The sequence below is a fragment of the Rhabdobacter roseus genome, assembly GCF_014202275.1.
In the GTDB taxonomy this organism is placed as follows: Bacteria; Bacteroidota; Bacteroidia; order Cytophagales; family Spirosomataceae; genus Rhabdobacter; species Rhabdobacter roseus.
Genome location: NZ_JACHGF010000002.1, coordinates 517709 through 575379 on the forward strand (window position 1 = coordinate 517709; position 57671 = coordinate 575379).

47 protein-coding genes and 2 tRNA genes (2 of these 49 running past the window's edge) are annotated in these 57671 nt (G+C 52.8%); 29 read left to right on the top strand and 20 right to left on the bottom strand.

The features are described 5' to 3' along the window. On the top strand, window positions 1–1592 hold the 3' portion of the coding sequence (locus HNQ92_RS07195; RefSeq protein WP_184172647.1) for an alpha-amylase family protein. Its footprint begins 154 nt before the window's first position; 1592 of the gene's 1746 nt are visible here — the last part of the coding sequence; its start codon lies off the left edge, out of view; its stop codon occupies window positions 1590–1592. A gap of 106 nt (window positions 1593–1698) precedes the next feature. On the opposite strand, the gene HNQ92_RS07200 is transcribed toward HNQ92_RS07195, so the two are convergent. Further along, on the bottom strand, window positions 1699–2253 hold the full coding sequence (locus HNQ92_RS07200) for a hypothetical protein (RefSeq protein WP_184172649.1): 555 nt from the start codon (window positions 2251–2253) through the stop codon (window positions 1699–1701). Between the two features lie 630 nt (window positions 2254–2883). On the opposite strand from HNQ92_RS07200, the gene HNQ92_RS07205 reads away from it, so the two are divergent. Beyond that, window positions 2884–5112: a bifunctional alpha,alpha-trehalose-phosphate synthase (UDP-forming)/trehalose-phosphatase gene (locus tag HNQ92_RS07205; protein ID WP_184172651.1), complete on the top strand. Its 2229-nt coding sequence runs from the start codon at window positions 2884–2886 to the stop codon at window positions 5110–5112. 42 nt (window positions 5113–5154) lie between these two features. Then, window positions 5155–5943, top strand: a complete 789-nt coding sequence (locus HNQ92_RS07210; RefSeq protein ID WP_184172653.1) for an N-acetylmuramoyl-L-alanine amidase-like domain-containing protein — start codon at window positions 5155–5157, stop codon at window positions 5941–5943. Between the two features lie 791 nt (window positions 5944–6734). On the opposite strand, the gene HNQ92_RS07215 is transcribed toward HNQ92_RS07210, so the two are convergent. Beyond that, window positions 6735–7292, bottom strand: coding sequence for a DinB family protein (locus HNQ92_RS07215; protein WP_184172656.1), 558 nt, complete (start codon window positions 7290–7292; stop codon window positions 6735–6737). Window positions 7293–7569: 277 nt separating this feature from the next. On the opposite strand from HNQ92_RS07215, the gene HNQ92_RS07220 reads away from it, so the two are divergent. Continuing rightward, a complete protein-coding gene (locus HNQ92_RS07220) occupies window positions 7570–8181 on the top strand; it encodes a DUF6580 family putative transport protein (RefSeq protein WP_246439775.1) in 612 nt (203 codons plus the stop codon). A 68-nt stretch (window positions 8182–8249) separates the two neighbouring features. On the opposite strand, the gene HNQ92_RS07225 is transcribed toward HNQ92_RS07220, so the two are convergent. Both HNQ92_RS07225 and HNQ92_RS07230 read right to left on the bottom strand, forming a co-directional pair. Further along, on the bottom strand, window positions 8250–8597 hold the full coding sequence (locus HNQ92_RS07225) for a hypothetical protein (RefSeq protein ID WP_221307400.1): 348 nt from the start codon (window positions 8595–8597) through the stop codon (window positions 8250–8252). Between the two features lie 128 nt (window positions 8598–8725). Continuing rightward, window positions 8726–9628, bottom strand: coding sequence for a histone deacetylase family protein (locus HNQ92_RS07230; RefSeq protein ID WP_184172660.1), 903 nt, complete (start codon window positions 9626–9628; stop codon window positions 8726–8728). 95 nt (window positions 9629–9723) lie between these two features. Here HNQ92_RS07230 and HNQ92_RS07235 point away from each other — a divergent pair, with 95 nt between their 5' ends. The 4 genes from HNQ92_RS07235 to HNQ92_RS07250 are packed head-to-tail and all read left to right on the top strand — an operon-like array spanning window position 9724 to window position 14025. After that, window positions 9724–10485 (top strand): SDR family oxidoreductase, encoded by a 762-nt coding sequence (locus HNQ92_RS07235; protein ID WP_184172661.1) that lies wholly within the window; start codon window positions 9724–9726, stop codon window positions 10483–10485. Between the two features lie 39 nt (window positions 10486–10524). Further along, window positions 10525–11157 (top strand): DUF4136 domain-containing protein, encoded by a 633-nt coding sequence (locus HNQ92_RS07240; RefSeq protein ID WP_246439779.1) that lies wholly within the window; start codon window positions 10525–10527, stop codon window positions 11155–11157. A 26-nt stretch (window positions 11158–11183) separates the two neighbouring features. Continuing rightward, window positions 11184–11840 carry a hypothetical protein gene (locus HNQ92_RS07245; protein ID WP_184172663.1) on the top strand — a complete coding sequence of 219 codons (657 nt, stop codon included), beginning with the start codon at window positions 11184–11186 and terminating at the stop codon, window positions 11838–11840. Between the two features lie 34 nt (window positions 11841–11874). Continuing rightward, window positions 11875–14025: a hypothetical protein gene (locus tag HNQ92_RS07250; protein ID WP_246439781.1), complete on the top strand. Its 2151-nt coding sequence runs from the start codon at window positions 11875–11877 to the stop codon at window positions 14023–14025. A gap of 83 nt (window positions 14026–14108) precedes the next feature. Here the strand turns inward: HNQ92_RS07250 and HNQ92_RS07255 are convergent, their stop codons facing one another. The 5 genes from HNQ92_RS07255 to HNQ92_RS07275 form a co-directional block, all read right to left on the bottom strand. Beyond that, the gene (locus tag HNQ92_RS07255; RefSeq protein ID WP_184172667.1) at window positions 14109–14354 is read right to left on the bottom strand and encodes a hypothetical protein; all 246 of its coding nucleotides are present in this window, start codon (window positions 14352–14354) and stop codon (window positions 14109–14111) included. A 297-nt stretch (window positions 14355–14651) separates the two neighbouring features. Next, complete coding sequence (locus HNQ92_RS07260) at window positions 14652–14939, bottom strand: hypothetical protein (protein WP_184172669.1); 288 nt, start codon at window positions 14937–14939, stop codon at window positions 14652–14654. 520 nt (window positions 14940–15459) lie between these two features. After that, window positions 15460–16818, bottom strand: coding sequence for a Gfo/Idh/MocA family oxidoreductase (locus HNQ92_RS07265; protein ID WP_184172671.1), 1359 nt, complete (start codon window positions 16816–16818; stop codon window positions 15460–15462). Window positions 16819–17676: 858 nt separating this feature from the next. Continuing rightward, complete coding sequence (locus HNQ92_RS07270; protein WP_184172673.1) at window positions 17677–17841, bottom strand: lmo0937 family membrane protein; 165 nt, start codon at window positions 17839–17841, stop codon at window positions 17677–17679. A gap of 874 nt (window positions 17842–18715) precedes the next feature. After that, window positions 18716–18787: transfer RNA gene (locus tag HNQ92_RS07275), tRNA-Glu, on the bottom strand. A 265-nt stretch (window positions 18788–19052) separates the two neighbouring features. Here HNQ92_RS07275 and HNQ92_RS07280 point away from each other — a divergent pair. Then, window positions 19053–21551, top strand: a complete 2499-nt coding sequence (locus HNQ92_RS07280; protein ID WP_184172675.1) for a M14 family zinc carboxypeptidase — start codon at window positions 19053–19055, stop codon at window positions 21549–21551. Window positions 21552–21660: 109 nt separating this feature from the next. Here the strand turns inward: HNQ92_RS07280 and dapA are convergent, their stop codons facing one another. Both dapA and ligA read right to left on the bottom strand, forming a co-directional pair. Further along, the gene (dapA, locus tag HNQ92_RS07285) at window positions 21661–22554 is read right to left on the bottom strand and encodes a 4-hydroxy-tetrahydrodipicolinate synthase (RefSeq protein WP_184172676.1); all 894 of its coding nucleotides are present in this window, start codon (window positions 22552–22554) and stop codon (window positions 21661–21663) included. Between the two features lie 74 nt (window positions 22555–22628). Further along, the gene (gene ligA / locus HNQ92_RS07290) at window positions 22629–24719 is read right to left on the bottom strand and encodes an NAD-dependent DNA ligase LigA (protein WP_184172677.1); all 2091 of its coding nucleotides are present in this window, start codon (window positions 24717–24719) and stop codon (window positions 22629–22631) included. Window positions 24720–24850: 131 nt separating this feature from the next. Between ligA and rpe the strand changes: the two genes are divergently transcribed. The 13 genes from rpe to HNQ92_RS07355 all read left to right on the top strand — a co-directional run bounded on the left by rpe (window position 24851) and on the right by HNQ92_RS07355 (window position 43570). Beyond that, a complete protein-coding gene (gene rpe, locus HNQ92_RS07295; RefSeq protein WP_184172678.1) occupies window positions 24851–25504 on the top strand; it encodes a ribulose-phosphate 3-epimerase in 654 nt (217 codons plus the stop codon). 71 nt (window positions 25505–25575) lie between these two features. Next, the gene (locus HNQ92_RS07300; protein ID WP_184172679.1) at window positions 25576–26913 is read left to right on the top strand and encodes an apiosidase-like domain-containing protein; all 1338 of its coding nucleotides are present in this window, start codon (window positions 25576–25578) and stop codon (window positions 26911–26913) included. Window positions 26914–27014: 101 nt separating this feature from the next. Further along, on the top strand, window positions 27015–29060 hold the full coding sequence (locus HNQ92_RS07305; RefSeq protein ID WP_184172680.1) for an OmpA family protein: 2046 nt from the start codon (window positions 27015–27017) through the stop codon (window positions 29058–29060). Between the two features lie 62 nt (window positions 29061–29122). Further along, on the top strand, window positions 29123–30886 hold the full coding sequence (locus HNQ92_RS07310) for a glycosyltransferase family 39 protein (protein WP_184172681.1): 1764 nt from the start codon (window positions 29123–29125) through the stop codon (window positions 30884–30886). Window positions 30887–31073: 187 nt separating this feature from the next. Further along, on the top strand, window positions 31074–31910 hold the full coding sequence (locus HNQ92_RS07315; RefSeq protein ID WP_184172682.1) for a transketolase: 837 nt from the start codon (window positions 31074–31076) through the stop codon (window positions 31908–31910). Beyond that, the gene (locus HNQ92_RS07320) at window positions 31903–33897 is read left to right on the top strand and encodes an NAD-dependent epimerase/dehydratase family protein (protein WP_184172684.1); all 1995 of its coding nucleotides are present in this window, start codon (window positions 31903–31905) and stop codon (window positions 33895–33897) included. The genes HNQ92_RS07315 and HNQ92_RS07320 overlap by 8 nt, the downstream gene beginning before the upstream one ends. Continuing rightward, window positions 33894–34814, top strand: coding sequence for a transketolase family protein (locus HNQ92_RS07325; RefSeq protein WP_184172686.1), 921 nt, complete (start codon window positions 33894–33896; stop codon window positions 34812–34814). The genes HNQ92_RS07320 and HNQ92_RS07325 overlap by 4 nt, the downstream gene beginning before the upstream one ends. After that, complete coding sequence (locus tag HNQ92_RS07330; RefSeq protein WP_184172688.1) at window positions 34811–36505, top strand: hypothetical protein; 1695 nt, start codon at window positions 34811–34813, stop codon at window positions 36503–36505. The genes HNQ92_RS07325 and HNQ92_RS07330 overlap by 4 nt, the downstream gene beginning before the upstream one ends. Before the next feature lie 7 nt (window positions 36506–36512). Continuing rightward, a complete protein-coding gene (locus HNQ92_RS07335) occupies window positions 36513–37619 on the top strand; it encodes an acyltransferase family protein (RefSeq protein WP_184172690.1) in 1107 nt (368 codons plus the stop codon). A 75-nt stretch (window positions 37620–37694) separates the two neighbouring features. Beyond that, window positions 37695–38444, top strand: coding sequence for a glycosyltransferase family 2 protein (locus HNQ92_RS07340; RefSeq protein WP_184172692.1), 750 nt, complete (start codon window positions 37695–37697; stop codon window positions 38442–38444). A gap of 5 nt (window positions 38445–38449) precedes the next feature. After that, on the top strand, window positions 38450–41134 hold the full coding sequence (locus HNQ92_RS07345) for a hypothetical protein (RefSeq protein ID WP_184172693.1): 2685 nt from the start codon (window positions 38450–38452) through the stop codon (window positions 41132–41134). Window positions 41135–41140: 6 nt separating this feature from the next. Then, window positions 41141–42163 (top strand): alginate O-acetyltransferase AlgX-related protein, encoded by a 1023-nt coding sequence (locus HNQ92_RS07350; RefSeq protein WP_184172695.1) that lies wholly within the window; start codon window positions 41141–41143, stop codon window positions 42161–42163. Between the two features lie 174 nt (window positions 42164–42337). Continuing rightward, entirely contained in the window at window positions 42338–43570 is a 1233-nt protein-coding gene (locus HNQ92_RS07355) for a DUF4344 domain-containing metallopeptidase (RefSeq protein ID WP_184172697.1), read from the top strand. Between the two features lie 67 nt (window positions 43571–43637). On the opposite strand, the gene HNQ92_RS07360 is transcribed toward HNQ92_RS07355, so the two are convergent. The 3 genes from HNQ92_RS07360 to HNQ92_RS07370 all read right to left on the bottom strand — a co-directional run bounded on the left by HNQ92_RS07360 (window position 43638) and on the right by HNQ92_RS07370 (window position 45588). Beyond that, window positions 43638–43712: transfer RNA gene (locus tag HNQ92_RS07360), tRNA-Val, on the bottom strand. Window positions 43713–43731: 19 nt separating this feature from the next. Then, window positions 43732–45045 carry an MFS transporter gene (locus HNQ92_RS07365; protein WP_184172700.1) on the bottom strand — a complete coding sequence of 438 codons (1314 nt, stop codon included), beginning with the start codon at window positions 45043–45045 and terminating at the stop codon, window positions 43732–43734. Between the two features lie 87 nt (window positions 45046–45132). Further along, window positions 45133–45588 carry a hypothetical protein gene (locus HNQ92_RS07370; RefSeq protein ID WP_184172702.1) on the bottom strand — a complete coding sequence of 152 codons (456 nt, stop codon included), beginning with the start codon at window positions 45586–45588 and terminating at the stop codon, window positions 45133–45135. 108 nt (window positions 45589–45696) lie between these two features. Between HNQ92_RS07370 and HNQ92_RS07375 the strand changes: the two genes are divergently transcribed. From HNQ92_RS07375 to HNQ92_RS07390, 4 genes are all read left to right on the top strand, one after another. After that, entirely contained in the window at window positions 45697–47328 is a 1632-nt protein-coding gene (locus tag HNQ92_RS07375; protein WP_184172703.1) for a T9SS type A sorting domain-containing protein, read from the top strand. 29 nt (window positions 47329–47357) lie between these two features. Continuing rightward, window positions 47358–49367 carry a thioredoxin domain-containing protein gene (locus HNQ92_RS07380; protein ID WP_184172705.1) on the top strand — a complete coding sequence of 670 codons (2010 nt, stop codon included), beginning with the start codon at window positions 47358–47360 and terminating at the stop codon, window positions 49365–49367. Window positions 49368–49395: 28 nt separating this feature from the next. Beyond that, a complete protein-coding gene (locus HNQ92_RS07385) occupies window positions 49396–49626 on the top strand; it encodes a DUF4926 domain-containing protein (protein WP_184172707.1) in 231 nt (76 codons plus the stop codon). A gap of 313 nt (window positions 49627–49939) precedes the next feature. Continuing rightward, the gene (locus HNQ92_RS07390; RefSeq protein ID WP_184172709.1) at window positions 49940–51658 is read left to right on the top strand and encodes a serine hydrolase; all 1719 of its coding nucleotides are present in this window, start codon (window positions 49940–49942) and stop codon (window positions 51656–51658) included. 63 nt (window positions 51659–51721) lie between these two features. Here the strand turns inward: HNQ92_RS07390 and HNQ92_RS07395 are convergent, their stop codons facing one another. From HNQ92_RS07395 to ruvC, 6 genes are all read right to left on the bottom strand, one after another. Continuing rightward, window positions 51722–52228 (bottom strand): SRPBCC family protein, encoded by a 507-nt coding sequence (locus HNQ92_RS07395; protein ID WP_184172711.1) that lies wholly within the window; start codon window positions 52226–52228, stop codon window positions 51722–51724. Continuing rightward, a complete protein-coding gene (locus HNQ92_RS07400; protein WP_184172713.1) occupies window positions 52218–52556 on the bottom strand; it encodes an ArsR/SmtB family transcription factor in 339 nt (112 codons plus the stop codon). The genes HNQ92_RS07395 and HNQ92_RS07400 overlap by 11 nt, the downstream gene beginning before the upstream one ends. Window positions 52557–52774: 218 nt before the next feature. Further along, a complete protein-coding gene (locus HNQ92_RS07405) occupies window positions 52775–53038 on the bottom strand; it encodes a DUF2442 domain-containing protein (RefSeq protein ID WP_184172715.1) in 264 nt (87 codons plus the stop codon). 98 nt (window positions 53039–53136) lie between these two features. Then, entirely contained in the window at window positions 53137–53307 is a 171-nt protein-coding gene (locus HNQ92_RS28625; protein ID WP_343062973.1) for a DUF4160 domain-containing protein, read from the bottom strand. Between the two features lie 92 nt (window positions 53308–53399). Next, complete coding sequence (locus HNQ92_RS07415; protein WP_184172717.1) at window positions 53400–54374, bottom strand: hypothetical protein; 975 nt, start codon at window positions 54372–54374, stop codon at window positions 53400–53402. 238 nt (window positions 54375–54612) lie between these two features. Continuing rightward, window positions 54613–55206 (bottom strand): crossover junction endodeoxyribonuclease RuvC, encoded by a 594-nt coding sequence (ruvC, locus tag HNQ92_RS07420; protein ID WP_184172719.1) that lies wholly within the window; start codon window positions 55204–55206, stop codon window positions 54613–54615. On the opposite strand from ruvC, the gene HNQ92_RS07425 reads away from it, so the two are divergent. The 3 genes from HNQ92_RS07425 to HNQ92_RS07435 all read left to right on the top strand — a co-directional run. Further along, on the top strand, window positions 55205–56209 hold the full coding sequence (locus HNQ92_RS07425; protein WP_184172721.1) for a lysylphosphatidylglycerol synthase domain-containing protein: 1005 nt from the start codon (window positions 55205–55207) through the stop codon (window positions 56207–56209). The genes ruvC and HNQ92_RS07425 overlap by 2 nt on opposite strands. Next, a complete protein-coding gene (locus tag HNQ92_RS07430) occupies window positions 56202–57338 on the top strand; it encodes a glycosyltransferase family 2 protein (RefSeq protein ID WP_184172723.1) in 1137 nt (378 codons plus the stop codon). The genes HNQ92_RS07425 and HNQ92_RS07430 overlap by 8 nt, the downstream gene beginning before the upstream one ends. 75 nt (window positions 57339–57413) lie before the next feature. Continuing rightward, on the top strand, window positions 57414–57671 hold the 5' portion of the coding sequence (locus HNQ92_RS07435) for a polysaccharide deacetylase family protein (RefSeq protein ID WP_184172725.1). 366 nt of this gene lie beyond the right edge of the window; only the first 258 of its 624 coding nucleotides appear in the window; the start codon lies at window positions 57414–57416; its stop codon lies off the right edge, out of view.

A 57671-nucleotide genomic window follows, 5' to 3' on the forward strand; every position in this document is an offset into this window, starting at 1 on the left:
AACTGAAAGCCTTTGGCGTAACGCATATCTGGTATACGGGCGTCATCGAGCACGCTACCCTTACCGACTACTCGGCCTACGGCATCGCAGTAGATCATCCGTTTATCGTCAAAGGCATAGCCGGGTCACCTTACGCCGTTAAGGATTATTACGACGTAAATCCCGACCTAGCCGTCAACGTCAAGGAGCGTTTTCAGGAATTTTGCGCCCTGGTGGAGCGCACCCACCAGCACGGCATGAAGGTACTTATTGACTTTGTGCCCAACCACGTAGCCCGCCAGTATCGCTCGGACGCCAAGCCGTCGGGAGCGGAGGATTTTGGGGAGCAGGATGATGTGAGCCAGGCCTTCCTACCCAACAATAATTTTTACTACTTCCCCCACGAAGATTTTGTAGTACCTGAGGGCATCACTCCCCCGGTACCCATGCGGGAGATGTACCTCGAGCGCCCCGCCAAGGCTACCGGAAATGACGTGTTTCAAGCCCAGCCCAGCAAGAACGATTGGTTCGAAACCGTAAAGCTAAACTACGGGGTAGACTACCAGCACGGCCGCGTTACCTACTTTGATCCTATCCCCTCCACCTGGCTAAAAATGCGCACGGTGCTCCGCTTCTGGGCCGACCAGGGCGTGGACGGCTTCCGCTGCGACATGGCCGAAATGGTACCGGTGGAGTTCTGGGGCTGGGTGATTCCGCAGCTCAGGGAGTCACATCCTGACCTGATTTTCATTGCCGAAATCTACAACCCGCGCGAGTACCACAACTACCTCAAGCACGGGCACTTTGATTACCTCTACGACAAGGTAGGGCTGTACGATGCGCTGCGCAGGCTGATGGAGGGGCGCGGTACCGTAGAAGAAATTACCGAAGTATGGCAGCAGGAGTCGGGGGATATTGGTGAGCACATGCTCCGCTTTCTGGAAAATCACGACGAGCAGCGCATCGCTTCCCGCTTTTTTGCCGGAGATGCCTTCGTGGCCCTGCCCGCCATGACCCTGAGCGCCACCCTGCATACGGGTCCGGTGATGATTTACTTTGGGCAAGAAGTAGGCGTAGCGCCCAACCAGGCGGAGGGCTTTCAGGGCGACGACGGCCGGACCAGCATTTTTGACTACTGGGGGGTCGTGGAGTTTCAGCAGTGGGTCAACGGCGGCAAGTTTGACGGGGGTGCCCTGACGGACCGCCAGAAGGAGCTAAGGTACTTTTACCAAAAGCTCAACCACTTCTCACGCCGTCACGAAGCCATCTACCGGGGTGGCTTTTACGACTTACAATATGTCAACATCGACGGCCAGAGCCCCAACTACGACAAAACCCGCGTGTACAGCTACCTACGCCATACCGAAAGTCAAAAGGTACTTTGCGTGTACAACTTTGACCGGGAACGTAGCTTCAGTACCTCCGTTCGGATTCCCGAAGGGGCCTGGGTGGGTACTTTAGGGTTGGATTTGGAGAAGAAGTATCTCTTAAAGGAAATCTTTCCGGAAGCGGGCCTGGAGATCGAACTGAGTGGCCGCGATCTTACCGGGCCGGGGGTACCTTTGCACCTACCTCCGCTGGGTTTTTATTTGTTGGAAATCAACGTAAAGTAAAGTACCCCGTACATCACGTACGGGGTACTTCAAGCTTCCGGACTGGGCAGAAAAAATTCTCGCCCGGTTCGGGTACCTGATTAAAGTGGTGCTAAAAAGCCAAGTACTAGATCACGATGGTGTCGTGGCCGTGTATTTCTTCTCCTTCGTAGGTACGCCACTCGTCGGCAATGTCTGCGCCTTCGGCAGCGGTACGAGGTAGTACGCCAATCACGATGCCCCCTTCCTCAATGCTGCTCTGGTAGTATTCAGCGCGCTCTTTCGGGATACCTGATCCAACGAGCGCCCCAATGAGGCCACCCGTAAGGCCGCCCGCACCGGCACCGGTGAGCCCAGCCACGATCGGCCCCGCTATGATGAGCCCTAAGCCCGGAAGGGCTACGGCAGTACCCAGAGCGGCCAGCGCCCCTACTATGGCTCCGGCGGTGCCTCCAATGGCGGAACCTACCCCGGCTCCTTCCATGGATCGGTTGCCCAGGTCTGACTTGTGATCGCCCTCTTTAAAGGTGTCGTGGGTTTCGTCAGACATCAGTACCGTGATTTCGTCGGCGGTATATCCCCGCCGAATCAACGAATCGTAGGCGCGGTCGGCATTATCGCGGGTTCTGAATACGCCCGTCAAAGTACCGGGCTGGCTACCTGCATTACTCAATGGTTCCATTTCTAAGCTTGTTTAAGATGAAGTTTTGGAGCTGTTATGCATTAGCTTGTTATTACAATTGTGCCGGAGCCATTCGTCACCGAAATGGAAGGGGCCTAAAAAAAGGGAAGTCCACGCTTGGGAGCTCGTTTAGCCCCCTACTTGCACTCCATTGACGTAAAAGTACCCCCTTGCCCGCCTGAGGGCCCAATCAGTGGCAACTATTTTTTCGGCAGGCGTGTCGTGGCAATTCCCGGCAGGGCTCTCCTTAGTGGAAGCAAATACTCAGTCTGACGCGGCTTTTCTTCACCCGCTGCCTACCCTGTACTTCTTTGAGGGGTACTTACAAAAAAATACACGATCTGAAGATTATCAGCTAGAGAATTTTAGCAGGAGAACGGAGCCCATTTCCCTTCCCTTTGCCGTCCAAGAGTAGCTGCTAGCTTCTTTTGAGAGTGCTGAGGACCAATTGAACTATTTGACTATTTTTAATAAAGTATTCGATTAATCGCCGATTGATAACTAAAATTCTTTATCTTAGTTAATCATTCATCCAAGATAAAGACTCTTTTGCGTTCGAAATCGCCATTCATTTTGAGGCATTGGTACTCAAATTTTGGCACTTAAGTACAAATTTGAACGCACATCATTATGGAACAAACGCATAAAAAACTCGAAGGACGGCTTATCATCGTAGCCTACCGCCTCCCTTTTAAAATTGTCCAGGAAAATGACCATATCCAACTTATTCAAAACTCAGGCGGCCTTGTTTCGGCGGTACTTTCCTTAGCGCAGAGCCAACAAAACGCCCATTTTCAATTTGCCGATAAGATACAATGGGTAGGTTATACTGAGAACACCCCGGAGGAACTGGAAGGACAAAACATTGAAAACGAAAATTTTAGAGCGCATCCGGTTTTTATCCCCAGCGAGCTGAATGAGCATTATTACGAGGGCTTCTGTAACGATCTGCTTTGGCCCCTCTGTCATTATTTTCCTTCCCTGGCCAAGTTTGAAGACAAGTACTTTGACAGCTACCAGGCAGCCAATCAGTTGTTCTTTGAAAAGGTACGGGCCATTTTGCAACCCAACGATGTCATTTGGGTACAGGACTACCAGCTCATGATCCTGCCCGAGCTGCTCCGACAGGAATTTCCGGATCATAAGATTGGCTTCTTTTTCCATATTCCGTTTCCTTCCTTCGAGATATTCCGGCTGCTGCCTACGCGCTGGCGGATTGCCCTCATCAACGGGATGCTCGGGGCTGATGTCGTAGGTTTTCACACCAACGACTACGTCGAGTATTTCCTGAAGGCCGTACGGATGGTGGTGGGGCACGGCAATAAGCTACACTATATCAACCTTAGCAGCCGGATTGTTAAAGTAGATGCCTTCCCGATCAGTATTGATTACCAGAAGTTCAACCAAGCCTTCGACGACATGGAGGTGGTCAGGTACCGCTCCGATGCCCGCCATTCCCTCACCGAAAAAATTATTTTTTCCGTCGATCGCCTCGATTATTCCAAAGGACTGCTGTATCGTCTGCACGGTTTTCAGCGCTTCTTGGAAAATTGTCCCGAATGGCACGGCAAGGTATCTTTCGTGATGATTGTGGTACCCTCCCGCGACCAGATCGAGCAGTACCAGCAGATGAAGTCGGACATTGACCAAACAGTAGGCCGCATCAACGCCCTCTTTGGCAAGATAAACTGGCAACCCATTATTTACCAGTACCGTTCGCTGAGCTTTGAGGAGCTGGTAGGGATGTACACGGCCAGCGACGTGGCCCTGATTACGCCCATTCGGGACGGCATGAACCTGGTGTGCAAAGAGTACGTAGCCAGCCGGAAAGACCTGCGGGGAGTACTTATCCTGAGCGAAATGGCCGGGGCCGCCGCCGAGCTGGGTGAAGCGCTGATCATTAACCCAACCGACAGCCAGGATATTGCCTACGCCATAAAAAAGGGACTGGAAATGCCCCTGGATGAGCAAACCAAACGAATGCTGGCCATGCAGGGACGCCTCAAAGAATATGATGTCTTTGCCTGGACGAATGACTTTTTTACCCAGATGATTATGATTGAACAAGAACAAGAAAAACTCCGCCAATACTACCTCACCGAGCGTGACATGCTGAAAATCAGCGACGCCTACGCCGCGGCTTCGAAACGTATCTTTCTGCTCGACTACGATGGTACCCTGGTACCCATTGTGCGAATTCCGTCCGATGCCATCATCAGTCGGGAAATGAAAGACCTCATTGCTCAACTCGCCGAGCGCAATACGGTAGTAGTTATCAGCGGTCGGGATCGGCATTTTTTGGAAGAGGTACTGGGCGATCTTCCCGTACACATGGTAGCCGAGCACGGCGCACTGGTGAAAATTATGGAAGAAGGAGAATGGCGACTGAACGAAAACTACGAAGAAAACTGGAAAGAGAGCATCCGGTCCATTCTGGACCTGTACGTCAAACGTTGCCCGGGGGCTTTTGTGGAAGAAAAAGAAACCTCCCTGGCCTGGCATTTCCGGACCGCCGAGGACCAGGAATACGCCCTACGTCGCGCTCAGGAGCTGAGCTGGCAGCTTCGAAGCTACATCCAGCCCGAATTAAATTTGCAGGTAGTGGAGGGAAATATGGTTATTGAAGTGAAAAAGACTGCTTTTAACAAAGGTACCGCCGCCCGTGCCTTTACCGAAAAAGATAGCTACGATTTTGTGATGGCGCTGGGCGACGATACTACCGACGAAGATATGTTTGAGGCGCTGGCGAGCGACGCCTACACCATCAAAGTAGGCGATGCGCTTTCAGTGGCTCGAAACCACGTCAAAAATCAACAAGAGGTCATCAAGCTATTCAAAAAAATAGTAGCTAAACATTAACCTTTGCGTATGAAAAGCAGAATTGGGCTACTTGCAATCAGTATGGTTGGATTCTGCCTTTCGATGATCCAGGACGACCCTCAGAAGGTCTTCCGGCAACGAATGGAAAAACCGGGAGGCGGTAGCCTAGCCAACCTAACGCTGCAAATGGCGCAGTCGTTTCTGGGTACCGCCTACGTATCCCACACGCTGGAAGGAAATCCTACCGAGCAGCTGGTGTGCCGTTTCGACGGCCTGGACTGTACCACCCTGGTGGAAACCTCCGTGGCGCTGGCCGTAGCTAAAAAACACCACATGAAGTACGATGGCTTCCGTCAAGAGCTGACCCAGCTGAGGTACCGTCACGGACAGATCAACGGCTACGCGTCACGGCTCCACTATTTCGTGGACTGGCTCTACCATAACCAGCAGCGAGGAAGGGTGGAAGATATCACAGCCCGGCTGGGAGGCATCCCCTACCATAAAAATATTCATTTCATGACCAGCCACGCGGAGCTTTATCCGGCGCTTAGCTCCGAGGAAACCTGGCGTGAACTGAAACTAATCGAAGAAGAAATCAATGCCCGTGCCCACTACTACATTCCGCAGGTGGAGGTTCGGAAAGTAGAGCCGCTGCTCAAAGAAGGGGATATAGTGGGTATAACATCCTCAGTGGAAGGACTCGACTGCAACCATCAGGGGATCATCACCAAAATCGGTGAGCGGGCTTTTCTTGTACATGCCTCTACGGATGCCAAAAAAGTAATCTTGAGCCCAAGACCGTTGGCGGAGTACGTAGCCTCCATTAAAAGACACACGGGAATCATCGTGCTGCGCATTCCCGACGAATGATGCGAAATCCGTTCTCTAATTCACAGCCACCTACCCCCAAGGTACCTTCCAGCGGGTTCGTAGCCACGATCTTGCATTTTACCCTTTATAACCCCAAAAAAAGCGACCCCACAATTCGGGGGTCGCTTTTTTAACTATTAACACAACTCAACTAAATCTTTATGCCGTGTCAAGGCTCTGATCCTATTACGGCGATGATACCTTAGTCTATGATTTACGTTAAGCCCAACGAACCCCGACGGGTGGATAGGCTGAAACCTTCTTATCCAATCAATGAGCAAATTATTAAAAATCAATTAACAAACTATTAAAATCTGATTAAAATTTTAAGCAATACAACAACAAAAATTATTCCAGGAGGGCTTACTCTTAAAATCAGGTTGTGGTAAGCTACCCGTTCTATATACGCACGCCTATTGTAAATCGTCCTGCTACGGCGCAATGTCGCGCCGCTTCAAGGTCTTGGAGCGGTTTTACTTGGTGACTCTTAGTAGTTAAGTGCGGTCTAATTGAGGGCAGAGCGTTCGGATTGTTTGTCTTTTTTGAGCCGCAGAATCAGGTAGATAGGTACTTTGGAGGATAGATCATGACAGGCAAGGGAGTGCAAAAAGGGGGATATCAGGAAAAACAAAAAAGCCATTCGAGATTTCGAATGGCTTTCCGACATATATCCACACCATTAAAAGAACTGCCCGAGAGGGCCGAACTTAATCTTAAATGCAAAATAATCAATAAATATTGAATATTGAATGTTTTTCTTTAAAAATATTCTAACAGAAGAACGTATCTATTTAAAAAGCGTCAAAATCATCGTCAAAAATACTACTTTGGTTCAAATCATCCAAATCCTCATCTCCAAAACCTGCTAAAGAAAGCCCTTTCTTGATGAGAGCGATTTGACCGGCATGGTACAAGTCGTGTTGAATTAAGCCATGAATGAGCGTATAGTACGTATAGTCTCTTCCGGGTACGGTATCCTCCAGAAAATGATCCGTTTGCTTTTTTTCCAGCTCACTCACCAACTCCTCCTGCGACAGGCTCAGCTCCATTTGGAGCGTTTCCCATTCTAACTCGTCAAAGGTACGAAAAGTTTTCCAATTTTTTTCTTTTGTTGTGATGTCAAAAGTTGCATCTCCCTGGAGTTTTCGCACCGCAAATATGCGCCAGGTAGTAATGTGAAAAACCAGCTCCGCAATAGAATGGGTATTGGGAGTGAGCCGGGAAGCGGCCATCCGGCTGGATACCCCCCGAAGTACCTCTACCACCGAAGGCCCGTGCCAGGCCTGCTCGCTTTCGTAGGTGTCGTTAACTAGATCTATAATTCGAAGGGTCTCTTCCTTTCTATCCATAGCTACTGATTTGATCGAAAGTGCAAATATGTCCAATAAAATGTTTTGCCGTACTATATTTTTATTTATCTGATCGCAAAAAGTACCCTAATACATTACCTACAGGGCTTACTAGGTTTTCAGCAGGCTGCTCTTGATTTCCGTCCGAGCTATGCTTAGAAGCCGAAAAGCTGCTTTTCTCGACCATAGAAACAGAACACACCAAAGTACCCTGCCTGGTTAGCTTCGACTTTCTGTGATTGCGTACTTCTGCGTGCGAAGGATTAAACTACTTTTTTTGCAGCCTTCCAACCGCTGTTGTATCTTTACCGCCAATCCCAAATTTAATGTCATGAGAATAGATACTCCTCGCTTTGCTACCCTGGCGTCCCTTATTTTGGCGGCAGCCTTGCTACGATTGCTTCCTCACCCCTACAATTTCACGCCTCTTGGAGCGATGGCGCTCTTTGGTGGGGCGCATTTCAAAAGCAAGCGATGGGCGTTCCTGGTTCCGGTTCTGGCTTTGCTAGTTAGTGACGCGCTGCTGGGTTTTCATAGTACCATGTGGGCCGTTTACGGTTCGTTTATACTGATGGTAGCCATCGGGATGGGTTTTCTGAAAAAGATTACTGCTGGTAGGGTGGCCGGAACGGCGTTGCTCTCTTCTGTTATCTTTTTTTTAATAACCAATTTTGCCGTTTGGCTCAACGCCGGTGGTTTTTATCCGAAAACATTCATGGGGCTGATGGCCTGTTACGGGGCCGGGCTCCAATTCTATCAATACACGGTGTTTGGCAATTTGTTTTTAAATAGTGTGATGGGAGACCTGTTTTTCTCCCTGCTCCTGTTTGGTAGCTTCGAATGGCTGAAGAGCAAGTCGCCCGCCCTGCAAGGAACAGAATCGGTCTAGGCCGTTGACTGCAAGGCTATTATTGAAAGAGGGAGCCCGCGAATTACGTGGGCTCCCTCTTTTATGGGTTAGAAGATCAGCCCTAGGGCTTCTCGTGGCTGGGAAGCTGGTGTATTGGACTTTCTTTTGGATAAATAAGCCGGCTTTCGTTTCGTCTTTTCCGGGTTTTCTCCCCGTTGCACCAGCAAGTTATGCTCAAAAAACTCCAAGGCCCGGGGTACTTTTTTGGACCGCAGGGCCGAAAAGTAAGGCCTTTTCCCCCTGGTTTCTATGAGCCGGATATCGAGCTTGTAGATGGTACCTTCGGGGAAGTCAGCAATGGCCCGGCGGTCACAGCGGATCTTAAACTCGGGAGGTACCCGCTGGCCTTCCAGCGTCCGTAGGGTTGGAAGCTTGGTGCGGGAATCGAGAGACATCCTGGCAAACACATCCAGAAAAACGCATCTGGAAAGCTCCGGAAGGTGATCAACCAATGACAATTGCATAAAGAAGGGGCATTTTCTACACAATAATTTCTAAATTTTCTTGCAAAACCAAGAGAATACTAAAAATAAAGGTTTAGGGCGGCCCGGTACGTATTGCAATGTGCCTCCACCACATCCACGATTCGGGCTGAATAGCCCCCGCCCATCGTCACAACGACTGGCACCTGGTACCTTTGGCAGGTTTTAAAAACAAACTCGTCGCGCTGGCGGCATCCCTCGCGTGACACGCTCAGGTGCCCAAGTTTGTCGGTAGCCAGTATATCCACTCCGGCCACGTAAAAGGCAAAGTCCGGCCGGTAGTTTTCAAATAAATTGCCCAGCGTATCAGCAAGTACCTGTAGGTACTCCCGGTCCGAAGTACCGGTCGGCAGGGGCACATCCAGGTCCGACTGCTCCTTGTGCAGGGGGTAGTTATCCTTGCCGTGCATCGAAAAGGTAAAAACCCGCGGCTCATCGCGAAAGATAGCCGCGGTACCATTTCCCTGGTGGACGTCCAGGTCAATGACAAGAATACATGCTGCCCGCTGGTGATCCAGCAAGTACTGCGCCGCCAGAGCTACGTCATTCAGCAGACAAAAGCCCTCCCCGCGGTCCGTGAAGGCGTGGTGAGTACCTCCAGCCACGTTCATGGCTACGCCAAATTCTTCGGCGTAGTGGCAACAATCCAAAGTACCCTGGGCAATGATGATTTCCCGCTGCACCAAGGGTGCCGACAAAGGAAACCCAATGCGCCGCACCATCTTTGGGCTCAGACGCAACCCTTTAAGGTCTTCCCAGTACTTTGCATCATGCACACGCAGGATCAAATCTTCGGGTAGTGCCGAGGGACAAAAGAAATTTTCGGGAGTACAGGTACCCTCATAAATAAGTTGTGCGGGAATCAGCTCGTACTTGAGCATCGGAAAACGGTGGCCTTCGGGCAAAGGATGGCTGTAGAGAGGACAGTGGGCGATGCGCAACATGAAAAAGCAAAATATAGACGAATGGCACAACCTTTTTGATCCTTCCTGGGTCATATAGGTACCTTCATTTACTAAAAACGATTCTTTGCACGCTAATGTTGGACAATTCGGGTACCAAGGTAGTTTTGATCACGGGCGGATGCCAGGGCATTGGCCGGATCGTAACCGAGCGCCTGGCCGGAGAGGGATACCGGGTATCGGTGCTGGAAAAAGACAAGGAGGCCATTCAGGAATGGGAGCAAGCCGGGGTACCTGCGAGCGTCAGGCTGTACGGAGGTGATGTTAGCCGTGAAAAGGACGTAAAACGCTGGATAGCCGATACAATAACTGATCTGGGGAAGCCCGTACATTTGATTAATAACGCAGGCATTGCCCTGAACAAACCCATCCAAAAGCTTAAGTTGAGCGAGTGGAAAAAGGTACTTGACGTCAACCTCACCGGCGCGTTCCTGGCCGTAAAACATGCACTCCCGCATCTTCAAAGCCAGCGCGGGAGTGTTGTGAACCTGAGCTCTACCCGAGCCCTGATGTCTGAAGCCAACACGGAAGCCTACTCCGCTTCCAAGGGGGGTATCCTGGCACTGACGCACGCGTTGGCGATCAGCCTGGGGCCGCAGGTGCGCGTAAACGCCATCAGTCCGGGCTGGATCGACGTGTCGACCGTACAGAAGTCATCCGACACTCTGCCTACGCCCCTCTCGCCGCAAGATCATGATCAGCATCCCGCCGGCCGGGTAGGCCACGGAAACGACATCGCGAACCTGATCTTGTTCTTGCTTCAGAAGCAAAATGATTTTATTACGGGACAAAACTTCATCATAGACGGGGGGATGACCCGTAAAATGATTTACGTTTAAATTTCGTTTATGATACAGTAAACAAGCACAACCATGCACATGACCAATAAAATAATGCTAATGACCCTTTTGATGGGTACTTTATTATCCGCCTGCACCAATGATCCTTTACGGGATCTTTCAATAGAAGATTCGCAGGTCTTTATTACCAATCGTAACAAGTCCGTTGATTTCCGGCAGTACGCTACCTTCAGCATCGTAGATTCGGTATTGATCTTGGGAAACCAGGGCTATGGTACTTCTCTTTCAGAAATTGATGTGACCATTTTGACCCGGGTAATTGCTAAAATGCAGGAACTGGGCTACCAATACGTGAGCGCCAGTAATAATCCGGACGTAGGTATCAACGTGGCCCAAATCCGAAATAGCTATCTGAATGTAGCTCCCATGAACCCCTACTGGGGTAACTACTGGGGCGGCGGCTGGGGAGGCTGGGGCGGTGGCTGGGGCCCCGGAATGGGCTATGGACCGGGGTACTTTACCTACTACCAGACCAACGAAGCCTATTGGTACCTTGAGATGATCGACTTCAAGAACTCCAACGTCGAAAATCAGGAGCTCGATGTGGTCTGGAATGCGCAGATTCGGGGCAGCGGTATCGGTAGTACCCAGCAGATGGGCCGCATCGTGGATGCCGTTTTTGAGCAATCAAGCTACCTGAAAATAAATTAATTATCTTACTAAGACACAGCCCACTAATGAAATACGCCAAGCTATGGATACTCGTTCTGCTGTTTTCTGGCGCGGCCAGAGCGCAGGACGCTACCAATATCTATTCTATGCCTTCGCCCTTTGATCGGTATTCTCACTACCTGGCTACCGGCCGCGTGACCGCCGCAATCCCGATAGGTACCTTTGCCGATCAGTACATCGATAAAACTTCGCTGGAAAACTATTCCCTTTCGGTCGAGTGGATTTTTCAGGGGGCCCTTTCAGCCGGTGGCGAGGTAGGGTATGCCTATTTTCAGACCCGCCTACCCCGCCAGGTCTACCAACTGGACGGCCAGGACGTTTCGGCCGTCCAAACACGTACCCTTACTCAGTACCCAATCCAGGGATTTGTCAACTACCACCTGGCGGGCCGTAGCGCCATCGTTCGCCCCTATGTACACCTGAGCGCCGGCGGTAGTTTTGTCGATTACAGTTTATTTTATGGAAACCTTGCCGATCAACAGCAAAAGTTTCAATTTGCGTACGGAGCGGGACTTGGCTCCAAGTTTCTTTTTAAAAAGGATGGTTCTCTGGGGGCTGACCTGCGCGTGAAGTACAGCCAAACCGCCCTGAACTACGACTACGTAACCAAAGGTATTTCTTCCATCAATGCTTCCTTTGGACTTTTTTACCGCTGGTGGTAGTTGAATTTCTAATTTTCACATGTCGCCGCTAAAATTGTCAAAAGTTCACGTCTGGGGAATCACCGTCCTGCTGATAACTACCTTGAGTGCCGGGACCTGGGTCTGGAAGCGCTACGGCCCTTCCGACCCTCACTCCTACCAGCTTGAGGCTACCGTTTTTCCGTTAGCCGAAACGCTTCATAAAGGTACCTCAGGCTGTGACCTCGAAGTAAGGCATTATAAGCAAATCGGAAATGAGCTTCAGTTTCAGCTGTACGCCAGCCAGGGCGGCCTTTCGCCCTATTCGGTAGAGATTACCCAGAATAAAAAGACCCACCGTTTTCAAAACGTGCCGCACCGGCCAGGTACCTGGCTGACGCTCAACAACCTGTCATTGACCGACGGACCGGCCACCATTCGAATTCAAAGTAATGCGCAAAGCGGCTGTGAAACCACGGCTGCTTTTGCTTTTAAGAGTGCGAATAAAGACGAAATAGTAGCCCAAAACCAGTGGATACGCCACGGAAGCGACGACATCTGGCTTGACGTGCGCCCTGTGCAGAAAAACGGCCGGCTGTACCTCAAAGATTTTGCCAACTACCAGGATGGCCGTACGCGCGTCTACCTCATTGATGGTACCGTAGTAGGGGGCCTGGACGAAGGTCTGGAGGTCCGGCCGGGGTACCTGTATACCATTCTGGCGCGCTGGATCGACGCCCCGTACAGCGAGTGGTGGAACCACCTACGATACCGCACCGTTCGGCAGCAGTGCCTCTGGATCGCCCCTTCTTCTGCGCCTTCCCCCGAAACCACCACGCACCTAAGGCGGATTGGCATCCCCGCCTGGTTTAGCCCATCGCCTTCTTTCAACGTTCATTTCGACACTAGCTTCCCGGAATTTGAGCCTATTCCGGGCAAGCTCGCGATGCAGTACCGGTTGAATAATTTTGTTCCTGCCCAAAACTACCTTAAGCGGGGCATTACGCACTTACCCCGCTGGGAAGAAGACATACCCCGCCATAAGCAACATTGGACCGAACCTCCAGGCTTTTTTGCGGATCGGGACGAAAACTGGTTTTCCAGCCTATCGAAAGAGGAAGTTGAAGCCTACGCCGACCAGGTCGGGGGGCTGGGCGTGTACATTTATGACTTCGAGTTCTGGAACCGTGACTACGCCCCCGCCGTGAAGGAAAGGCTGATTTGGTATTCGGCCCGCATCCGGAAAAACCATCCCTCCATCAAGCTCTTTGATTACTGGGGCGGCAGTGCTGTGCATAACACCAATTTCCAGCGAGGTACTTCCATCGACCCCGCCCACTTTTTGAAGGACTACCAATCTCCCACGCCTACCAACTCCAATTTTAAGCCCCTGGCCAACGGTGAAACGCTTGGAAAGTACCTGAACGGGAACCTGATTGATGTGTATCCCAAAATAGTTTTTGGCGACGATCCTTCGGGCGTCACGCCCAACAACTACCTTATTCTGGCGGCCCTGCACGCCGCTCGGATCAACCAGCTCTTTTCTTACCAAAAAAACAACCAGACCATCTGGTACGCCTGGAACCGTCACTTGCCCATGCACCAAGACCCCGCAGTACCCTGGCACGTAAAGACAGCCAATCCTGACGGCGATCTTTTTTTTAATCAGCTGGAAATGATGCCCGCCAGCCAGGCCCTGGGTATTTCGTTATTTTCATTAGTAACGGCGGACGGATACTATCTCTGGCACGACAATCAGCCTTTGGGTAAAGGCTCCAATAATTATAACTTAGACTTAAATCATACCGGTTGGGGCTGGGAATGGTACCCGGCCGACGGCCGTACCGGCTACGAAGCTTTTCAGCAAACCCACCATTCGCCCGAATCTCCCAAGTACTGGGACTACCCCACGGAGTATTTTGCGCTGGGTAACTGGATGGCTAAGCAGGTAGAAGATATTTTGGTAGGTGGAAAAAAGCAGGACCTGGCTTACCAACTAGCAGGAACCTGGCGGGAGCCTAAGCCCGAGCAAGCCGTTCTTTCCGCCATGCGAAAAGAACCTTTTGTGACGGCCGTCGTCAAAGGCAACCAAATTGCCGTGCTGGCTATTGATAGCTTTCAAAAGCCCAACCAATCCCGATCGGTTACCATAAAACTACCCAATGGCCAGCAGGTCGCTATTCAGCTCTATGGCAATTGGCCTGCATTATACCGGGGTACGCTTTAAGCCCCGGCTTGCTTCTTTACCTCTTGATACAGATAAAGAATACGTGGTGGTGTTTATTCTAAGGCTGGGATAGGTACTTTACTTTATCTCAGTCGATTAAGGATTACCTGCTCAAATTCGTTTTGGGTATGCTTGGTTTCCAATATTAGCCTGACCGTCTCGGCCGACAAATGCAGATCGGCCTTGTCACCACTTTCTTTTTCAATCAGGCATTCCAGCCAATTATTTTCGTAGTCCAGGTCTACGGTCAGCTTGCAGTTGTAAGAAGTTAAAATTGAGGTAAGGTACTCTTCAAAATTAGTACATTGGTTAGTAGTCAATTTTTCCATAGGTGCTATTTATAAGGTACTTAGCTAAGGATTACTACGACCTGCCCCTGCTGTCAGAATGCGTGTTGGCTTGTTTAGGAGCGTTTTTTGATGACTGCATACAAGTACCAGTTGGCCATCCGGTTTAGCACCTGCTCTAGCTCGTGAGCATCCGTGGGCTCAAATGTCCTAATAAGCTCTATATAAACCGGATAGTTATTGATTCGGACCTGATTCACCGGCATAGAAGTTGTAGTAAGCTGCTTCTCGACAACTCGAGCCAATATCGCTGGTTTCTGCGTATGAAGAATGAACTGGTCAGTAGCCTTCGCCTCCAGGTTTTGTGACAATAAAAATCGCGGTGCTTTCATCTATATTTATCTGAGCCACCACCATGAAATGAACTTTCTCGAATTCGCTACTTGGGTACCTTATACCGTGCAGGATCGCCTTTTCGCCATCCTGCGTAATGTAGTAGGGTACCATTAAGTTTTCCCTAATGTAAATGGGAATGTTTCGATTTCGCCACTTCTGGCCACGGCTAATAATACGATCATAATCCATTTGGGCGCTTTTGAGGCCCTCATACCAGGTTTGTTTGTTCATGTTAAGCGGGTTTTGAGCAGGTTGCACTCCTGCATATAGGGAGGTAGCTGATATACGTGGAGGAAAGGTACAAATTTTTGCCATTCAAATAAAATTGAATAGTCAAAAAAAAGGGCTCTCCACTAAAAAAGGAAATGAAGTACCCTGGCAGTAAACTTAATCTAAATAAAAGGTTACATACTTTTTCTAGAGCTCTTAAATCAAGGCTCGGGGCTTCGTTTGAGTAAGTACCCCCTGACGGCGTATTCTTTTGGATTTCACCAACCTACCGTTGGATAAATATTTCCAACGAGGTACTTTTCTTTATAAAAAATTACCTTCATTTGTAATGAAAGCACCGCTTTCAAGTACCTATACACACGCTATACTGGAAAAAGGCCTGTTTTAGGGCAGGTCTTTTTCGCACTCCCTCTTTCTTGATACTCAACCCGATAGCTCAATTGTACTGAAGCGCCATAAACACATCAGAGGTACCTCGGTCGAGGTACCTCTGATGTGTTTAGAAACTGCACGCTTATTCCTACACTTTTGGCTCCCAGCCGGGCGCGTAGTCACGGCGCCAGAGTTTCATTGCTTCCCGGTCATTGATACGACCCGTTTTAACGTCTACTTTAAATGACTTTCCCGTGCGCGAGGCGATATTGGCCAGGTGGCAGAGGTGGGTACTTTTAGCACCTTCGTCAATGGGCGAGTTGAGCTTCGCTTTGCCGCGTATGCCATCAAAAAAGTTGACAACGTGTAGCGTAGACATATCGCCACCACCGCCCAGAGCGGTACCGGCTTCGTTTCCTTTCGCCTTGCTATCTTTAATTTGTTTACCGGCGCGGTCAAAAAGCTTGTAGCCGTTCCGATTTACGAACACCGTTCCCTCCGTACCATAAATCACCGTGCCGCGGTCGCTGCCGTAGGTACCGTAGGCGTTTCGGCTTTGTCCGTCCCATTTAATAATCTTGTTGCCCGGAAAGGTAAAAGTAGCCTCCATGGTATCGTACATCGTCCAGCCGTCGTTGGGGAAGTACCTTTTTTCGGCTTCTACCATGACGTGCTCAGGGTAGCTTTCCTGCAAGGCCCAGCGGGCTACGTCTAGCTCATGGGTGGCGTTATTTCCCGCTTCGGCCGTGCCGTAGTCCCAGCCGTACCAGTGCCAGTTGTAATCCCAGGTATCGTGCATGTACTCTTTACGAGGAGCGGGCCCCTGAAAAAGCTCCCAGTCCAATCCTGCGGGTACGGCGGCTTTCTGAGGCATGGGTACTTCGCCCCGACCGCTGGCATAAAAAGCCACGGCTTTGTACGCTTTGCCGATGATTCCCTTATGAATTTCATTGACAATTTCAATGGATTCCGGGGCCGAGCGCTGCTGATTCCCCATCTGCACTACTTTGTTGTATTTCTTTTGAAAGCTAACGAGCAGCTCACCTTCGTGGGGATTGTGGCTGCAGGGTTTCTCTACGTACACATGCTTGCCCGCTTGCATGGCCATGCAGGCACCGGGTGTGTGCCAGTGGTCAGGTGTGGAATTAAACAAAGCATCAACCTTTTGGTCTTCAAGTACCTTGCGAATATCGTTTTCAAATTTAGGGGTATACGCCAGTTTCTTAGAGAAATTTTTGCCTGCCGCGTCCAGCTGTTTTTTCATAACATCGCAGAGATACACCAGCTCAACGTTGTTTTCTTTGGTAACGATACCTTCCACAAATGCTCCGTATCGACGCCCCAGGCCCGCAATGGCCACGTGAATGCGGTCGTTGGATCCTATGATTTTAGCGTAGCTCCGGGCTGACATGCCACTGACGGACATCCCTTGGGCCATGCTACTGGCGGCAATACCAGCCGTGCCTAAAGCCAAGTCTTTGATGAATTTTCTTCGGTTGTTTTTCACTTAAAAAGGATTTAAGGTATTGAGATTCAGCTATGGAAGCTACGGTCCCCCCCGAATACTACTTCCGGGAAAGCACATGGGCAGCTACGCAGGGGATGCAGCGTTTCTTATCGACGCCCCCACGTTAACCAAAAAGACGGTTGAGATCCCGTTTTACCACTAAATAGTTCGAAAGAAGTTTTTGGGGGCCGTTCTATCTGGCGCTACTTTCTCCCATTTATAAAGGTACTTCGCTAAGCCAAGTCCCCATTTTTTTTAGCCTGCCCACTTTCCGGTGTAAAACCCTTCATACCGCTCGTCGTTGAGCTCACTCCGCGGGGGCATCAAGTGTATTCTTACCAACCATAAGCCAGGGTACTTTGTAAATTTCAGTAAAATGAAAAGTCTGAAGCACAAAACCCGACGGGATCGCTTTGCCGATTATTAGGCTCTTCATGGAAATACCCCTGGGCTAACAATCTGGCTAATGATACACTACCACGGCCTAGCGGCCCTAAAATCTCATGGGGGCTAGTATTAATCCCTACGCTCAGGTCCCTTGCTACTCCTGCCAGGTACTTACCCATAAAAAAAGCATGGGGAGATCGATTGAAGTCGAATCCCCCATGCTCCATAGCGTGTGTATATTGCAGATGTACCTACGGTTTATAGGTGCGTGGTTAATATACGTCTGGGGGTTTATTTTGGATCAAAAAAAATAAACTATTTTAGCATATGAGTACCTTCCACCCATGATGCATCCCAGACGCCTCCTCCGATCGTAGCCCGGTTGATCTATCTAAACATAAAAAAGACTCAGCTTCCAATTTTAGGAAAAGCTGAGCCCTTTTAAAGTGCTTTTGTATTGCCATGGCCTTCTTAGACCACCCTATCTCCTCGTATCAAGCGCAAAATAACCGCTATAACAGCAATGACTAACAGAATATGAATGATGCCACCCATGCCGAAGCTATCAAAGCCCAGATAGCCAATCAACCATAAAATAATTAAAATTACCGCAATTGTATACAGCAGATTTCCCATCGCTTTGCTTGTTTAGGTGATGAACTATTTTCGATTCAGTTGCTCAAATTTAGGTGCCAGCCCTATTTAACGTATATTCCCTATCTATTGGCCCCTTTAATCTACAAGAATTGCAAACAGGGCCTTGGGAATAAATGCATTTGGGGAAATAATCCCTCACTTAATGCCTTTTGTGTAAAAGGCTTCAACCCGCAGCTGCTTGAATAGCCATTTTAACATCAGCCAACCATCAATTCTACCTTCGGCCAGGTACCCTTGTAAAGTGTGCTAATCGGGAAAATAGATAAGGACGTGTTGGCTGGGGAGCTATCGATTTTATGGCTGCGGGCAGGCGCTTGCTGCTTAAAACAATACCCGACCAGGAATCCCAATCGGGTTTGTGACCTTGTTGCTAGTAAAAACTTGAATATCGTTGAATCGTAGTCAGAGTTGAATCCAGCTACCATGCTTACATGAGCGCTGAAAGGGAGTGAACCTGAAAGAGATGGGTACATCTACATTCGTGGCAACTCTAGAAAAGACGTTGAGTAGTTACACAGAAACAGGGAGTTATTCTATCGGTTTCCGGAATTTGCATGTAAAGTTAGACTATATTTAAAAACCAACCTATTAATTATTTCTAATTATTTTTTAATCTTATCCTTACTTTTAGAAACAAAAAAACAGCTCGTGCCGTTATTACTACTACAAGTATCTATCAGGCTTATCATAATAGCATGATAATGTTGAACCATAGATAAGACATCCGTCTTGGGCTTCCAGGGCGGATGTTTTTTTTAGTTCATCATAAGAATCTCAACAGACAATGGGTGGAGGGTTAAATGCAAAAAATCCCCTAAGTACTTGACTTAGAGGATTTTGCCACGAATAATCGTGACCCATAGGGGAATCGAACCCCTGTTTCAACCGTGAAAGGGTCGTGTCCTAACCGCTAGACGAATGGGCCGACTGGTCTCCTACTTCGTTCAATCTCAGAACACTTTTCTTTCGATTGCGTTTCCTTTTCCCGAAAACGTGGTGCAAATATGAAGGGTTGATTTATAAATTGCAAGCCACCTCCTGAAAAAAAATACAACTTTTTTTTATCACAACTCATTTTCAACCGCTTGGCTCCTTAACTTTTTTTCTAACCTGCCACCCAGTCTGTAAGTACCCAAACCATTTTTTTGGTAGTTTTACACTTCTCTTTTTTGGGTCAATCACCAATCTCTATGAAAAAATCTTTTCTTGGCTTTCTCCTATTGTTATTCTCTCCTTGGGCAGCTGCCCAAAATCCTTCCCCGGCCGAACACCTTGGGTACCCGCTAGGCAATAAGTTCACCTACCACCACCGCGTAGTGGAGTATGTTCGCACGCTGGCTGAAAAAAATCCGGACCGTGTAAAGCTAATCCCCTACGGTAGTACCTACGAAGGCCGCCCGCTGCTGGTAGCAGTGGTAGCTACACCCGAAAACCTGGCCCGCCTGGAAACCATCCGGACCGACAACCTAAAGAATATTGGCCTGCTGGCTGGTACGGCTTCGGGGCCCATTCCGGCTCTGGCCTGGCTGAGCTACAACGTACACGGCAACGAGGCGGTGTCGTCGGAGGCGGTGATGCAGGTGATGTACGAGCTCCTAAACCCGGGCAACCCAACTACCCAGGGGATTTTGAAAAATACCGTGGTGATCCTGGACCCCTGCCTGAATCCAGATGGGCACGACCGCTATACCGAGTGGTACAACCGCGTGGCAGCCGTACTACCCAACGCCAGCCCCTTTGCCTGGGAACACACCGAGCCTTGGCCCGGCGGTCGCTACAACCACTACCTTTTCGACCTCAATCGTGACTGGGCCTGGCAGCTTCAGAAGGAGTCGCAGGAGCGCTTGAAGCTTTATAACCAATGGATGCCGCACCTGCACGCCGACTTCCACGAAATGGGCTCGGCCAGTTCTTACTACTTCCCACCGGCCGCCCGCCCTTTTCATAAAGACATTACGGCCTGGCAGCGTGAGTTTAACAATACGCTGGGCGAATACAGCCGCCGGTACTTCGACAAAAACAGCTGGCTGTACTTTACCCGCAACAACTACGACCTCTTCTACCCTAGCTACGGCGACACCTGGCCTACCTACAACGGGGCCATCGGGATGACCTACGAGCAGGGCGGCGGCGGTCGGGCCGGAGTGGCTATTGCACGCGAGAATGAAGGCGACACCCTCACCCTCAAAGACCGCATTGCCCACCACTTTGCCACCAGTATGTCTACGCTGGAGGCCATTTCCTCCCGATCCGAAAAAACGGTGCAGGAATTTGTGAAGTACCACGAAACCGCCCGGACCAATCCTATAGGTACCTACAAGAGTTACGTGATCAGGACGAAGGGCGAAGAAGGACGGCTGAACGCTTTCCGGGAATTATTGGATAACCAGGGTATCCAGTACGGCTTGGCGGGACGGGATTTTTCGGCCAAAGGTACCAATCTGGCTTCCCTGGCCGACGAAAACGTGAAATTTGAGAGTACGGATTTGGTCATCAGCGCCTACCAGCCCAAGTCAACGTTGTTGAAAATTCTTTTTGAAGCCAAACCCGACCTGGAAGACTCCGTTACGTACGACATCACGAGCTGGGGCATGGCCTACGCCTACGGGCTAAAAGCCTACGGACTCAAGGATAAGCTGACGCCCGCCGCCTATAAGGCCTCGCCCATGACCAACACCGTACCGGCTACTCCTCCCTACGCCTACCTGGTGCGTTGGAAATCTTTCGATGAGCTCCGGATGTTGTCCGATCTGATGCAGCAAAAGATTCGGGTTCGGACCTCGCAGGTACCTTTCGAGATCGACGGAAGTACCTATGAAGCGGGCACGCTGGTCATAACCCGCAAAGGCAACGAAGCCCTGGGCGCGCGCTTTGATCAGCTCCTGGCCGAAACCGCCACCAAGTACCAGGTACGCCTCATTCCGGCCCAGACGGGTTTTGTGACCCAAGGCTCCGATTTCGGCTCGGGTGATGTGGCCCCCATGCGGGCTCCCAAAGTGGTGGCCGTGGCGGGAGAGGGCGTTTCGCCGCTGGCTTTTGGCGAAGTGTGGCACTTCTTTGAGCAGCAGATCAAGTACCCCCTCACGGTAGTACAGGGCGATGCCCTCAGCCGGGTACCCTGGCGAGAGGTAGATGTACTCATTCTCCCGACGGGTACTTATGGCCGAATCCTGACGGAAAAGGTACTTTCCGACCTGAAAGACTGGGTACGGAACGGCGGACGGCTCATCGCGATGGAAAGCGCCGTGAACTACCTGGCGGATAAACCAGATTTTGATTTGAAACGAAAAAAATCAGAAGATAAAAAAGAAAAAACGGAGCTTTTCAAACAATACGCCAACCGTGAGCGCGAAGCGGCCAGCGACGAAACGCCCGGTAGTATCTATAGAGTAAAACTGGACCCCACGCATCCGCTGGCTTTTGGCTACGGCGATACCTACTACGCGCTGGTGAGGGATACCTACAACCTGGACTACCTAGCCAGCGGCTGGAATGTGGGGTACCTGGGCAACGAAGCCTACTCCGCGGGATTTGTGGGAAAAAATGCGCGCGAACGCCTGAAGAACACCCTGATTCTGGGTGTACAGGACATGGGCCGCGGGCAGGTGGTGTACATGGCCGACGACCCGCTCTTCCGGGGCTTCTGGTACAACGGGAAGTTACTCTTCGGTAACGCCGTTTTCCGATAGAAGGTGCTTCCGGAAGTACCTTTACCTAAAAAAGCGGTAAGCCATTCCTGGCTTACCGCTTTTTTATTGATCAAGTACCTTTGGAGTATCAAAAAGTATTTTTAAAAAATCAGCCTAAAAATCCTTCCCGGATCATGGCCGCTTTGAGTTCTTCACCTAGGTTGTCAGTGGCTTTCACCAGGGGCAAACGTACCTCCGAGCTGCATACATTTTTTATTTCCAGGCATTTCTTGATTCCCACCGGATTGGACTCTGCGTACAGCAGACGGTCAAAATCCAGGAAGGAAAACTGCAGAGCGGCGGCTTCGGCAAAGCGGCCTTCGAGGGCGTGCCAGGTCAAATCAGTAAACTCGCGGGGGAACGCGTTGGCAATGACCGAAATCACGCCGTGCCAGCCCACGCTGATCATGGGCGTCACGAGGTTGTCGTCGCCCGAGAGCAGCAGAAAATCCTTGGGTGCTTTCCAGGCAATCTCCATGGCCTGCTCCAGGCTGCTGGACGCGTCCTTGACCCCGATGATGTTGCGGTGCTGGGCCAGCTCCAGGATGGTCTCGGGCTTCATGTTTACCACCGTGCGCCCAGGTACATTGTAGATGATCACCGGTACGGGCGAGGTGTCGGCAATGGCCGTAAAGTGCGCAATAATGCCCGCCTGGGAAGGTTTATTATAAAACGGACAAACCGACAGGATGGCGTCCACGCCGCTAAAATCGGTGTCGATAAGCCCTTGAAGTACCGCCCGGGTGTTGTTACCGCCGCAGCCGTAGATGATGGGGAGCCCCTTTGTATTGTGCTGCTTGGTAAATTCCAGCAACGCCTTTTTCTCGTCCGGCGAGGTCGTGGGCGTTTCGCCGGTGGTACCTTGCACCACGAGGTAGTTCACGCCCCCTTCCGACACAAATTCAATGAGTTTTTGTAATCCGTCGTAATCAATATTGTGGTGCTCGTCAAAGGGGGTAACCAGGGCTACACCCACACCTTTAAAACGTTCGTCCAACGCCATGTCAGAATGATCAAAATTGGTTAAGTACTTCTACAATTGGCTGCAAAGGTAAGTACCTTGGCGGGTTTTCGCGGCTAGCTCTCCAACATTCCTACGAATTCTTCTTCCGACAGGATCGTCACCCCCAGTCGGCGGGCTTTTTCCAGCTTGGAAGGCCCCATGTTGTCGCCCGCCAGCAGGTAGTTGAGCTTGGCCGAAACGCCGCTCAGGATTCTCCCGCCGTTGGCTTCGATCTTGGCCCGCAGCTCTTCCCGCTCAAAGTTTCGGAACACCCCCGAAATCACGAAGCTCTTGCCTTCAAGCAGGGTACTTTCGGCCACCACGGGCTGGTCGTCGGTCTCGAACTTAAGCCCCGCCGCCCGCAGCCGGTTGATCAGTACCTGGTTGTTTTCATCGTCGAAGTACTCGCGCACACTCTGCGCAATGCGCCCGCCGATTTCGGGTACCCCCAGTAGGCTTTCGATGCTGGCATTTTGTAGCTGGTCCATACTCCGGAAGTAGGTAGCCAGCTTTTCGGCCACCGTGGCGCCCACGTACCGGATGCCCAGCGCAAAGAGCAAATTTTTGAAAGGTACCTGCCGCGAGCGCTCGATGCCTTTCAGGATATTCTCCACGGTTTTTTCCCGGAAGCTAATTTTCTTTTCCTTCCCCGTCTCTTCGTTTACAAGTACCTTTTCCAGGCCCAGCAAATCGTCGTAGGTGAGGTCATAGAGGTCGGCGGGGTCGCGCACGAGTCCTTTGTCAAAGAGAAGTTCAATTTTTCCCTCGCCCAGGCTGTCGATGTTCATGGCTTTGCGGTGAATAAAATGCTCGATCTTGCCGCGCAGCTGGGGCGGGCAGCCCTTGTCGTCGGGGCAGTAGTAGGCCACTTCGCCCTCTTTTCGGATCAGCGGCGTGCCGCATTCGGGGCACTGGGTGGGGAAGGTGATCGGCTGCGTCACGAACATACCCCGCTGGCTGGTATCCACGCCCGTGATTTTGGGGATGATCTCCCCGCTTTTTTCCACAAATACTACATCCCCTACCTCCAGCCCCAGCCGCTCGATCTCGTTGGCGTTGTGGAGGGTAGCGCGCTTCACGTAGGTACCTGACAAATGGACCCCCCGGGCGCGTTCGTAAGATTTGGCGCGTTCGTCCAGAGCACTGAGGTTGGCCACGGGCGTGACGGCTCCCGTACGTCCTACCTGAAACACCACACCCCGGAGCAGCGCGGGTTTGTTTTCGGCTTTGTATTTAAACGAAATAGCCCAACGCGGACTTTTGGCGGTACTTCCCAGCTCCCGCTGCTGGGCGTACGAATTGACCTTGACCACGATGCCGTCGGTAGCCAGGGGTAGCTCGAAGCGCTTTTGTTCCCAGCGATGTATGTACTCAAGTACCTCCTCGATGCTGGCGCACTTGGCCCAGCCCGGCGACACATGAAAGCCCCACTCTTTCAGGGCCAGCAGGCTTTCTTCGTGCGATTCGAAAATAGTCTCGTCGCTCAGGAACGAATAAAGGTAGCAGTCCAATCCGCGGCGGGCGGCCTCGGCCGAATCCTGCAACTTAAAAGCCCCCGAGGCGGCGTTGCGTGGGTTGGCGTAGGGCGGATCACCCGCTATTTCGAGTTCGGTATTTAATTTTTCAAAGGAACTGTACGGCATGAAACCCTCGCCCCGCACCTCAAACACCGCAGGTACCTGGGTGTCGCGGATGCGCAGGGGGAGCGTCCGGATGGTCTTGATGTTGTGCGTAATGTCGTCGCCGCGGGTACCGTCGCCGCGCGTCACGCCGCGCACCAAAGTACCTTCCTCGTAGGTAAAGCTCAGGGAAATGCCGTCGAATTTCAGTTCACAGATGTACTCGTAGGCTTCGCCTTCCTCCAGGCCTTTCCGCACGCGCTCGTCAAAGTTGCGCATTTCCTGCTCGCTATAGGTATTGTCCAGCGACTGCATGGGGTACCTGTGGTATACCGTTGGGAATTCTTTGCTGATGGTACCCCCTACCCGCTGCGTGGGCGAGTCGGACGTCTTGAGCTCGGGGTACATTTCTTCGAGCCGGATGAGCTCTTTGAGCAGGAAGTCAAACTCTTGGTCGGAGATTTCCGACACGCTTTCCTGGTAGTAGCGGTGGTTGTAATAATTTAATTTATCGGTCAGATCCTTAATTTGCTGCTCGGGCGTCATAAAGAAGGTTGTATTTGAGAATGAGTCAGTTTCGTACGTGCATGGAGGTACTTCCTGGCGTCAAGTACCTATTTTGCGCAATAATTACCTATTTTCGTTCAAAAATAAGCATACTTACTCATTCTACCCGCATGTCTATGATTGCTCCTTCCATCCTGGCGGCCGACTTCGCCAACCTCCAGCGCGACCTCGAAATGATCAACCGCAGCGAGGCCGACTACGTACACGTCGACATCATGGATGGTCTTTTTGTACCCAATATTTCGTTCGGCATACCCGTGTGCGAAGCCGCCCACCGGCACGCCACCAAGCCGCTGGACGTCCACCTCATGATCGTAGATCCGGACAGGTACCTGGAGGCGTTCCGTACAGCCGGGGCGCACATCCTGACGGTGCACTACGAAGCCTGCACGCACCTGCACCGTACCGTGCAGCGCATCCGGGAGCTGGGTGCCCGGCCGGGCGTCGCCCTGAACCCGCACACGCCCGTGGAGGTACTTTCGGAGATTTTGCCCGATCTGGCGCTGGTGCTGGTGATGTCCGTTAATCCGGGTTTTGGCGGGCAAAAATTCATCGAGAACACGTACCGTAAGGTAGAAAGGCTCGCGGCCCTGCGTCAGGCAAGCGAAGCCGATTTCCTAATCGAGATCGATGGGGGTGTGAATGCCCAGAATGCTGCCCTGCTGAGCCAGGCCGGCGCCGATGTACTGGTAGCAGGCAACTTTGTGTTCAGCGCCCCGGACCCCGAAGCAACAATTGCCGATTTGAAGAAAAAAACGCGTTAGAGGGAGGTAGGTACGGAGGGAGCGCATAAACTCTTAAACCCCGAATAAACAGTACTTAGCTCATGTACCCTATGGCCTCTAAAAAATGGATCGCGCTGGGTTGTCTGCTGGCAGTAAGTACCGCCCTGGCCCCCAGGCAAGGTACCCCGCAGGCCTTCCCACTTTATCACTACCCCCTGCGGGTTTCGTCAGACAGTACTTACCTCGTAGACAAAACCAAGCGGCCTTTTCTGCTCCTGGCCGATGCTGGCTGGCAGTTGCTGAGCAAAGTAAGCTTCGAAGACGCCCTCCACTACCTGGATACGCGCAAGAAGCAGGCGTTCAATACGGTCTTTATACATCTGCTCCCTCCTACCCCCAGCGGAAAAAATTTTTACGGCCAAAAACCGTTTCTGAAAAAGGAAAATTTCAGCACGCCCAATCCGGCTTACTTCGACTACGTGGAAAGGATAATCAAAGCAGCACAGAGCCGAAACATGCAGGTGGGACTAGCCCCCGGCTGGTTAGAAAAATACGGCCAAGACTGGCTGGAAGTACAGTACCAAAACGGCAAAACGAGTAACCGCGCGTACGGTGCCTACCTGGGCAAACGCTTTGCCAAGTACCCCAACGTGCTTTGGATTTTGAATGAGGATGCCGACGAAGAAGGGGCAGAAGTACCTATCCAAGCGGCTCTGGCCGAAAGTCTGAAGCAAGCTGCCCCGCGGCAGCTGATCATGTCCTTAACTACCTCCCCCGTGTTTCCTGAATCGCTTTCGACCAAAAAATGGCGCGATTTTAGCATGTACGTAACTTACGAACCAGACCCGCCCGCGATCGGCCCTGCCGAGGTACTTCCGCTGTACGCCCAAGCCCTCGACGAGGAAGGTCACGCACCACCCCGGCTTTGGGCAGATTTTGGGCAGGAGGACGAAACCTCCGCTACGGCCCATCGGGTACGTAGGCAGGCTTACTGGTCGGTGCTGGGAGGCGGAGTGGGCTATTGTTACGGAAGCCAGGTATGTCGCTTTCCGCCCGACTGGAAAAAATTAATGCTGCTGGAAGGAGCCGACGATTTGAAGCATTTTTATGCTACCCTGCGGGGGCTGCCCTGGGAAATGATGCGGCCCGATACGTCTTGCGAGCTGGTTCAGAAAGGGCAAGCCTACTGGGGCAGTGAGGACTATATCCTGGGTAGTTTTTTGTCCAACCGGAAAATGGCTGCCTTGTACTTACCCTCCGCCCGGGAAATTGACGTACATTTAAGCGAACTGAACGGAAACCGCTTCAACGCGGTGTGGTACAGCCCGCGCACGGGCAAGCGCTGGCTGGCGGGACAATTTCCCGCGCAGCCGGTGGTAAGCCTGGCTCCCCCTGACCTCCGCCCCGACTGGGACTGGGTACTGATCATTGGCACCGCGCCCCATTGATTTTTTAGTAAAAAGCGTAAATTCCCCTCGGAGCGATAGGGAAATTTGGTTGAACAAACACTTTATTGATTCAGGATACGGGTTGTTGTAATTGTTGTTTCATGCGAAAGAGTATTCAAATACTGAGGTTTACTACGCTTTATATTTTACTGGTTTTTATCAACGGCCAGGCTCGTGCGCAGCAGGTACTTTGGGCCAGCAAAGTACTGGGCTACTCATCCGAATACCGTCCGGGCCAGTACGGACAGGAGTACCGCGCCATCCAGATCCTGGGAATTCCCAACAAACTACCCGATGTCGGCGACAGCCCTTGCGCCTGGTCGCCCGCGCAACCCAACTCCACCAACGAAGAGTGGATCAAAGTAGGTTTTGAGAAAGCGTTGCCTTTGCGCCAGGTAGCCATTGCCGAAAACTTCAACGCGGGAGCCATTGTGCGCGTGTACGCCTACGACGAAGCCGGGAAAGAGTTCCTGGTACTGGAAAATACGGCCCCGCCGCTCCGCGAAACGGGCAAAATGCTCAACCTGTACCCGCCCGACAGCCTTGGTATTACCGCCAACGCGATCAAGGTTGTTTTGCTGCCCAGCCGCATTTCGGGCTTCAACCAACTCGACGCCATCGGAATTTCTGACGGCAAAACGCCCATCCAGGCTACCATCCGTATCTCGGCCGACGCGCCCAAAGACCTGCAAAAGGAGAATATGGGCAAGGTGATCAACAGCAAGGGGCAGGAGGTAGCGCCGGTGATTTCGCCCGACGGTAAAACGCTGTACTTTACCCGAAGCAAGTTTGCGGGCAACATCGGCTCACCGAGCAAGCAGGATGTGTGGGTATCGACCCTGGACAACGCCGGGAACTGGACCGAGGCCGTGAACCTGAATGCACCCATTAATAACGAAGGCGACAACGCCATGACGGGTATCTCGCCCGACGGCAAAACGGTGTACCTCATCAATGTGTACCGGCCTGACGGCAGCATGGTCAACGGCCTCTCCAAATCCAACCGGGTGCGCGACGGCTGGTCTTTCCCGAAGGAAGTACGGATCACCAACCACTACAACGAGCACAAAGGAAACTTCACCGAATTTGCCGTTTCGCCGAAGGGTAATGTAATGGTACTTTCTGTACAGCGCCGCGATACCCAGGGCAACAAGGATTTGTACGTGTCGTTTCTGCGGGCGGACGATTCCTGGTCGGAGCCCAAAAACATGGGGGCGGTACTCAACACCGCCGACTACGAAGGCTCGCCCTTCATTGCTTCTGACAACAAAACCCTCTACTACACCAGCGCTGGCTACAGCGGCTATGGCAAGGGCGACATCTTCGTGTCGCGGCGGCTGGACGACACCTGGACCAACTGGTCGGAGCCCGAAAACCTGGGGCCCATCATCAACACGCCCCAGTGGGACGGGTACTTTACCATACCGGCTTCCGGCGACTACGCTTACTTGAGCTCCATGGAAAATTCGCTCGGCGACGAGGATATTTTTCGAATCCGGCTGTTTCCGGCCATCAAGCCCGAGCCGGTGGCCATCGTGTCGGGCAGCGTGTATGATTCTGAGAGCAACCTACAGGTTAGCTCTGAGCTCGTAACCGACATTAAAAGTACCAACGAAGAATTCAGCAAAATTCAGTTCGATCCCGAAACCGGCGAGTTCAAGCTCATTCTTCCCCTCAAAGACACCTACCGGCTCACGGCCAGCCGGGCGGGATTTTTCCCCGTTACGGAGGAGATCGACCTCTCGCGCGAAAATAATTTTCGGACCATTCGTAAAAACATTTACCTGCAACCCATCAAGGAAGGCCAGCGTATCCGGCTCAACCAGATCATGTTTGAGCAAAGTAGCCCAACGGTGATCAAGTCGTCCTTCCCCGAGCTGGACCGCATCGTGAGCATGCTCAAGGAGTACGCTACGATGGAGATTCTGCTGGAAGGACATACCGACAACCAGGGCGACTGGCAAAAGAACGTGAAGCTTTCGGAAGACCGGGTCATTGAAGTAAAAAAGTACCTCATCGGCAAAGGTATTGAGCATTCCCGCATCCAAACCAAAGCCTGGGGACCCGCCAAGCCCATTTCCAGCAACCTGACCGAGCAAACCCGCCAGTGGAACCGACGGGTAGAATTCACGATTCTGAAAATCTAAAAAAATTCCTTTCTCGGGAAATTAGCGTAATTTTGGCCCATCTATACGACAAAAACCCATTGATGAGCTATTTTACGAGGGCCGGAAGTACACGCTCATGGCTTCCTTTACTGCTGATCCTTCTGCTTGGTACCGCACTACGATTTTACCGCCTGGATACCTACAGTATTTTCTTCGACGAGAAAAGTACCCTGGTTGTTAGCCAGGGGATAGTGCTCGAAGGTGCCAATCAAAAAGACGTTTTTACGAAAAGTACCTTTACTCCTCAGGATTTCTGGCAACCCAAAGCCCTGGCCGACTACTACGAGGCCATGACCCGCAGCGACATCGGCAACAGCCCTTTTTACTACCTGCTGCTGCACGGCTGGATGGAGCTCTTCGGGCTCTCTGATTTTGCGGCGCGCGCGTTTTCGGTTCTTTTCAGTATTGGCATCATGGTTGTAATGTACCTTTTTGCCCGTCGTTTTTTTGGCGAAAAACCAGCCTTATTGTCGGCCGCGCTTGTAGCCATCGAGCCGTTTTTTATTGCGTATAGCCACCAGGCCCGCAACTACTCCCTCACGTTTTTTTTGGCATTGCTGGCTACCTACTTTTTTTTACAAATTATTGAAAACGAAAACGATAAAAAGCGAAACTACCTGCTTTATGCCGGGTACATACTGGCAGTAGGGCTAAGTTTGCTGTCGCACTTTCTGGCGGCGACGGTCCTGCTGGTACACGGGCTGTACGCGCTGCTGTATTTAAGAAATGTAGCTGGCTGGGTGCGGATGGCCGTGGCGGGTACTTTGGCGCTCTCGGGCCTAGTTTGGTGGATGACCCTGGGCGGCGGTGTGTGGACCCTCCGGACGCTGGCCTACCAGGCCGACCTCTACCGTGAAATGGCCAAAACCCGGCCTTTTGATAACCCTTTTGGAATTATACTTCCCGCTACGCTACCCAATGTTTTCCTTAAATCATTACCCATTTTTTCGGACTTGGTGCTCTTCACCAACGGCCTTACCGACGCCCTCGAAGGCAAGAAAAACGTAGTTGTGTCCGTTTCGGTGGGGGTAATTTTGGCACTTTGGTACTATACGCGGAGCCGCTGGAAACAACCGGAAGCTATTCAACGTACGGTACCTGCGGCACTTTTGCTGCTGAGTGCCTTTTTTTATTCCAATCACCCGCTTCAATTCGCTATTCTTTCGATAAGTATCTGGGCGCTTTTGTTGCTTCCACAGGTACATCGTCGGGCGGATGCCCTGCAGCGGCAGCGGCTTTGGCTGCTGTACCTCATGGCCCTGGTACCTACTTTATTTCTGATCGTGATGTCGTTTAAAAATGGGCATACGTACGGGCTCACACAACGGTACTCGGGTTTTTCCTTTCCGTACGTTATTTTGCTCCTAAGCTTACTGATACTATACATAGGTAGTTTCGCCCCGCGCGACTTCAAGGTACCTTTCTTCCTGCTTATGGGCATTCAACTGTATTTTGTAAGTACCCGTTTGGTGGAATTTTACCAGGACCGCTCCGTCAAGTACAACTACTACGCCATTCCGCGCCGCACCAATCCGTACTACGAAGCGGCCCAGTTGATCAAGAAAAACTACCAGCCCGGCGACACCATCTTTTACCCGGCACCGCGCATCGAGCTGGTGTCGGAAATGGATCGCACGTTTCTACCGTATTCGGTGCAGGACGCCCAGCTGACCAACCTGTACTTACCCAAGGATGCTCACTACATTCAGGCCATGGATACCACCCAAACCGATAAAATAGTGATGAAGCGCGCGGGGCGGGGGGATAGCCTTAGCCTGGTGAACCTAAGGGGAGTTAGGTACTAAGCCAGCGGGGCCGATTAATAAGATTCTGGACTATTGAACGAAATAATGCAATTTTGATCTTTACTTTGTAATTGAATAGACCCGATTATCCAATCGCATACAAGAACCTAAGCTTGGGACTACCTTACTCAGAAAGAGCTCTTTTCCCAAGCCGCGCCGGATTTGGTTCGTACTTAGAAGGCTAGCTATGAAAATATCCAAAGAAGAAATTCTGCAAAATCCACACCCAATCAGTGGAACGTTGCGTCTGAAAATACTGGAGCTTTACCACCAGGCCCACGCCGGGCACATTGGGTGTTCACTGAGCTGCATTGACCTCATGATCGCCGTCCTGTTGCTGGAAAAAGCCGAGCTGGACACATTCATTTTGTCCAAAGGCCACGCGGCGGCCTCCCTCTACGCCTGCCTAAACTGGCTGGGAGAAATTACCGACGAGGACCTGACCACCTACTACCTGGATGGTACCTCGCTGCCCGCCCACCCGGCCCCCGGCCAGTACAAGGGCATTCCCTTTGCTACGGGCTCGTTGGGGCACGGCCTGCCCATCGGTACGGGCGTTGCCCACGCGGCGCGCATCAGCCGGGAAGACAGCTACGCCTACGTACTCATGTCCGACGGGGAAACCAACGAAGGTACCACCTGGGAAGCCGCCCACTACGCCTTGCAGCACCGCCTGGACAACCTCCTGATGATCATCGACAAGAACGGCCTGCAAGGCTTCGGCTCCACCGATCAGGTACTTGGCGACACGGCTTCGGCCGAGAAATGGCGCGCCATTGGCTTCGAAACCGTTGAGGTTGACGGGCATGACATTCGGGCTATATCCGAAACGGTAAAGTACCTGAAAACCCAGAAAAATGGGCTACCCAAAGCCATCATTGCCCAAACAACCAAAGGCAAAGGAGTATCATACATGGAAAATAAACTGGAATGGCACTACCTACCCATGAACCCCGCCCAGTACCAGGCCGCCACGCGGGAAATAACGGAACGATACCTAATTGAACAACTTGAGAATGTCTGACCTTGTACCGCACTATCAGGATAAAATAGCTCAGTTAAAAGGCCCTATTTTTGTTTTTGGCGCCAGCGGATTCATCGGAGCCAATCTTTTTAACGAAATATTTAAAGTACGAAAGGATTGCTACGCGCTCACCCACGACGCTACCAAAGCCTGGCGGCTCAAGCTCCTGAAAGTACCCTTTGAAAACATCATCCATTGCGATATTCTTTCGGGCCATTCCGTGCGGGAAGTCTTTAATCAGTACCAACCCCGAACGCTCTTCAACCTGGCGGCCTATGGCGCGTACAGCAAGCAGAATAACGTAAACCTAACCTACGAGACGAACGTCATCGGGACGGTGAATATTCTGCAAAACTGCACGAAGGAAAACGTATACATTCACGCCGGAAGTAGCTCGGAATACGGCTTTAACTGCACCGCTCCGAGCGAAGAAGACCGGGTGGAGCCTAACAGCCACTACGCGGTATCGAAGGTGTCGGCGGCTTACCTGCTGGAGTACTACGCTCGCCTGCACGGCCTAAGTACCCTGAACTTGCGCTTGTATTCCATCTACGGCTACTGGGAAGAACCCGACCGCCTGGTACCTCGCCTGATCGAAAACGCCCGGCAGGGGCGGCTGCCGTCCCTGGTTTCGCCCGATATTAGCCGGGACTTTCTGTTTGTGGACGACTGCGTGGAGGCTTTCCTGGACGCGGCACTGAACGTTCACGAGGGCATTTCGGGGAAATCATACAACGTGGCTACGGGTCATAAAACCACGATTGGTGATTTGGTAGACGTAGCCCGCGCGCAGTTTGGAATTGAACAAGTACCCCAGTGGGGTAGCATGGACAACCGCAAGTGGGACCTGGCCGATTGGTACGGAGACCCTACGGCTATCCAGCGCGACCTGGGCTGGCAGGCGCGTACCAGCCTGGAAGAGGGACTCACTAAAACCAAAAACTGGCAGGATAACGTCAGTTACGAAAGTACCATCATCCCGGCCTTCGAAAACCCCAAGCTCAACCCGGTCATCACGGCCATCATTGCCTGCTACCGCGACGCCCAGGCGATCCCGTACATGTACGACCGCCTCGTGAAGACCTTCAACGAGCTGAAAGTACGGTATGAGATTATTTTTGTAAACGACAACTCACCCGACAACCAGGAAGAAGTGATCGACGCTATCTGCGAGCGGGACCCTAACGTCATCGGCATCAGCCACTCCCGCAACTTTGGCTCCCAGTCGGCTTTCCTGAGTGGGATGGAGATTGCAACCGGCGACGCCGTGGTGCTCATGGACGGTGACCTGCAAGACCCCCCCGAAATCATCCCCGGTTTTTACGAAAAATGGATCGAAGGCTACGACGTGGTCTACGGCGTGCGGGTACAACGCGAAATGAAACCCCACATTCATTTTTTCTATAAATCTTTTTATAAATTGTTCCAAGGGCTCAGCTACGTCCCCATTCCTAGAGACGCGGGCGACTTCTCGATGATCGACCGAAAAGTGGTGAAAGAGCTGGTGGATCTGCCCGAAACAGAGCAGTTTTTGCGCGGCCTGCGGGCCTGGGTGGGTTTTAAGCAAACGGGGGTACCTTACGTGCGGCCCGAGCGGATGTTTGGCGTATCGACCAACAACTGGACCAAGAACATCTGGTGGGCTAAGAAGGCCATCTTTTCGTTTAGCTTTGCTCCGCTAGAGCTGATGAGCTACGCCGGATTCGCCCTCACGGGTCTATCCATTCTGGGGATCGTCTGGCAGATCCTGGCCAAGTTTCTGTTCTTCCCCGATACGCCTCGGGGCATCAGTACGGTCATTGTTTTGATTGTCTTCTTCGGCGGCCTCACGATTCTGGGTATTTCCTTCCTGGGAGAATATATTGCCAAGATTTTTGAAGAGACCAAGAAAAGACCGAAGTTTATCCGTACCCGCATTCGGCGCGGTCCCAAAACGTACCGGTCGGCCGATGAAATCCGGACGCTGGTAAAACAACTCCGAAAATGAGAAAAGAATTTTCTGCCACCATAGAACAGCTAGCCACTCAGGATGAATCCGTCCTGTTTATAACGGGTGACCTGGGTTACAGCGCCTTCGAAAACCTCCGGGACCTCCTGGGTGATCGCTTCATCAACGCCGGCGTAGCCGAGCAGAACATGGTAGGTGTAGCGGCCGGTTTGGCCTACAAAGGCTTCAAAGTATTTTGTTACAGCATTGCCCCTTTTGTGGTATACCGCTGCCTGGAGCAGTTCCGAAATGACGTTTGCTTCCACAACTTACCCGTTTTCCTGGTAGGGAACGGCGGCGGCTACGGCTACGGCATCATGGGGAGCAGCCACCACGCCCTCGAAGACCTTGCCTGCCTCAGTAGCATGCAAAATGTAAAAGCTTGGGTACCTGGTTTCTCGGATGAGGTAGAGCCCGTACTTCAACAAATAGTAGCCGAAGCCCGCCCTGCTTACCTGCGGCTCGGAGCTGGCCGTACTTGCCCACCGAGCAGCTACCAGTCGGGCTCCTTCAAGGTACTTCATGAGGCACCGGGTGCCGGGATCACAGTCTTTGCGCTGGGGCCTATTGCTAACAACGTGCTGTTGGCGCTGAGCCAAAACGAAGCGTTACAAGCCCACGTAAATGTGATTTCGGCGCTTTACTTTCCTTTGCAGCTCAACGATGACATCCTGCAGCTGGTCCAGGCTGCTCCACAGGTACTGGTGGCCGAAGAGCACGTGAGTATCGGTGGCCTGGCGCAGCAACTGTCGGTACAGCTGCTCGAAAAAGGCGTAAAAATCAGCTCCTTTGCCAGCCTGAAGGCCGAAGGATACCCCAACGGCAACTATGGCAGCCAGGCGTATCACCAGCGGGAGTCGGGCCTGGACGCCGAGTACCTGGCCCAACGGCTGCACTATTTACTGAAAACCGCATGACCCAACGGGCGCTTACCCTACTGGTCGGCCTGACACTCCTACTACCCCTGGTGATTTACTTCTGGGTATGGAATTACTATGCCGTCAATGTGCCTAAGTGGGATGATCACGCCCTAAAAGCTTTTCTCGTAGAGTACCTTCAAGCCCCCAACTGGCAGGCTAAATGGGCCGCTCTCTTCCGGCAGCACAACGAGCACCGCATTGTGCTCACGCGGCTGCTAGCCTGGTGGGACTATGCCTTAATGGGTAGCCTTAATTTCAGGCATCTCATGCTGGCGGGCAACCTCCTTTTGGTGGGTGTCATTGGTTTGTGGTGGGTACTTTTACACCGCAACCAAAAGCCCTTTTATACCCTGCTGCCGGTACCGTTTCTCTGGCTCACCTTAGCCCACTGGGAAAACATGTACTGGGGCATGTCGGCCGTTCAAAACTTTGGCGTCGTTAGCCTGCTGGTTTGGACTCTTTATCTGGTGGTTTCGCGTCGGTTGGTTTTTTTTCTGCTGGCTCTGCCCCTGGCCGGTCTGACCCTCCTTACCAGCGGCAACGGCTTGCTGGTGCTGCCCATTGGGGCTTTGCTCCTGCTACTTTCCAAAGAAGGCAAGCGGTTGGTGGCCTGGCTGGTGACGAGCGGCCTGTACGCCTACCTCTACTTTAGTACCTACCAGAAACCCGCCTATAACCCCGAATCGAAGGCTACGTTTGGGGCCTTGCTGAAAGGGTACATGGCTTTTTTGGGCTCCTTTGCGGAAGCTTTCCCCGTGAAAGACCACCTCGGCTGGAGCGTCGGCCTGGGCACTGTTCTTTTCCTGGTGGCTCTTTCCATTGCCCTGACTACGGCCTTTCGGCTCCTCCGCAACCGGTATGATCAGGATTTTTCCCGGGCTACCGATCTTTTCTGCCTGGGTACTTTGCTGTTCATTTTGGGTACGGCCGTGATCGTAGTCAATGGCCGGGCGGGCTTCGGCCTGGAAGTACTGCTGACCAGCCGCTACAAGCCCTACTCGTTTTTGTTGCTGTTGATTGCGTATCTCTACATTGTCATCCCGATCCGGGGTAGTTTTCTCTCACCCTATGTATCGGGCATTGTACTTCTGAATGCTATGTACAGCGTCTTTAGCTACCACTACCACTTGGTCGATGCCTTCAATTTCCGTAAGTTTCAGACCACAAATCAGTTCAATTGGACCTACCCGGATAAAGAGTTAAAGCCACAGACCGATACCAGCCTGGCGGGTAACCTGGTCGCGAAAACGCCGTTGCTTTATGATCAATGGGTACCCCTCCTGCGAGCGGCCCACCGCCAGTCCTTTGCAGGCAATACCAACGGCATGCTCCAGCTCTGGGAAAGTACCACCTTTACCCCCCAGAAAGACGCACTGCTTGTTTCTCAGAGTACGTTCAATAGCCAGCGCTTACAAGATAGCGGCGTGTACGTGGTACTAAGCTCCCGGCAGCGGTACTACATCTACCCTACCTACCGCAGGCGTAACACCAACCGCAAGCAGTTGTTTCTGCATCAACAGTACTTTGCGCCCGGCTATCAGGTAGAAATCCCCCACAGCGAGCTGGAACCAGGGCGCTACGCCGTTGGCCTGGCGTGGCAGCAGGGCAGCCGCACGGGCGTCTATTTTAGTAAAGATTCGATCACAAGCGTGGCCACACCTCAGAAAAGCATTCGCACGAATTGGTAATTTAAACATGCGTACAACAGCAAACGGGTACCTTATTCAACTGGATGGACTGCGCTTTGTCGCCGTGGGCCTAGTACTGGGAGATCACCTGATGGCCGACGTAAACACCATTCCGTTCGGGCCTTTGGGCGTCACGCTTTTTTTTGTGCTCAGTGGGTTCCTCATCACCCGGATACTAATCACCAGCCGGGACAAAACCCTGGGCCAGCCGGGCGGGCTGGGTACGTACCTTCGAAAATTTTTCATTCGAAGAACCCTACGCATTTTCCCCATTTATTACATCACCGTTTTTGTCCTGTACCTCCTCGACGAGCCGCCCGTGCGGGATACCATTGCCTGGATTGTCCTGTACGCGACGAATATCTACATTGCCGTCAACCAGAGCTGGATGGGAACGATCGACCACTTCTGGTCACTGGCCGTAGAAGAGCAGTTTTACATCTTTTTCCCGTTTGTTATTTTTTTTATTCCCAGGCGCTGGCTGATCCCGTTGTTCATCACCATGGTAGTAAGTAGCGTAGTACTTCGGGCTATTTTTTACCGGGCCGGGTTCGACTGGATGGTCAACTACGTAAGTACCCCCACCTGTCTCGACTCCTTCGGACTGGGCGGCCTTATGGCCTGGATGCAGCTTCAGCGTAAAGACTTCTTTGTCAAACTATTTCGCAACCCTCTGTGGGTTTGGCTTGGGTTAGCATCGTGGGTGCTGGTGGTATACTGGTCAAAGACCTTCGTGGAGGTACATAACGTGGCCAATGATGTGTGGGAGCGCCTGTTTGGTTCGCTGTTTTGCTTCTTCCTCATTGGCAAGGCGGTGGTAGGTTTTGAGGGCGGGATGCGCTGGTTTCTGGAAAATCCGGTCAGCAACTACCTGGGCAAGATCAGCTACGGACTATACCTCTACCACAACTTTGTGTACAATCACTACCATACTCAGGCGGGCCACCCCACGCTACGGCTATTGCACAAAATTCATCAGTACATCCCGGCGCTCAAGGGCGTTGTCGTATTTGAAGTGGCGTACTTTTTTTTACTTACGGTATTGGTAGCGTCTTTGTCCTGGCATTTGATCGAAAAACCCATTAACCAGCTGAAGGATCGGTACGCTCGCTAAATAAAAAAAAATCTACCGTACAAACTACGTCCTATTTATTAATTTTGCCCCAATTAGTTAACTTACAACACTTACATGACCTTTGTACTGAGCATCGTAATGCCCGCATATAACGAGCAGGATTGCATCGAAAAAGTAGTTGAAAACTGGACAGATTTTTTAGCAAAGAAATTTCCCGGACAACCCACCACCCTCATTGTCATCAACGACGGCTCCAAAGACCGCACCGGCGAGTTGCTGGATCGTATAAAACAAACCAATTCCCGCCTTACGGTGGTGCATCAGAAAAACGGCGGACACGGCAATGCGGTCGTTCACGGCTACCGCAAGGCCCTTGAATTAAACTCCGAGTACGTGTTTCAGACCGACAGTGACGACCAATTCATCACCGACGACTTCGACAAGCTCTGGTCCAGACGCCAGGAGTCTGACTTTATTCTGGGCTACCGGCAGGTACGGCACGACGCGGGCGTTCGGCTTTTTATTACCAAATTTCTGCGTAATACCATTTCTTCCATTTACGGTACCTACATTCTAGACAGCAATATTCCCTTTAGGCTCATTAAGGGTACTTTCCTGCAAAAACTCATGGACCAACTACCCAATCCTGAGCCTTTTGCACCCAATATTTTCCTGTCGGTGATGGCTAAGAAAGCGGGACAAAAATTACTGGATATTCCCATTACCCACAAAGATCGGGAGACGGGCCAGGTTTCGATCGTGAAGTGGACCCTTTGGAAAGTGTGTATACGTAGTTTCAAAGAACTCATGCGCTTCCGGCTGGAACTCAACGACAAAGTGAAAGCCATTCGCTCAACAAACTGATTGCTGTGCTGAGGAAATACGCCCCACCCGTTTTTGTAGCACTGCTCGTGATCATAGCGGGGTACTACCTGCTGAGGTGGTGGGGGCGCTCACAGGCCGCCTGGCAGTACATTCCGGCCTCGGCGATGGCGGTCATTACCAGCGACCGGCTCCAGGATTCCAGTTTCGTGGTATCCGAAGCCAATATTGACGTGAAGTCGTTACCCATCGTGGATGTGGCCAACGATAATCTGACGCTGCTCAACTGGCTGGCTACGGACCCCACCGCCATCCGTAATTTTTTGGCTCGTAAAACCATTACCTTTTCCTATCATCCGGGCACCGGGAACAGCCAGGGGGTGATCATGTACATTCCGATTGCCAACGAAAACGAAAAGCGCTGGCTGGAAAATCCGCCGAATCCGGACATCCGGATGTTACATCATACCTACCAAAGCGCCCGAATCACGGACATCAATGATGCCAACTCCCGCTCGCTTTTTTCTTACCTGGTCAAGGACGACTACCTCATTCTGAGCCATTACGGCAACCTGATCGAGGACGTGGTGCGGGAGTCGAGCTCCGGCATCAAGTCCTTTTTGATGCAATCCAAGTTTGAGTTTTCCAATGATGCCCCCTATGCGCTGAGTATCTACCTAAAACGCGTTTCGGGATCTGCGGGTTTGCTGCCCATCACTTTTTCTCCGTCCTTAGCCAACTTTGCGCAGGTACTTCCCGCCTACCAGGATTACCACCTGGAGGTAGACAAAAAGACGGGTGCGCTGCACTTCAAGTCGCTGGGCTGTGATATAGACCAAAACTACCTCACGGGCTGGCTGGATAAACAAGCCGGAGCGCCCTTTCGGCACCAAAGCCATATTTCCCAGCAAACCTCCTACCTATACCGGGTAGCGAGCAAAGACAGCGCGGCCTTCCGCGTAAACTACCTGAAATGGCACCAGCAGTACGCCTCGCCCGCCTGGAGCAAGGTAAACTACTACGTGGGCAAAGAAAGTACCCAGCTACTGCGCAACCTAGGGCCGGAGGTGATCCTGTGCCAACTGGAGGAGAGCAACAGCGTCAGCGACGGCAAGGTACTTCTGGTCACGCTTTCCAACTACGACAAAATTCGGCCGCTGCTCAAGAAACTCGCCCAGCTCTCTACTTCAGAGTCCGGCGTGGCAGTGGATAAGTTTCAGGGATATGATCTCTACTCTTTGGCCATTCCTGAGCTTCCGCAGGCGCTTTTTGGAAATCTATTTACGGGCTTTGCGCGGAGCTACGTGACCTACGTGGAGCCGTATCTGGTGGTGAGTAACAACCCGCAGGCCTTACGCAACTACCTGGTTGACTACGAAAACCAGCTCACCTGGAAGCAGTCTCCCGAATACGACAGCCTCCTGGCCACGGCCGACTCGCAGGCTCAGCTTTCGATGGTCTTGAACTTGCAAAAATCAAAGACCGGGCTGGCGCGCGCAAGTACCAAGTCTTACGCCGAGCTGACATCGGAGATCGAAAGCGTGATTTACCAATGTCGGTTTGAAGGAAAAACGGCTTTCCCGGAACTCATACTGAACCCCAAAAAGCGCCGTACCTCCAGCAAGGTACTGAACAAAACCTTCCTCAACGTGGACGTGGAGTGGCCCGTGATGTACGATTCGCTGCTCGTGGCTTTGCAAAATCCCGTCGATGGCAATTCGGAACTTTTACTAACCGACAAAACCTATAAGCTACTTAAGGTCAATAATCTCAAAACCGGTGAGGCCGAATCCATTACGCAGCTGGATGGAGAAATCGTAACGCCCGCCTTCAAAGTCGACTTCCTGAACATTGGTCGCCAGCAGCGGATCGTCGCTACCGCTAACAGCCTCTACACCCTCGACGAAGACGACGCCGACCTGGTAACTACCCTTACCGCCACGCTGCCTTCGGCGAGCCCCATTAAGGCGCTCTACCGGGTAGAAGGCGGCAAAGAGGGAAGCAGCCGCTTTGTGGTTCAAGATGCCAACCAGGACATTTACCTGTGGGAGCAGGTATTCCAAGTACCCCGTAAAATCAACCGTTTTGTGCGTTTTGAGAGCATCAGCCGTCCGGTGGTGTCGCTCAACCTGCAAGGGAATCGCTTCTTCATCGTTACGCAGCGCAATGGAAAAATCTTTCTCCTGAAAGAATCAGGACTGGTGGTGCCAGGCTTCCCCGCCGACATCCTCACCCGCGCGGAAGGCGCTTTCACCTGGACCCAAAACGCCACGTCAGCCCAACCCGAGCTGGTGGGTGTAAGTACCCTGGGGGAGCTCATCACGATTGACCTGAACGGGCAAATCACCACCCGTCGGCAATTGCTTCGTCCCGAGCCCAGTTCCCGCTTCCGCACGTTGTTCGACAAAAATTCACTCGACTGGCTTATTCTGCGCCTCTCAGACAACAAGGCGGCCATCCTGAATAAGGAAGGACAAGAGCTCTTCGAGATCAAAAATGTACAGCCCAACGCCGAGCTCCAGTACCACTTTTTTGGGGTCGATAACCGTTTTATTACCATTGGCTCCCGGGGGTACACATCGGTTTTCGACCTGACCGGCCGACGGCTGGGCGATAAGCCGATCCCTTCGGAGATTCCGGTGAGCGTGACCTACCAGGCCCCCTACTACAAGTTATTTATCTTTGGTCGATCTCAAGACAAAATCCAGACTTGGTCCATCAAACTTCGATAAAGCCGCATGAAGTACCTCCGTTACCTTTTTCTCTTTCTGTTTTCGGTAATCTGGCTGGCGGGTTGCAACCGGGTAATTATGCAAAAGCTGGGGCAATGGCGGATCCTACCCGACGAGTACCTGTACGGCGACTTGTATCGCCTCTCCAACCTACCTTACTTCAAAGACCTTCGGTCGGATTGTGAAGCCTACACGCCCCCCCAAGTACCCCCAGGTAGTAAAAAAATACATTTGTACATCATTGGTGACAGCTTCACTGAGGCGCAGCGGGTGGGGGCCGACGACTTCCCGGTAGACCGCTACCAGTACGTACATTGGAGCGACTACCTGCACCTCAGGTTGGATACGACGGCCCGTAATATTCTATTGCTGGAATCCGTAGAGCGGCATTTTCGTCAAATTCTGGCCCAGCCCGTCACGTCCCTGGTTCCTGACACGGCTACGTTCGTGGTACCACCGCCGGGCGACCCGCGCCTGATGCCCAAAATTGACAATGCCTTTTCGGCACTGCAAACCGAAGATCGGCTCGAAAGTTTGCTGTTTAAGTACTCGCCCATCCTGGCCCTTAAGGAGTGGAAAGCGGCGTTTACCTACGCATTTTTCCGGCGGACCAGCGACAAAGTGACCATTTCAGAAGATGGGCAGGATATCGTGTACTACCTCGACACGGACACTACCCTCATCAATTCTTCCTTCAAAACCTTGCTCGACTCGGAGGTGGACCTACTGGTAGAAAACCTGCAAGTTAGCGTCGATTTGTTCCGAAAAATGGGTTTCGACCAGGTACTTCTGTCGATCATTCCTAACAAAACCTCGGTGCTCATGCCTACCTACGGCCGCTACAACGGCCTCATCGAGCGGGTATACGCCCACCCCCGGCTCCCGGTACCCTACGTCGATGTACTTCACGACTTTCGGCAGCTTGGGCAGCAGTCGTACCTGCGCGGCGACTCCCACTGGACCTGCCCCGCCCAGTACCTCTGGCTGGACAAAGTCAATGCTTTGATTCTGGCCGACGCTACCCCGTAATACCATGGCACGGTAAAGTCTTCTATAACAACAGGGTACTTTGTTTCAATGAACCCAGCACTTTCGTTTGCTTCTTAGTAGAGTCTTTATTTATCACCAAGCGCGAAAGTACCCTCACCAACATTGTGGCCCGTTTTTTGTTACTAATTTCAGACGCTGCTCTACTCAAAGTACTTGCTCTACGCTCGCGTGCAGAGCAAGTACTTTCAGCGCCTCGACGTTACGTATATTCATCTCTTTATGAAAAAGGCATTTCTAACGCTGATCTTAGCCGGGCTGGGTTTTATGGCCAAAGCGCAGCAGGAGGGGCAAATCAAGCTCCACGTTCAAACCAGCCAGGTGGCCCCGCAGCTTTCCTCTTTTCTTTCGGTGGAGAAAGGCCTCACCCCATTTCTAAATCAACTCAACGCCACCTACGCCCCCGAGCACGACATCCCGGTCTTAATTTGTGATTGCGGCGTGGAAAATGCCTTCTACACCCCCAGCATCCGGCAGATCACCATTTGTTACGAATGGCTCGATCAGCATTTGAAACTACTTACGCAGAAAACCGGCACAAAAGATTACGTGCATAAAGTACAAGGAATCGTGCTGGTTCCGCTGCTCCAGGAGTTGGGCAATGCCTTGCTTCACCAGCTCAACTACCCACTGGACGGGAAGGAGGCTCAGGCCGTGGATGAATTTGCGGTGGTGAGCTTAGCGGCCAATCCGGGGCATGAGTACTTTTGGCCGCTGCACTACGGCTTGCTGGCCAAGTACCACCGTACGCAAGCGTTGTCGGCCAAGAAGCAAAGCCCCGTCCGGGCCAACGAACAGCTGGCGGCCACCTACGCGCCGGATCTGGCCCGTTACTACCGCCTTCGCTCAATCCTGTCGGGGGCCTATCCGGACCTGGCCTTGCAGGAAGGTACCATTGGCGACAACCGTGCGCCCAAGAATCGGCACAAGCTGGACGAAACCCGCTTTGAAAGTAGCTCCGATGAATACCAACGGATAGCCCGGCAGTGGGAAAATCGCCTGGCGGCCCTGAGTCGTCAGCAAAAAACGCTGCCCTTGCAGGCGCTCTCGATGGCTTCCGAAGAAGAAGTAGAAAAACCCGAAAGCATTACGATACCGATCTACCGGCTTACGAGCCTGGAAATGGAGCACTGGCGCATCAAGTCGCATCCGCTCCACGAAATCCCCTTTCTTTCCGCCAAGCGGGAGCCTGGTCGGCGCGTGTATGACGTGCGGGTCAATGCGCAGGGAGAGCTGGTTTCGGCCAGCGCCAATCCCGGCCTGGCGCGCGGCCGGTGCCCCGTCGCTACCGAGGCCGTGATTCACCAGTTTGTCAATGCCCTGAAATTTGAACAAACGACCCAAGTACCCCCGGCTAACCACTCGGGGCGGATTGTGGTGGAGTTTTGAATAGAAAAAAACCAATAATAAAGCCCTGTAAACATATAGCTTACAGGGCTTTATTTCAATTTAGTAGTAGGACGTAGCGGGCTCGAACCGCTGACCTCCGCCCTGTCAAGGCGGCGCTCTGAACCAACTGAGCTAACATCCTATTGTCAGCTGCAAATATACTAATTATTGGTAGCGTCCAACCGAAAATGATACACTTTTTGTGAAGGAATGCGCGAAAGTAGCGCCAAACCCACCACAAAAATAAGCAGCAGCGCCAGCACGCTGTTGCGCATACTACCCGTCAGCTGCTCCACCAAGCCGTACACTAAAGTACCCATCACGAGGGAGGTTTTCTCAGTGACGTCGTAAAAACTGAAGTAGGACGCCGTGTCGGCGGTGTCGTCGGGAATGAGCTTGGAGTAGGTAGCCCGCGAGAGCGACTGGATGCCGCCCATGACCATGCCCACGCAGGCCGCCAGGATGTAAAATTCGGAGGCTTCGGTGATAAAATAGGCCCCGGTGCAGATCCCGATCCAGACCGTGACGCCGATCATGAGGGCGTAGATGTTACCCAGCTTGCTGGACAAAAACGAAAAGAAATACGAGCCTACGATACCCACCAACTGGATCAAAAGTACCGTCACGATGAGGCTCTGCGCGGGTAGTTTCAGCTCGTTGGCCCCGAAGATCGTCGCCACGTACATGACGGTCTGGACGCCCATATTGAACACAAAAAAGGCCAGCAAGTACCTCCGCAGGTTACTTTGGTACTGCAACTGACCAAGTACCTTCCGCAACTTCCGGAAGCCGTTGAACAGCCACTGGCCCGCGGGCTTTTTGTTAAAGGTATTGGAAGGAAGGTACTTGAACGGAATTTGCGCAAAAAGTACCCACCACACGCCCACCGTCAGGAACGAAATCCGGGCGGGCAGCGACTTGTCGGTGATGCCGTACTTTTCGGGAAAGAGAACCATCGTGAGGTTGGTCAGCAGCAGCAGCACGCTCCCCAGGTACCCCAGCGAAAACCCCCGGGCGCTGTAGCGGTCGAAGTTATCTTCAGTGGCGATTTCGGGTAAAAACGAATTATAAAAAACGATGCTGCCGCTCCAGCCAATCAAGCTCAACATGAACACAAACACCGAAATGGTGAGCGTTTCGCGGGTGAAGAAAAAAAGCAGGGTGCAGCTGGCGGCTCCCAGGTAGCAGAATAACTTCATGAAAAACTTCTTGCGGCCCGTGTAGTCGGCAATGGCGGTACAAAACGGGATGAGCAAGGCGACAATTAGGAAGGAGGCCGAGACACTGTACGAAAACAGGACGGAATTTTTGACCGTAAAACCCAGGAAATCAATCATGTCGCTGCCGCTTTCGGTGAGGGCCGTGGCGCTGAAGTACACCGGGAAGATACTGGACACTATCACCAGCGAGTGGACCGAGTTGGCCCAGTCGTACATACACCAGGCGTTGATGGTGCGCGGATTATTCTTTTGCATGAGTCGGGGTTACGTATTTTTTGCGCAAAATAAAAAAAAGCGGCGGAATATTTCCGCCGCCTGTGCTACATAAGGTACCTTAAAAAATTACTGCACCACCGGCTGAAAGACCAGGTTGGCGTCTTGCTCTACTCCATTGACGGGTACTTTATTTTTTAGAGTAAGCTTGGAAGAGGAAAGTTCACCCACGGCAAATTTGCCCTTAAACTGGCTCACCTCTACGTCAAGTACCTTGGCGTCTTCCACCAGGTACCAGGTACCTCCGTTGATTACCTGCCGCGATACCCGATCCAGAGCTTTGGTAATGTTATTTTCAAAAAACTGAATATCAAAAAGATAGATCAACTGCGTTTCCAGGTTGAGCTGATTTTGCGGAATCGACCTACCGTTGGCATCCGTTACATCCACCAGGCGCCAGGGGTAGTTGACGAGCGTGCGCTCCTGGGGCGTCAGCTTGGCGTTCGGCTCGGGATTGTTGCGCTCGCAACCGGTACTTAGCCACAACAGCGTAAAAATCGTTGCGAAGTTTAAAAAACGTTTCATGGTAATAGGCGTTGATATGTATTAGGGATTCCCAACTTTGTTGAAGACTTTTGCAAAGTAACGAATATGTTTTGGCAATTCGTGTCAACGTTTACGCAAATTTACTGAATGAAAAAGCGGCTATTAGCAATTAGCATCCTGGTAATCAGCCTCAACGAGGTACTTGCCCAAGGCTGCCAAACGGACTTCGTGCTCTCCCCCGTCACGGGAACCAACGCCATTGAGTGGGATAAATTTCCGGAATTCAACCTGCCCTTCACGATCATTTACAACGGTCCGCGCTTCGGCGACACCCAGTCGGCTCCGTTGAAGCACGGCTTCAGCCACATTGCCTACTTCAGCGGACCCGAAAGTACCCTGCCGGTGAAAAACCGGGCGCTGCTCTGGAACAGCGTCGCGAGCATCGATGGCTCCGGCCAGCCGTGGTCGGAGGTAGGGCTGCAAAGTCCCTGGGGCAACGACGCCGACCTCTACCGCAACCACTGGGCCAACTACCTGCGCGGCCTGGCCAATATCTTCGACGACTCCCGCGGCCAGGCCGTGCCCAGGGCCGACATCATCTGCCTGGATGTGGAGCGGATGCAGCGCGAAGACCGCGACATCCTGCGGCTCAAAACCGATCCGCGCATTCCGGAAAACTACCGCCAGCTCTCCGACGCCGAGTTTTTAAGTACCTACAAGCGCGACATCCGCGCGCGCTACACCGAGGCCATTCAATACTACGAAAGCCTCAACCCTGACCCCAACACCAAGCTCAGCAGCTACAGCGACGTACCCGTACGGGGTACTTGGCTCAACGTGACGGCCAACAGCTGGCCAGACTGGACCACCAACCCCGCCCGCACGCACTACCTCATGCAAAACGACGCGGGCCGCGTGGGGGGTAGTTTTTACGAAAAAATGGATTTCCTGACGCCTTCGCCCTACTACTTCTACGAGTATAATAATCCGCTGGGCAAGGACTACCTCTCTTATCTGCTTTTCCAGATCGAGGTGAACCGCGCCTGGAGCAACAAGCCTCAGGTACCTTTTGTGTGGATGCGCTACCACGACAGCTTCAATCCGGGTGCCCCGCAGATTCCTAGCTTCGTGGCCGAAGCCACGGCTATTTTCCCGTTCATGGCGGGGGCTAAAGGCCTGTGGTTATGGGAGAATAATATGTTCGAAAATACCCGTCAGGAAAACTACGCCGCCTACGAGCACTTCATCTATGGCCTCTACCGGCTGTCGCGCTTCGCGGATATGTTTGAGGGTGACTACCAGCTGGTAGCACCGCGCTCGGCCCGCGACGACATGGAGCAGCGTACGCCCATTTGGCGGGGCGTCGTGAAAGGCAACCAGATCCTGGTCGCGGCCCAAAATCCCTTCGCTACTGAAAACCAAGATACCCCTTTGCGCGTTACACACGCAGGGTGGTCGCGCGAGCTGGTGCTGAAAGGCCGGGAGGTATTTCTGTGCCGGTTTGACCTGGGCGAGTCGCCGTTGTCGGAGGTGCTGGTAGTACCCAACCCCACGCAGTCGGCCATCGAGGTACTTCTGAGCGGCCTCATCGACCGCACCGAAGTGGAGTACACGCTCTGGAACGTAGCGGGTATTCAGCTCCAGCGAGAAACCTTTCTCTTTGACAAAGATCAAATCAACTACCCCTTCGACCTGCCCGTGTTGCCCGCGGGGATGTACATTGTCAAACTCACCCAGGGTAGCCAGTCTATTTCCCGGAAACTAATCGTGAATCCCTGATCCACCCAACAACTTCATCCAAACGACCCATGAACCGACTTAGCCAAGAAACCAGCCCGTACCTGTTACAGCACGCCCACAACCCGGTAGACTGGTACCCCTGGGGCGAAGAAGCCCTGCAAAAGGCCAAAAGCGAAAACAAGCCCATCCTGGTGAGTATCGGGTACTCGGCCTGCCACTGGTGCCACGTCATGGAGCGCGAAAGTTTTGAAAATGAGGCCGTCGCGCAGGAGATGAACGAGCGTTTTGTGTGCATCAAGGTAGATCGGGAAGAGCGCCCCGACGTAGATGCCGTGTATATGGACGCCGTGCAGGCCATGGGCGTGCGCGGCGGCTGGCCGCTCAACGTGTTGCTGCTGCCCGACGCCCGGCCGTTTTATGGCGTCACCTACCTGCCGCCCCAAAACTGGGTGCAGCTGATCCAAAGCGCCCACAACGCCTTTCTGAACCACTACGACGAGCTCGCCGACTCCGCCGAGGGCTTCGTGCAAAACATGGCGATGGGCGAATCGGATAAGTACGGGCTGCAAGCCAGCACGAGTGAGTTTACACTGGATGAGCTCGATGCCATGTTCGATCAGCTCAAAAAGCATTTCGACACCACCGACGGCGGCATGGATCGCGCGCCGAAGTTTATGATGCCGTCCATTTATAAATTTCTGCTCAGGTACTTTGACCTCACCCAGCATCCCGAGGCCATGGCGCAGCTGGAGCTCTCGCTGAACCGCATCGCCCTGGGTGGTATCTACGACCACGTGGGCGGCGGCTGGGCCCGCTACTCCGTAGATGGCCAGTGGTTTATCCCGCACTTTGAAAAAATGCTCTACGACAACGCCCAGCTCCTGTGCGTATATGCGGAAGCCTACCAACTCACCCAAAGTACCCTCTACGCCGACCGCCTGCGCCAAACCCTGGCCTGGCTACAGGCCGAAATGGCTGCGCCTGAGGGTGGTTTCTACTCGGCCCTGGACGCCGACAGCGAAGGCGTCGAGGGCAAGTACTACATCTGGACCGAAGAAGAACTCAAAAAGGTACTTGGCGAGGATTTTGGCTGGTTTGCGCGGCTGTATAATATCCGGTCCGAGGGCAACTGGGAGCACGGCTACAACCACCTGCACCTCACCGAGCCGCCCGAGCAAACGGCGCAGTCGCTGGGTACCTACGCGGAAGAATTTACGAAAAGGTACCCCGCCGCGCTGCAAAAGCTGGCGGAGGTCCGCGCCAGCCGCGTGCGCCCCGGCCTCGACGACAAGGTACTTGCCTCCTGGAATGGCCTGCTAGTGCGCGGCCTCACCGACGCCTACCGCGCCTTGGGCGAGGAGCCCATCCGGCAAGCGGCGGTGCGGGTAGGTACTTTTTTGAAAACCCAAATGACCCAAAACGGCCGCCTCTGGCGCAGCTTCAAGGAAGGCAAAGCCACGATCACGGCCTTTCTGGAAGACTACGCCGCCGTGCTGGAAGGGTACCTGGGGCTTTACCAAATCACCTTCGACGAAGCCTGGCTGCACGAGGCCCAAACCCTGGCCGACTACGCCATCGCCAATTTCTTCGACTCCGAAGACGGCTTTTTCTTCTTCACCGACGTCGAAGGCGAAGCCCTCATTGCCCGCAAAAAAGAGCTTTTCGACAACGTCATTCCGGCGTCCAACTCCGTGATGGCTCATGCCCTCTACACGCTAGGTACTTTGCTCGACCGCACCGACTACCTGGGCATCTCGAATCAAATGCTTTCCAAGATGCGTAAGATCCTGCTCCAGGACGTGCAGTGGGTCACCAACTGGGCCGCTCTCTACTGCCAGCGTGCGGCCCCCACCGCCGAGGTGGCCTTCGTGGGCCCGGAATGGGACGCGCTCCGCCAGGATTTCGATCGCTTTTTTATTCCCAATAAAGTGACAGTTGGTACCTCAGGTACCTCCGAGCTCCCCCTGCTCCAAGGCCGCACGACGCTCCAAGACCAAACGGCCATCTACGTTTGCTTCGCCAAAACCTGCCAACTACCCGTTACCAATGTACCGGATGCTCTGGCGCAGCTGGGGTAGTTTGGGAATTTAAACTAATTACAGCGACATGATCAAAGAATTTGAGCGAGTTGTTTTGACGGAAGCTATTTCGGGCACCGAGTTGAAAAAGGGAGATGTTGGCGTAGTTGTTGAGATCTACAATGAGGGCGAAGGGTATGAAGTGGAGTTTTTCGCGCTCAATGGTGAAACCATCACTGTGCAAACCCTAGATCGTAAACAAGTACGACCGGCTACAAGCCGTGAGATTCTGCACGTTCGTGATCGGACGGCGACTTAATTTCTGTCCAAAGTACCTACTAAGGTACCTTAGCCCATCCCCGCTCGCCCTGATTTGAAATCGGCGGCGGGTTCATTCAGCGTTTTTAAAGCAAGCCGGGTACTTCGATTCGGACTTTCCTACACGCTGAATCGCTAGGTACTTGCCAGTGAAATAACGGCGCTGGTTTTTATTTGCTGAATAAAGTACGCATCGAGCGAAATGACCAGCCAGGTACCGACGAAAGGCACCTGGCTTCCACTCATCACATAAGTACCTCACTAGTAGTTCTTCCTTCGTACATTCCCGCCTGAATCATCTATTTTCTCAGCCCATGAAAGTACCTTTATCTTTGCTCGTTCTCACCGTGGCGTTCGTCCAGAACGTCTCAGCCCAAGTACCCATTCCTACGGCCAAAATAGATTCCCTGTTTGCTGAGTGGAATAAACCCGGCATGCCCGGTGCCGTGGTTGGCGTAGTACACGGCGGGAAGTTGATCTACGCCAAAGGCTTCGGCGAGGCGGATTTGGAAACGGGGGCCAAAATCAGTCCCAAAACGGTTTTTCACGTGGCTTCGGTCTCCAAGCAGTTTACGGCCTACGCTATTGTGCTGCTGGCCGAACAGGGAAAGCTCTCGCTGGACGACGACATTCATAAGTACCTTCCCGAGGTACCTGACTTCGGCAAAACCATCACGATCCGGCACCTCATCCACCACACCAGCGGCCTGCGCGACCAGTGGAACCTGCTGGCGATGGCCGGTTGGCAGCTCGACGACGTCATTACCAAGCAGCACGTGCTGAACCTCGTGACGCGCCAGCAGGAGCTTAATTTCGAGCCCGGTTCGGCTTTTGCCTACTGCAACACCGGCTACACGCTCCTGGCCGAGATCGTGAGCCGGGTGGCCCAGCAACCCTTTGCCGACTGGATGCAGCAACAGGTGTTTAAGCCACTGGGTATGCAAAGTACCCTATTTTACGACAATCAGGAGGCGATCGTGAAGGGGCGGTCTTATTCGTTTCACGGGTCGGGTGCCCCCGGCGGGTTCAGCAAGAGCATCCTGAGCTACGGCAACGTGGGCGCTACCAGCCTGTTTACGACCGTGGAAGACCTCGCGCTTTGGCTGGCCAACTTCCGCTCGACCCAGCTAGGTACCCCGGCTACCATGCCGCAGATGCTGGAGCGCGGCCGACTTACCAAAGGCGATACCCTGCCCTACGCCTTTGGGCTTTCGCACGGCAACTACAAAGGTCTGGCCTACTACGGGCACAACGGAGCCGACGCCGGTTTTCGCTCGTACCTGGCCTATTTCCCCCAGGAAGAGTATGGTTTTATCGTGCTGAGCAACCAGGCGGAGTTTTCGCCGGACCGCAAGGGCTTTGAAGTAGCCAATCTATTTTTGGCTCCTTTTCTGAAAGAAGAAAAAAAGCCCGCCGCGCCGCTGGCGGCAAGTACCTCCGAAAACTCCCCCTTCGACTCCACGCGCTTCCGCGCCTACGCGGGTTCCTACTCGCTGGACGAAGCCCCCGGCTTTGTGCTGGCCTTCAAGCGCAACGGTTCGCGGTACTTCACCCAGGCCACCGGCCAGCCCGAAGTCGAGATGTTTCCGTCGTCTGATTCCACGTTCTTCCTCAAAGTGGTAGAGGCGTCCATTGTTTTTCATCAGGCCAAAGACGGGAAAGTGAACCGCATTACACTCCGACAAAACGGCGACCACCCCGGTACCCGCGTACCGGCCCAGCCCGAGGTGATTCCGCTGGGGCAGTTTGTGGGCAAGTACTACAGCCCGGAGCTCGAAACGATTTATACGTTGGTAGAAAAAGCAGGTACCTTGAAGCTGCGGCACGTCCACCACGGCGAAGCAGATCTGAAGGTACTTAGTCCGGACCGCCTGCAAGCGCCCTGGTGGTTTGTGCAGAACATCGACCTGGTGCGGGATACCTCCGGCAAAGTGGTGGGTCTGAAAATGACCAACGGTCGGGTAGCTAACCTATGGTTTAAGCGCCTGCCCGACGACTTCGCCGCGGGCGGAGCACCCACTGCCGCGAAGTAACAAAAAAGCCACCAAGCCCTGCAAAGTGAGGTTTGGTGGCTTTTGCCAAGTACCTAATGAGGTTTATTGTTGCTGCGAGGCCAGCAATTCGTCCAGGTTTTCCAGACCCATCGTAAATCCTTCTTTAAAGCCCATCTCCAGGTGCGACTCCAGATCGGAGAGTTCTTTAAAGGTAATTTCGATGGAAACGACTGTCGCGTGGTCGCCCTGCGGCTGGAACGTATTGCTCCAGTGGGCGCCGGGCAGCGCGTCGTTGATCGTTCCGTTTTCGTCGCAAAACGCGTCCTGCGCCGTAAAAGCCTTTGTGGGCACAATGCTTTGGTAGTCGGCCCGGGCCCAGTGTTCTTCGCCTTCCGGCCCTACCATCGCGTACAGCCAGTGGCCGCCTTCCCGGAAATCCATCGTCTTAGTTTTGGCCTGCCAGGGCTTGGGAGCCCACCACTGGTCGAGCAGCTCGGCCTGCGTCCAGGCCGCCCATACGTTTGCCACCGGGGCGGCAAAAGCTCTCTCGACCCGGATTTTGTTGTTCTCTTTGTCTACGTTGAAATTCATCAACAGGCTACTTTTCATGATCGTCTGGTTTAAGGTTTATCAATACGTGGTCTAGCTGGTCAAAACGAACTTCCCAAAGCTGCCGGAACTGCGCCAGCCACTGGTCTACGCGCTGCATCTGGGCGGCGTTGAAATGGTAATAAATCTCCCGCCCGGCCAGCTCTTGCCGCACCAGCTGGCATTCGGTAAGTACCTTGATGTGTTTGGAAACGGCCTGGCGGCTGGTATCAAAGTGCTCGGCCAGGGCGTTGGGCGTCATGGCCTGCACCGCAATCAGGCTCAGGATGGCCCGGCGCGTAGGGTCGGCAATGGCCTGAAAGACGTCTCGTCTGGTTTCTCTTGTCATAATTAGCAACTTTATGGTTGCGAATATAAGCGCAACTTTTTAGTTGCACAAATAGCCTCTAATAAAAAATCTACAAGGAGATGCTTGGGCAGCCTGCTCGTTGCTTTCGCGGGTAGCTATTAATTTAACGTTAGGTATTTTCGAGAGCAAGAGCGATGGACACCGTGCAGCAGCGGCAACATTCACCTACGTGGTGCTTCTGGTGCAGTAGGGAGTATTTAAAAGGTGACAGGCTGTCCTTTTTCGGATTTTTCTCCCACAATCTCTTTTAGGTAGTTAGGACAAAAGTCGTACCCGTTTTCCCAGGCGATGCCGCCCCCTGGCTCAATAAACACTTGACTAAATTTATCATAATCAAGCAATTCTTCCGTAATCCCTTTACCCAAGTAAGGGCGAAAATTAATAATTTTGTCCTCCCCATCACTAAACTTTAGCCATATTCGATACTGATCCAGCACCTTCAATTGATTTACTTCATGCATGGCCTTATTAATTTAAAGGTTCAATCGCATCCAATGTAGTAGGAACAATAGCTTTCTGCCAGTTGTTCATTAATTCATCTTTATGATGTGAGGCCCATTCAAGTACCATTGCATGAGCTCGTTATAGGTAGACTACCCGCCAGGACATCCAATGTTCTGATATCATATTCGACCTTCATACCTTGATATTCCGCATGAAAATGTGGCGGATTATGATCTTGAAAATACATGCGAATAATAATTCCGTAAAATCTGGAAATTTCAGGCATTTTCTTCAAAAATAAGAAAAGAATCTATGAGTTGCTGAGACTTGATGACAAATCCGGTTCTAACCATTTTCGTTTCGATGTTTCGTACTTCCTCAGCCATCTACTTTGATTTCTCCACTCGTCCCAAAATGCGAAGGCAGGTAAAAATCCATCCCGGTTTGCCGCTGTACTTGCAGTAGTTGGTTATGAGTCTGGATGCTGCGTAAGCCAATTTCGGCCCGCAGTCGGTTGGCCTCCTGCACCTCCGCGGGCGTCATTCCCGCCTCCAAAATACCGTAGGCCTTCGTCTGGTGCCCGCTCACAACTACCCGGTACCAGTTATCGATAGACCCGTATTCATAGGGCGACAAGTACCCCTGCCGAAGCGCCTGCCGGAGCGAGGGTTGCAGGTACTTATACAGGCTGTCTTGCTGAACGTAGGCATCCGAGATGGAATTATGGTGGCTCAGGATCACGGCCGCCCAACTACTGTTTCCGATCAGGCGCTCGCCGGGGTAGCCACCATTCAAAATGAGCGGGATTAGCTGCGCCAATTGCTTCTCGCTGTGCGGGGCAAATTTCCGTTCGGCGTAGCGGTCGCGGGCTTTGGCACTAAACCTCAAAAGCGCTCCCAGGGCTTTCCACTGATCTTTCTTAAACATGCTATGTACCTGGGTACGCATGTCGACATTGATTCGGCGCTCGTACAGCGCTCGCAGCGAGTCATACTCGGCCGATAGAAGCTGCCAGGTACCTGGCTCCAGGTGCTGCTTGAGGTAGGTATTTTTCCGGATCGACTTCAGCTCCCAGCCCTGAGCCACGCCCCGTCGAAGGTACCTGAGCACCTGCTGGCTATGGCCCGTATAAAGCGCCAACTGAGCCGCTACCTGGCAATCGCGCCGAAAAACGAATGCGTAGTCCGCGAAGAGCTGATCGTAGATAGCCAGCGCCTGGGCAAACTCTGCCCGCGCGATGAGCTCCTCGGCCTCCCCAATGCGCTGGTGGTAGGCGGTGTAGTCTTCGGAAGCGCTGGCTCCTAGTCCGTAAAGTACCCATGAGGCAAAGAGAAGAAAAACGGTGGGCTTCATGTAGAAAGTAGTGAAAAAGTACCTGCTTTAAAATACCAGGTACGGCATTACCGCCGGGAGTGTGGCAACAACAAGCGCGAACAGTGCTGGCTATTTTTATTTTAAAAAGAGACGTTCATCAAATTCAAAAGGCGCGATATTCCTGCTCGCCTCGATTTGTAATCGACGGCGGGTTCACTTTGCGTTTGAAACGCTAGAGAATTTTAACCCTGATTACAAATCAGGGCTAGCCAGCTACCTACTTCAATCGATCCGGATTTTCGTTCACAAAAGCGCCCCAACCGCCTTTTTTGGATTTTTTGCCCGAAGTAGCTCCCACCGACGCGGGGGAATTGGCGTGGTAGTGGTGGCAAATGGCAATGGCGATGCCGTCGGTCGCGTCCAGGAATTCGCGGCTTAGCTCCATTTTCAGGATGTTTTCGAGCATGTAGGCCACTTGCTCCTTGGAGGCGTTGCCATTGCCCGTCACCGACTGCTTCACTTTCTTGGGCGAGTACTCCACGATGGGGATGCTGCGCGCCAGGGCGGCGGCCATGGCTACGCCCTGCGCCCGGCCCAGCTTGAGCATCGACTGCGCATTTTTGCCGTAAAAAGGATCTTCGATGGCCATCTCGTCGGGCAGGTACTCTTCGATGAGCTGCGTGATGCGCTCAAAGATTTTCTTCAGTTTCAGCTCGTGGGTACTATATTTGCTCAGATGAATGACCCCGTACTGTACCAACTCAATCTGCTGGCCCTTGACCATAATCACCCCGTAGCCCATCACCTGGGTGCCGGGGTCGACGCCAATGATTACTTTTTCCGATATTTCTTTTCGCGGTTGGCTTAGCATGGCGCAAGATAAACAACTCCTTCTTAGCAAAGAAGCAAGTACCCGCCGGAGGCTCTGGTGGCTGGCCAAGGCCGTGGTTACGCTGCTTATACTGAGCTACCTTTACCATACGCTGCGCGAAGAAAAAAAAGGACTGGCCAGCCTGGTGGCGACTTTTGGGGAGGTACTTGGCGGGGGCGGCTGGCGCACGCTGGTACTCATGCTGCTGCTGGCCCCCGTCAACTGGGCCATCGAAAGCCTGAAGTGGCAGCTCCTGGCGCGCAAGGCCGTCCCTGTGACGTTCTGGGAGGCCTTCCGAAGTACCCTCACGGGGCTGGCCATCGGGGTGGCGGTGCCGGCCCAGGTCGGCGACACGATGGGACGGGTGGCGTCGCTGCGCTCCGACCAGCGCCTGCGTGCCATCGGCGCGGCGGTGGTGTCCAACGGCGTACAGTTTTACGTTTCGCTGCTGGCGGGGGCGCTAAGCTGGCTGGCCCTGCGGGGTACTTTGCCCCTACCTACTTCGCTGGCCCGGCTCCTCGACGGGCTGCTGGCATTTCTGCTGCTGGCGGGCGTCGTCGTTGCCTTTTTCAGAACCCAGCTCCTCCGCTGGGAGCCGAAGAAGCCATTCGTGGCCAAAATCGCCTCCTACCTGCGCGTGATAGGTACCTACCGGGGCCAGGAACTGGGTGCCGCGCTGGGACTGGGGCTACTCAGGTACCTGATTTTTCTGGGGCAATTCCTGCTCGCGCTCTACCTCTTCGACTTTCCACTGGCGCTCGGACAGCTGGCCGCCTGCGTGGGGCTGATCCTGCTGGCCAAGACGCTCCTGCCCGCCCTGAACGTCCTGGGCGACCTCGGCGTGCGGGAGTTTACCGCACTCTACATCTTTGCCCCCTTTGCCTTACCCGCCGAGCAGGTCATTGCGGCCACGCTGCTGGTGTGGCTCGTCAATATCCTCGGTCCGCTGGTGGTGGGGGTGTTTTTAATCTGGAAATACCAATGGCGCACCCGCTATGACTGAAGTACTTACCTACCTACTTTTTGGCCTCACGGGCAGCTACGCGCTTTTTACGCTGGCGCTGGGGGTACTTTGGGGAAAAATCAAAGTACCCCGCGCCGGTACCTCCACGCGAGGCGTGCGGCTGTCGGTGGTGATCCCCGTGCGCAACGAGGCCGACAACATCCTCCACCTCCTGCACGACCTGGCCGCGCAAACCCTGGCCCATGAGCAGTACGAAGTTCTGGTGGTGGACGACGCCTCCACCGACGCTACCGCCGCGCTCGTGGAGCGCTGGGCGCGCCAAAGTACCTACCCGCTGCGGCTCATCCGCCTGCCCGACTCGCCCAGTACCTCCCCCAAAAAAAGGGCCATCGAAACGGCCATTGCCCAGGCCAACGGGCAGCTCATCGTCACGACCGACGGCGACTGCCGCGTACCGGCCACCTGGCTGAATACCCTCGCGCGCTGCTACCTCGAAACCCGACCTAAGCTCATCAGCGGCCCCGTCACCTTCACGCCCGAAAGTACCCTCACCGACCACCTGCAAACGGTGGAGTTCAGCAGCCTCATCGGCAGCGGGGCCGCCAGCCTGGCGGTGGGGGTACCTTCCATGTGCAACGGAGCCAACCTGGCCTACGAAAAAGCGGCCTTTGAGGAAGTAGGCGGTTACGAAGGCGTGCGGCACATCGCCTCGGGCGACGACGAATTTCTGATGCACAAACTCGCCACCAGGTACCCCGGCCAGATCGTATTCCTGAAAGAGGCTGGGGCCATTGTACGCACCCAGCCGCACCGGCAGTGGCGGCAGTTTTACCGGCAACGCAAGCGCTGGGCCAGCAAGTGGAAGCACTACCAAAATCCCCGCACCATTGCCCTGGCGGTGTATATATTTGCCTGCAACGCTTCGCTCATCGTGGCGCTGGGAACCGGGCTGGCGGGGGTACTTTCGGGCTGGCAGGTCCTGGGGATCGCTTTGCTCAAATGCGCCCCTGAGTGGTTTTTTATCGGGAGGGTACTTTGGTTTTTACAGAAAAAAAAATCCATTGGATTCATTCCGCTCGTGCAGCTTTTGTATCCTTTTTACGTCACATTTTTTGGATTGGCCGTACAAAAACCACAGTACGAATGGAAAGGGCGCAAATTGGTTTAATTTACCCCAATCGTTCCTTATATTTGACGGTTACCCTAAAACGTGACGTACCCCTGACCCACTGACACCCGTTTTATGTTTTTGCATTATTCTCCTTTCTGGCTCAAGCTCCTGTATAGCTCCTACCTCTGGCGGGTACCTACGCAGGAAAAAAAGCTCTACCTGACGTTCGACGACGGCCCCATTCCGGACGTGACGGAGTTTGTGCTCGATACCCTGCAGCAGTTCAAAGCCCACGCTACGTTTTTTTGCATCGGGGACAATGTGCGCAAGTACCCGGCCATATTTGAAAAAATTTTACAGGGAAGACACTCCGTGGGCAACCACACCTAC

Coding starts and splice junctions, on each gene's coding strand:
- HNQ92_RS07400 (WP_184172713.1), bottom strand. CDS start 52,556: ATGACAAGAGAAACCAGACGAGACGTCTTTCAGGCCATTGCCGACCCT.
- HNQ92_RS07260 (WP_184172669.1), bottom strand. CDS start 14,939: ATGAACAAACAAACCTGGTATGAGGGCCTCAAAAGCGCCCAAATGGAT.
- HNQ92_RS28625 (WP_343062973.1), bottom strand. CDS start 53,307: ATGCCTGAAATTTCCAGATTTTACGGAATTATTATTCGCATGTATTTT.
- HNQ92_RS07395 (WP_184172711.1), bottom strand. CDS start 52,228: ATGAAAAGTAGCCTGTTGATGAATTTCAACGTAGACAAAGAGAACAAC.
- HNQ92_RS07315 (WP_184172682.1), top strand. CDS start 31,074: ATGAAAATATCCAAAGAAGAAATTCTGCAAAATCCACACCCAATCAGT.
- HNQ92_RS07310 (WP_184172681.1), top strand. CDS start 29,123: ATGAGCTATTTTACGAGGGCCGGAAGTACACGCTCATGGCTTCCTTTA.
- HNQ92_RS07240 (WP_246439779.1), top strand. CDS start 10,525: ATGACCAATAAAATAATGCTAATGACCCTTTTGATGGGTACTTTATTA.
- HNQ92_RS07340 (WP_184172692.1), top strand. CDS start 37,695: ATGACCTTTGTACTGAGCATCGTAATGCCCGCATATAACGAGCAGGAT.
- HNQ92_RS07430 (WP_184172723.1), top strand. CDS start 56,202: ATGACTGAAGTACTTACCTACCTACTTTTTGGCCTCACGGGCAGCTAC.
- HNQ92_RS07425 (WP_184172721.1), top strand. CDS start 55,205: ATGGCGCAAGATAAACAACTCCTTCTTAGCAAAGAAGCAAGTACCCGC.
- HNQ92_RS07210 (WP_184172653.1), top strand. CDS start 5,155: ATGGTTGGATTCTGCCTTTCGATGATCCAGGACGACCCTCAGAAGGTC.
- HNQ92_RS07225 (WP_221307400.1), bottom strand. CDS start 8,597: ATGTCTCTCGATTCCCGCACCAAGCTTCCAACCCTACGGACGCTGGAA.
- HNQ92_RS07385 (WP_184172707.1), top strand. CDS start 49,396: ATGATCAAAGAATTTGAGCGAGTTGTTTTGACGGAAGCTATTTCGGGC.
- HNQ92_RS07270 (WP_184172673.1), bottom strand. CDS start 17,841: ATGGGAAATCTGCTGTATACAATTGCGGTAATTTTAATTATTTTATGG.
- HNQ92_RS07205 (WP_184172651.1), top strand. CDS start 2,884: ATGGAACAAACGCATAAAAAACTCGAAGGACGGCTTATCATCGTAGCC.
- dapA (WP_184172676.1), bottom strand. CDS start 22,554: ATGGCGTTGGACGAACGTTTTAAAGGTGTGGGTGTAGCCCTGGTTACC.
- HNQ92_RS07235 (WP_184172661.1), top strand. CDS start 9,724: ATGTTGGACAATTCGGGTACCAAGGTAGTTTTGATCACGGGCGGATGC.
- HNQ92_RS07405 (WP_184172715.1), bottom strand. CDS start 53,038: ATGCATGAAGTAAATCAATTGAAGGTGCTGGATCAGTATCGAATATGG.
- HNQ92_RS07380 (WP_184172705.1), top strand. CDS start 47,358: ATGAACCGACTTAGCCAAGAAACCAGCCCGTACCTGTTACAGCACGCC.
- HNQ92_RS07375 (WP_184172703.1), top strand. CDS start 45,697: ATGAAAAAGCGGCTATTAGCAATTAGCATCCTGGTAATCAGCCTCAAC.
- HNQ92_RS07390 (WP_184172709.1), top strand. CDS start 49,940: ATGAAAGTACCTTTATCTTTGCTCGTTCTCACCGTGGCGTTCGTCCAG.
- HNQ92_RS07320 (WP_184172684.1), top strand. CDS start 31,903: ATGTCTGACCTTGTACCGCACTATCAGGATAAAATAGCTCAGTTAAAA.
- HNQ92_RS07280 (WP_184172675.1), top strand. CDS start 19,053: ATGAAAAAATCTTTTCTTGGCTTTCTCCTATTGTTATTCTCTCCTTGG.
- HNQ92_RS07330 (WP_184172688.1), top strand. CDS start 34,811: ATGACCCAACGGGCGCTTACCCTACTGGTCGGCCTGACACTCCTACTA.
- HNQ92_RS07350 (WP_184172695.1), top strand. CDS start 41,141: ATGAAGTACCTCCGTTACCTTTTTCTCTTTCTGTTTTCGGTAATCTGG.
- rpe (WP_184172678.1), top strand. CDS start 24,851: ATGTCTATGATTGCTCCTTCCATCCTGGCGGCCGACTTCGCCAACCTC.
- HNQ92_RS07335 (WP_184172690.1), top strand. CDS start 36,513: ATGCGTACAACAGCAAACGGGTACCTTATTCAACTGGATGGACTGCGC.
- HNQ92_RS07255 (WP_184172667.1), bottom strand. CDS start 14,354: ATGGAAAAATTGACTACTAACCAATGTACTAATTTTGAAGAGTACCTT.
- HNQ92_RS07370 (WP_184172702.1), bottom strand. CDS start 45,588: ATGAAACGTTTTTTAAACTTCGCAACGATTTTTACGCTGTTGTGGCTA.
- HNQ92_RS07300 (WP_184172679.1), top strand. CDS start 25,576: ATGGCCTCTAAAAAATGGATCGCGCTGGGTTGTCTGCTGGCAGTAAGT.
- HNQ92_RS07230 (WP_184172660.1), bottom strand. CDS start 9,628: ATGTTGCGCATCGCCCACTGTCCTCTCTACAGCCATCCTTTGCCCGAA.
- ligA (WP_184172677.1), bottom strand. CDS start 24,719: ATGACGCCCGAGCAGCAAATTAAGGATCTGACCGATAAATTAAATTAT.
- HNQ92_RS07200 (WP_184172649.1), bottom strand. CDS start 2,253: ATGGAACCATTGAGTAATGCAGGTAGCCAGCCCGGTACTTTGACGGGC.
- ruvC (WP_184172719.1), bottom strand. CDS start 55,206: ATGCTAAGCCAACCGCGAAAAGAAATATCGGAAAAAGTAATCATTGGC.
- HNQ92_RS07245 (WP_184172663.1), top strand. CDS start 11,184: ATGAAATACGCCAAGCTATGGATACTCGTTCTGCTGTTTTCTGGCGCG.
- HNQ92_RS07215 (WP_184172656.1), bottom strand. CDS start 7,292: ATGGATAGAAAGGAAGAGACCCTTCGAATTATAGATCTAGTTAACGAC.
- HNQ92_RS07325 (WP_184172686.1), top strand. CDS start 33,894: ATGAGAAAAGAATTTTCTGCCACCATAGAACAGCTAGCCACTCAGGAT.
- HNQ92_RS07305 (WP_184172680.1), top strand. CDS start 27,015: ATGCGAAAGAGTATTCAAATACTGAGGTTTACTACGCTTTATATTTTA.
- HNQ92_RS07415 (WP_184172717.1), bottom strand. CDS start 54,374: ATGAAGCCCACCGTTTTTCTTCTCTTTGCCTCATGGGTACTTTACGGA.
- HNQ92_RS07365 (WP_184172700.1), bottom strand. CDS start 45,045: ATGCAAAAGAATAATCCGCGCACCATCAACGCCTGGTGTATGTACGAC.